The organism is Aphanothece sacrum FPU1 (genome assembly GCF_003864295.1).
In the GTDB taxonomy this organism is placed as follows: domain Bacteria; phylum Cyanobacteriota; class Cyanobacteriia; order Cyanobacteriales; family Microcystaceae; genus Aphanothece_B; species Aphanothece_B sacrum.
Genome location: NZ_BDQK01000001.1, coordinates 632,832 through 690,502 on the forward strand (window position 1 = coordinate 632,832; position 57,671 = coordinate 690,502).

55 protein-coding genes and 1 tRNA gene (2 of these 56 cut by a window edge) are annotated in these 57,671 nt (G+C 36.3%); 34 read left to right on the plus strand and 22 right to left on the minus strand.

Annotated features, from left to right (window positions below):
• A protein-coding gene (locus AsFPU1_RS02875; protein WP_124977363.1) for an HU family DNA-binding protein crosses the window boundary here: on the minus strand, nucleotides 1–225 show its 5' portion. It extends 69 nt beyond the left edge of the window; only the first 225 of its 294 coding nucleotides appear in the window; it begins with the start codon at nucleotides 223–225; its stop codon lies off the left edge, out of view.
• A gap of 457 nt (nucleotides 226–682) precedes the next feature.
• On the opposite strand from AsFPU1_RS02875, the gene AsFPU1_RS02880 reads away from it, so the two are divergent.
• Nucleotides 683–2,683, plus strand: coding sequence for an elongation factor G (locus AsFPU1_RS02880; protein WP_124977365.1), 2,001 nt, complete (start codon nucleotides 683–685; stop codon nucleotides 2,681–2,683).
• 331 nt (nucleotides 2,684–3,014) lie between these two features.
• On the opposite strand, the gene AsFPU1_RS02885 is transcribed toward AsFPU1_RS02880, so the two are convergent.
• The 3 genes from AsFPU1_RS02885 to AsFPU1_RS02895 form a co-directional block, all read right to left on the minus strand.
• Entirely contained in the window at nucleotides 3,015–3,866 is an 852-nt protein-coding gene (locus tag AsFPU1_RS02885; protein WP_124977367.1) for a hypothetical protein, read from the minus strand.
• Between the two features lie 36 nt (nucleotides 3,867–3,902).
• Entirely contained in the window at nucleotides 3,903–4,508 is a 606-nt protein-coding gene (locus AsFPU1_RS02890; protein ID WP_124977369.1) for a DUF1517 domain-containing protein, read from the minus strand.
• A 61-nt stretch (nucleotides 4,509–4,569) separates the two neighbouring features.
• A complete protein-coding gene (locus AsFPU1_RS02895) occupies nucleotides 4,570–5,667 on the minus strand; it encodes an RRXRR domain-containing protein (protein ID WP_124977371.1) in 1,098 nt (365 codons plus the stop codon).
• Between the two features lie 413 nt (nucleotides 5,668–6,080).
• On the opposite strand from AsFPU1_RS02895, the gene AsFPU1_RS02900 reads away from it, so the two are divergent.
• Together AsFPU1_RS02900 and tsaE are read left to right on the plus strand one after the other, a co-directional pair.
• Nucleotides 6,081–7,457, plus strand: coding sequence for a gluconeogenesis factor YvcK family protein (locus AsFPU1_RS02900; RefSeq protein ID WP_124977373.1), 1,377 nt, complete (start codon nucleotides 6,081–6,083; stop codon nucleotides 7,455–7,457).
• A 3-nt stretch (nucleotides 7,458–7,460) separates the two neighbouring features.
• Nucleotides 7,461–7,949: a tRNA (adenosine(37)-N6)-threonylcarbamoyltransferase complex ATPase subunit type 1 TsaE gene (tsaE, locus tag AsFPU1_RS02905; protein WP_124977375.1), complete on the plus strand. Its 489-nt coding sequence runs from the start codon at nucleotides 7,461–7,463 to the stop codon at nucleotides 7,947–7,949.
• 21 nt (nucleotides 7,950–7,970) lie between these two features.
• Here tsaE and petG read toward each other — a convergent pair whose 3' ends face one another.
• Nucleotides 7,971–8,087 carry a cytochrome b6-f complex subunit V gene (gene petG, locus AsFPU1_RS02910; RefSeq protein WP_124977377.1) on the minus strand — a complete coding sequence of 39 codons (117 nt, stop codon included), beginning with the start codon at nucleotides 8,085–8,087 and terminating at the stop codon, nucleotides 7,971–7,973.
• A gap of 316 nt (nucleotides 8,088–8,403) precedes the next feature.
• Here petG and AsFPU1_RS02915 point away from each other — a divergent pair, with 316 nt between their 5' ends.
• The 4 genes from AsFPU1_RS02915 to AsFPU1_RS02935 all read left to right on the plus strand — a co-directional run bounded on the left by AsFPU1_RS02915 (nucleotide 8,404) and on the right by AsFPU1_RS02935 (nucleotide 15,184).
• Entirely contained in the window at nucleotides 8,404–8,925 is a 522-nt protein-coding gene (locus AsFPU1_RS02915) for a hypothetical protein (protein WP_124977379.1), read from the plus strand.
• Nucleotides 8,926–9,012: 87 nt separating this feature from the next.
• Nucleotides 9,013–10,647, plus strand: a complete 1,635-nt coding sequence (locus AsFPU1_RS22930) for a CHAT domain-containing protein (RefSeq protein ID WP_227873618.1) — start codon at nucleotides 9,013–9,015, stop codon at nucleotides 10,645–10,647.
• Nucleotides 10,644–11,579, plus strand: coding sequence for a DUF1822 family protein (locus AsFPU1_RS02930; RefSeq protein ID WP_124977381.1), 936 nt, complete (start codon nucleotides 10,644–10,646; stop codon nucleotides 11,577–11,579). Before AsFPU1_RS22930 ends, AsFPU1_RS02930 begins: the two co-directional genes overlap by 4 nt.
• 53 nt (nucleotides 11,580–11,632) lie before the next feature.
• Nucleotides 11,633–15,184: a CHAT domain-containing protein gene (locus AsFPU1_RS02935; RefSeq protein WP_125061037.1), complete on the plus strand. Its 3,552-nt coding sequence runs from the start codon at nucleotides 11,633–11,635 to the stop codon at nucleotides 15,182–15,184.
• Between the two features lie 147 nt (nucleotides 15,185–15,331).
• On the opposite strand, the gene AsFPU1_RS02940 is transcribed toward AsFPU1_RS02935, so the two are convergent.
• The gene (locus AsFPU1_RS02940; RefSeq protein ID WP_227873619.1) at nucleotides 15,332–16,564 is read right to left on the minus strand and encodes an MFS transporter; all 1,233 of its coding nucleotides are present in this window, start codon (nucleotides 16,562–16,564) and stop codon (nucleotides 15,332–15,334) included.
• 704 nt (nucleotides 16,565–17,268) lie between these two features.
• On the opposite strand from AsFPU1_RS02940, the gene AsFPU1_RS02945 reads away from it, so the two are divergent.
• The 16 genes from AsFPU1_RS02945 to AsFPU1_RS03020 all read left to right on the plus strand — a co-directional run bounded on the left by AsFPU1_RS02945 (nucleotide 17,269) and on the right by AsFPU1_RS03020 (nucleotide 33,166).
• Nucleotides 17,269–18,003, plus strand: a complete 735-nt coding sequence (locus AsFPU1_RS02945) for a PEP-CTERM sorting domain-containing protein (protein WP_124977385.1) — start codon at nucleotides 17,269–17,271, stop codon at nucleotides 18,001–18,003.
• Nucleotides 18,004–18,256: 253 nt separating this feature from the next.
• On the plus strand, nucleotides 18,257–18,631 hold the full coding sequence (locus AsFPU1_RS02950) for a c-type cytochrome (protein ID WP_227873620.1): 375 nt from the start codon (nucleotides 18,257–18,259) through the stop codon (nucleotides 18,629–18,631).
• Nucleotides 18,632–18,655: 24 nt separating this feature from the next.
• Nucleotides 18,656–19,477: an ABC transporter permease gene (locus tag AsFPU1_RS02955; RefSeq protein ID WP_124977387.1), complete on the plus strand. Its 822-nt coding sequence runs from the start codon at nucleotides 18,656–18,658 to the stop codon at nucleotides 19,475–19,477.
• A gap of 280 nt (nucleotides 19,478–19,757) precedes the next feature.
• Nucleotides 19,758–20,474, plus strand: a complete 717-nt coding sequence (locus tag AsFPU1_RS02960) for a Uma2 family endonuclease (protein ID WP_124977389.1) — start codon at nucleotides 19,758–19,760, stop codon at nucleotides 20,472–20,474.
• A 120-nt stretch (nucleotides 20,475–20,594) separates the two neighbouring features.
• On the plus strand, nucleotides 20,595–20,801 hold the full coding sequence (locus AsFPU1_RS02965; RefSeq protein ID WP_227873621.1) for a type II toxin-antitoxin system HicB family antitoxin: 207 nt from the start codon (nucleotides 20,595–20,597) through the stop codon (nucleotides 20,799–20,801).
• A gap of 284 nt (nucleotides 20,802–21,085) precedes the next feature.
• Nucleotides 21,086–22,345 (plus strand): ABC transporter ATP-binding protein, encoded by a 1,260-nt coding sequence (locus AsFPU1_RS02970; RefSeq protein WP_124977393.1) that lies wholly within the window; start codon nucleotides 21,086–21,088, stop codon nucleotides 22,343–22,345.
• Nucleotides 22,346–22,470: 125 nt separating this feature from the next.
• Entirely contained in the window at nucleotides 22,471–23,160 is a 690-nt protein-coding gene (locus AsFPU1_RS02975; protein ID WP_124977395.1) for a class I SAM-dependent methyltransferase, read from the plus strand.
• 46 nt (nucleotides 23,161–23,206) lie between these two features.
• Nucleotides 23,207–24,379 (plus strand): glycosyltransferase, encoded by a 1,173-nt coding sequence (locus tag AsFPU1_RS02980; RefSeq protein WP_124977397.1) that lies wholly within the window; start codon nucleotides 23,207–23,209, stop codon nucleotides 24,377–24,379.
• On the plus strand, nucleotides 24,376–25,659 hold the full coding sequence (locus tag AsFPU1_RS02985) for a glycosyltransferase family 4 protein (RefSeq protein ID WP_124977399.1): 1,284 nt from the start codon (nucleotides 24,376–24,378) through the stop codon (nucleotides 25,657–25,659). The genes AsFPU1_RS02980 and AsFPU1_RS02985 overlap by 4 nt, the downstream gene beginning before the upstream one ends.
• A gap of 6 nt (nucleotides 25,660–25,665) precedes the next feature.
• Entirely contained in the window at nucleotides 25,666–27,018 is a 1,353-nt protein-coding gene (locus AsFPU1_RS02990; RefSeq protein ID WP_124977401.1) for a hypothetical protein, read from the plus strand.
• A 34-nt stretch (nucleotides 27,019–27,052) separates the two neighbouring features.
• Nucleotides 27,053–29,095, plus strand: a complete 2,043-nt coding sequence (locus AsFPU1_RS02995) for an HAD family hydrolase (protein WP_124977403.1) — start codon at nucleotides 27,053–27,055, stop codon at nucleotides 29,093–29,095.
• A 95-nt stretch (nucleotides 29,096–29,190) separates the two neighbouring features.
• Nucleotides 29,191–30,483, plus strand: coding sequence for a protoporphyrinogen/coproporphyrinogen oxidase (locus AsFPU1_RS03000; protein WP_125061038.1), 1,293 nt, complete (start codon nucleotides 29,191–29,193; stop codon nucleotides 30,481–30,483).
• An 85-nt stretch (nucleotides 30,484–30,568) separates the two neighbouring features.
• The gene (locus AsFPU1_RS03005; protein ID WP_124977406.1) at nucleotides 30,569–30,841 is read left to right on the plus strand and encodes a hypothetical protein; all 273 of its coding nucleotides are present in this window, start codon (nucleotides 30,569–30,571) and stop codon (nucleotides 30,839–30,841) included.
• A 15-nt stretch (nucleotides 30,842–30,856) separates the two neighbouring features.
• Complete coding sequence (locus AsFPU1_RS03010) at nucleotides 30,857–31,762, plus strand: glycosyltransferase (protein ID WP_124977408.1); 906 nt, start codon at nucleotides 30,857–30,859, stop codon at nucleotides 31,760–31,762.
• Between the two features lie 138 nt (nucleotides 31,763–31,900).
• Entirely contained in the window at nucleotides 31,901–32,683 is a 783-nt protein-coding gene (locus tag AsFPU1_RS03015; protein ID WP_125061039.1) for a DUF4058 family protein, read from the plus strand.
• A 27-nt stretch (nucleotides 32,684–32,710) separates the two neighbouring features.
• Entirely contained in the window at nucleotides 32,711–33,166 is a 456-nt protein-coding gene (locus tag AsFPU1_RS03020) for a DUF29 domain-containing protein (protein ID WP_124977410.1), read from the plus strand.
• 182 nt (nucleotides 33,167–33,348) lie between these two features.
• Here the strand turns inward: AsFPU1_RS03020 and AsFPU1_RS03025 are convergent, their stop codons facing one another.
• On the minus strand, nucleotides 33,349–34,323 hold the full coding sequence (locus AsFPU1_RS03025) for a glycosyltransferase family 2 protein (RefSeq protein ID WP_227873624.1): 975 nt from the start codon (nucleotides 34,321–34,323) through the stop codon (nucleotides 33,349–33,351).
• 82 nt (nucleotides 34,324–34,405) lie between these two features.
• Here AsFPU1_RS03025 and AsFPU1_RS03030 point away from each other — a divergent pair, with 82 nt between their 5' ends.
• The 4 genes from AsFPU1_RS03030 to AsFPU1_RS03045 are packed head-to-tail and all read left to right on the plus strand — an operon-like array spanning nucleotide 34,406 to nucleotide 36,862.
• The gene (locus AsFPU1_RS03030; protein ID WP_124977412.1) at nucleotides 34,406–35,170 is read left to right on the plus strand and encodes a PD-(D/E)XK nuclease family protein; all 765 of its coding nucleotides are present in this window, start codon (nucleotides 34,406–34,408) and stop codon (nucleotides 35,168–35,170) included.
• Between the two features lie 19 nt (nucleotides 35,171–35,189).
• Entirely contained in the window at nucleotides 35,190–35,561 is a 372-nt protein-coding gene (locus AsFPU1_RS03035) for a nucleotidyltransferase family protein (RefSeq protein WP_124977414.1), read from the plus strand.
• Nucleotides 35,539–36,039, plus strand: a complete 501-nt coding sequence (locus AsFPU1_RS03040; protein WP_124977416.1) for a ribonuclease toxin HepT-like protein — start codon at nucleotides 35,539–35,541, stop codon at nucleotides 36,037–36,039. Before AsFPU1_RS03035 ends, AsFPU1_RS03040 begins: the two co-directional genes overlap by 23 nt.
• A 25-nt stretch (nucleotides 36,040–36,064) precedes the next feature.
• Complete coding sequence (locus tag AsFPU1_RS03045) at nucleotides 36,065–36,862, plus strand: Uma2 family endonuclease (protein ID WP_124977418.1); 798 nt, start codon at nucleotides 36,065–36,067, stop codon at nucleotides 36,860–36,862.
• A gap of 11 nt (nucleotides 36,863–36,873) precedes the next feature.
• Here the strand turns inward: AsFPU1_RS03045 and AsFPU1_RS03050 are convergent, their stop codons facing one another.
• The 5 genes from AsFPU1_RS03050 to rsmI form a co-directional block, all read right to left on the minus strand.
• Entirely contained in the window at nucleotides 36,874–37,464 is a 591-nt protein-coding gene (locus AsFPU1_RS03050; protein ID WP_124977420.1) for a DUF3782 domain-containing protein, read from the minus strand.
• Nucleotides 37,465–37,574: 110 nt separating this feature from the next.
• Nucleotides 37,575–38,228, minus strand: a complete 654-nt coding sequence (locus AsFPU1_RS03055; protein WP_124977422.1) for a hypothetical protein — start codon at nucleotides 38,226–38,228, stop codon at nucleotides 37,575–37,577.
• 2 nt (nucleotides 38,229–38,230) lie between these two features.
• Nucleotides 38,231–39,223, minus strand: coding sequence for an ImmA/IrrE family metallo-endopeptidase (locus AsFPU1_RS03060; RefSeq protein WP_124977424.1), 993 nt, complete (start codon nucleotides 39,221–39,223; stop codon nucleotides 38,231–38,233).
• Nucleotides 39,224–39,417: 194 nt separating this feature from the next.
• Nucleotides 39,418–41,508, minus strand: coding sequence for an elongation factor G (fusA, locus tag AsFPU1_RS03065; protein WP_124977426.1), 2,091 nt, complete (start codon nucleotides 41,506–41,508; stop codon nucleotides 39,418–39,420).
• Nucleotides 41,509–41,658: 150 nt separating this feature from the next.
• A complete protein-coding gene (gene rsmI, locus AsFPU1_RS03070) occupies nucleotides 41,659–42,525 on the minus strand; it encodes a 16S rRNA (cytidine(1402)-2'-O)-methyltransferase (RefSeq protein WP_124977428.1) in 867 nt (288 codons plus the stop codon).
• An 11-nt stretch (nucleotides 42,526–42,536) separates the two neighbouring features.
• On the opposite strand from rsmI, the gene AsFPU1_RS03075 reads away from it, so the two are divergent.
• Both AsFPU1_RS03075 and ruvA read left to right on the plus strand, forming a co-directional pair.
• Nucleotides 42,537–43,421 carry a sugar kinase gene (locus AsFPU1_RS03075; RefSeq protein ID WP_124977430.1) on the plus strand — a complete coding sequence of 295 codons (885 nt, stop codon included), beginning with the start codon at nucleotides 42,537–42,539 and terminating at the stop codon, nucleotides 43,419–43,421.
• Between the two features lie 36 nt (nucleotides 43,422–43,457).
• Nucleotides 43,458–44,093: a Holliday junction branch migration protein RuvA gene (gene ruvA / locus AsFPU1_RS03080; protein ID WP_124977432.1), complete on the plus strand. Its 636-nt coding sequence runs from the start codon at nucleotides 43,458–43,460 to the stop codon at nucleotides 44,091–44,093.
• A 30-nt stretch (nucleotides 44,094–44,123) separates the two neighbouring features.
• On the opposite strand, the gene AsFPU1_RS03085 is transcribed toward ruvA, so the two are convergent.
• The 5 genes from AsFPU1_RS03085 to AsFPU1_RS03105 all read right to left on the minus strand — a co-directional run bounded on the left by AsFPU1_RS03085 (nucleotide 44,124) and on the right by AsFPU1_RS03105 (nucleotide 47,289).
• The gene (locus AsFPU1_RS03085; RefSeq protein ID WP_124977434.1) at nucleotides 44,124–44,450 is read right to left on the minus strand and encodes a type II toxin-antitoxin system HicB family antitoxin; all 327 of its coding nucleotides are present in this window, start codon (nucleotides 44,448–44,450) and stop codon (nucleotides 44,124–44,126) included.
• Between the two features lie 230 nt (nucleotides 44,451–44,680).
• Nucleotides 44,681–45,694, minus strand: coding sequence for an aldo/keto reductase (locus AsFPU1_RS03090; protein ID WP_124977436.1), 1,014 nt, complete (start codon nucleotides 45,692–45,694; stop codon nucleotides 44,681–44,683).
• Between the two features lie 107 nt (nucleotides 45,695–45,801).
• Nucleotides 45,802–46,131, minus strand: a complete 330-nt coding sequence (locus AsFPU1_RS03095) for a hypothetical protein (protein ID WP_124977438.1) — start codon at nucleotides 46,129–46,131, stop codon at nucleotides 45,802–45,804.
• Nucleotides 46,132–46,321: 190 nt separating this feature from the next.
• Nucleotides 46,322–46,858: a YdcF family protein gene (locus tag AsFPU1_RS03100; RefSeq protein ID WP_438357538.1), complete on the minus strand. Its 537-nt coding sequence runs from the start codon at nucleotides 46,856–46,858 to the stop codon at nucleotides 46,322–46,324.
• 359 nt (nucleotides 46,859–47,217) lie between these two features.
• Nucleotides 47,218–47,289 (minus strand) — tRNA-Thr (locus AsFPU1_RS03105).
• 54 nt (nucleotides 47,290–47,343) lie between these two features.
• Here AsFPU1_RS03105 and AsFPU1_RS03110 point away from each other — a divergent pair.
• A complete protein-coding gene (locus tag AsFPU1_RS03110) occupies nucleotides 47,344–47,607 on the plus strand; it encodes a DUF3493 domain-containing protein (protein ID WP_124977442.1) in 264 nt (87 codons plus the stop codon).
• A 29-nt stretch (nucleotides 47,608–47,636) separates the two neighbouring features.
• On the opposite strand, the gene AsFPU1_RS03115 is transcribed toward AsFPU1_RS03110, so the two are convergent.
• A complete protein-coding gene (locus AsFPU1_RS03115; protein ID WP_124977444.1) occupies nucleotides 47,637–48,176 on the minus strand; it encodes an FKBP-type peptidyl-prolyl cis-trans isomerase in 540 nt (179 codons plus the stop codon).
• A gap of 30 nt (nucleotides 48,177–48,206) precedes the next feature.
• A complete protein-coding gene (locus tag AsFPU1_RS03120) occupies nucleotides 48,207–48,530 on the minus strand; it encodes a phasin family protein (protein ID WP_124977446.1) in 324 nt (107 codons plus the stop codon).
• Nucleotides 48,531–48,655: 125 nt separating this feature from the next.
• On the opposite strand from AsFPU1_RS03120, the gene AsFPU1_RS03125 reads away from it, so the two are divergent.
• Both AsFPU1_RS03125 and moeB read left to right on the plus strand, forming a co-directional pair.
• Nucleotides 48,656–49,126 carry a M67 family metallopeptidase gene (locus tag AsFPU1_RS03125; protein WP_124977448.1) on the plus strand — a complete coding sequence of 157 codons (471 nt, stop codon included), beginning with the start codon at nucleotides 48,656–48,658 and terminating at the stop codon, nucleotides 49,124–49,126.
• Nucleotides 49,127–49,304: 178 nt separating this feature from the next.
• Nucleotides 49,305–50,477 carry a molybdopterin-synthase adenylyltransferase MoeB gene (gene moeB, locus AsFPU1_RS03130; protein ID WP_124977450.1) on the plus strand — a complete coding sequence of 391 codons (1,173 nt, stop codon included), beginning with the start codon at nucleotides 49,305–49,307 and terminating at the stop codon, nucleotides 50,475–50,477.
• 338 nt (nucleotides 50,478–50,815) lie between these two features.
• Here the strand turns inward: moeB and AsFPU1_RS03135 are convergent, their stop codons facing one another.
• The 3 genes from AsFPU1_RS03135 to AsFPU1_RS22935 all read right to left on the minus strand — a co-directional run bounded on the left by AsFPU1_RS03135 (nucleotide 50,816) and on the right by AsFPU1_RS22935 (nucleotide 54,560).
• Entirely contained in the window at nucleotides 50,816–52,867 is a 2,052-nt protein-coding gene (locus AsFPU1_RS03135) for an AAA-like domain-containing protein (protein WP_124977452.1), read from the minus strand.
• 5 nt (nucleotides 52,868–52,872) lie between these two features.
• Nucleotides 52,873–53,250, minus strand: a complete 378-nt coding sequence (locus tag AsFPU1_RS03140) for a response regulator (protein ID WP_124977454.1) — start codon at nucleotides 53,248–53,250, stop codon at nucleotides 52,873–52,875.
• 455 nt (nucleotides 53,251–53,705) lie between these two features.
• Nucleotides 53,706–54,560 (minus strand): PEP-CTERM sorting domain-containing protein, encoded by an 855-nt coding sequence (locus AsFPU1_RS22935; RefSeq protein ID WP_227873625.1) that lies wholly within the window; start codon nucleotides 54,558–54,560, stop codon nucleotides 53,706–53,708.
• A gap of 270 nt (nucleotides 54,561–54,830) precedes the next feature.
• On the opposite strand from AsFPU1_RS22935, the gene sat reads away from it, so the two are divergent.
• Complete coding sequence (sat, locus tag AsFPU1_RS03150; protein WP_124977456.1) at nucleotides 54,831–55,997, plus strand: sulfate adenylyltransferase; 1,167 nt, start codon at nucleotides 54,831–54,833, stop codon at nucleotides 55,995–55,997.
• Nucleotides 55,998–56,111: 114 nt separating this feature from the next.
• Nucleotides 56,112–57,671, plus strand: partial view of a caspase family protein gene (locus tag AsFPU1_RS03155; RefSeq protein ID WP_124977458.1) — the 5' portion only. The gene runs 666 nt beyond the window's last position; 1,560 of the gene's 2,226 nt are visible here — the first part of the coding sequence; its start codon is at nucleotides 56,112–56,114; its stop codon lies beyond the right edge, outside the window.

Sequence of the window (57,671 nt, forward strand, 5' to 3'; positions counted from 1 at the left end):
TTTGGTCGCAGGAATACTCATTTTTTCGTTGGTTTTGGGGTTACGACCTTCACGAGCTTTTCTGTCACGCGACTCAAATGATCCAAAACCCACTAATGTTACTTTATCCTCTCCTGATACAGCTTCCATGATGGTTTCAATCGTCGCGGTAATCACGGCATCTGCTTGTTTTTTGGTGACATTAGCTTTCATGGCTACTGCATCGATTAATTCGCCTTTATTCATGGGATACTCTCCTTATTTTTTCGATTATCTGTTTTTTTTGGCAAATCTCTCCTTACACTTAAGCTTAAAGAGAATAGTTTGGGATGACCCATCATCAGAAATTTTATGCCGTTAGATCGCTCTAAACCTGATAGGCTAAATATTTCACTGCATTATTCTAAGCCTAAATTGTCTCATCTGGATCGCCCAAACCCTTAATTTATTTGATAATCCTGTGACTAATCCTGGGAAGACTTCTTTTAATAAATTATGATTAATTCATATTTATTCTTTTTTCTTAACTTAATTTATCCTTTCCTTTAAAAGACATTGCAAGTTCTGTTCTTTATTGCCGAAAATAAGTTAAACTCACTACATTAAAAGATAAAAATAAATTGTACGGGCTTCGTTTTCCCCCTACTTAGCATCTAAATTTGTGTCAAGTCATCGGAGAAAATTGGCTCAAAGGAGGTATTGCATGAACGCAAAAGTCAGAGAAAATACTAGGAATGTGGCAATAGTTGGCCCTTATTCTGGTGGAAAAACTACCTTACTCGAAAGTTTACTTTTTGTTACAAAAGCCATCACCCGTAAAGGAACGATCAAAGATAGGAATACTGTCAGTGACTGTTCCCCTGAAGCTAAAGAACGACAAATGAGCGTTGAAGTTTCTGCCGCTAGTACCACTTACCAAGATATCGAGTTAACTTTTCTTGACTGTCCAGGATCTATTGAATTTGCCCAAGAAACCTATAATGCTTTGGTAGGTGCAGGGGCAGCTATTATTGTTTGTGAACCTGTCATTGATCGCATTTTAACTCTGGCCCCCTTGTTTAAATTCCTTGATGATTGGGAAATTCCTCACCTAGTTTTTATCAACAAAATGGATCGATTTAAAGATAGTTTTATGGATGTGTTACACGCCCTAAAAAATATCTCTAGTCGTCCTTTAATTCCTCAACAATATCCCATTCGTCAAGATCGAGAATTGGTAGGTTATATTGATTTAGTCACTGAACAAGCCTATCATTATCATGTTGGAAATTTGGCTGATCCTGTTCCTATCCCTGATCATCTTAAGGAAGAAGAACATTTAGCCCGTCAAGAAATGTTAGAAGTATTAGCAGATTTTGACGATCATTTATTAGAAGAATTGCTTGAAGATATTGCGCCACCACAAGAAGAAATTCTCAACGATTTAAAGCAAGATTTAAGTGAAGATTTAATTGTTCCAGTCTTTTTTGGCATTGCAGAACAAGATTATGGGGTTCGTCCTCTGTTAGATGTATTGCTTAAAGAAGCACCCGCACCGACCGTAACAGCCCAACGTCGAGGCCTTACACTTGAAGCCAAGGGGGAAACCTTAGTTCAGGTTCTCAAAACCTATTTTACTCAACAAGGGGGACAACTTTCTTTAGTACGGGTTTGGCAAGGAGAACTGACAGACGGTATGGCGTTAAATGGCTCACGGGCGGGCGGAATTTATCGTTTGATGGGACAAACTCAACAGTCTATTGGACGCGCTTCTGTGGGTCAAATTGTTGCCATTGGACGTTTAGAAGGGGTTCATACGGGGGATACTTTATCGAGTCAGGGTCAACCTAGTCAAACATTACCAAGGGCAGATGTGTTAGAACCAGTGTATGCTCTTGCCATCAACCCAGAAAATCGCCAAGATGAAGTTAAGCTCAGTAATGCTTTAGCTAAATTGGTAGAAGAAGACCCGTCTTTGTATTGGGAACAACATGGGGATACTAAAGAAGTGATTCTTTGGGGACAGGGAGAAATTCAGCTAATGGTGGCTTTAGATCGTTTACGACGTAAGTATAATCTGCCCATGACGACTCAATTACCCCAAGTTCCTTATAAAGAAACGATTCGTCAAGAAACTAATGTTCATGGACGTTATAAACACCAAACGGGAGGTCATGGGGCCTTTGGGGATGTTTACCTCAATATTAAACCCTTGGCCAGAGGGGAAGGGTTTCACTTCCATCAAACTATTGTCGGGGGAGTGGTTCCTAAACAATATATTCCTGGGGTAGAAACAGGAGTACGAGAATATTTAGCCCAGGGGCCGTTAGGGTTTCCGGTGGTGGATATAGATGTCACCTTAACCGATGGTTCTTATCATGCGGTAGATAGTTCTGAACAAGCGTTTAAACAAGCGGCCCGCATTGCCATGACGGAAGGAATGGTAAAATGTCATCCGATTTTGTTAGAACCAATTTTATCGGTAACGGTGTTTACTCCTTGCGAATGTACCTCAAAAGTGTTGCAATTAGTCAGTGGACGACGGGGACAAATTTTAGGATATGAAAGTATGATCGACTCGAAAGCATGGGATCAAGTGAAAGCTTATTTACCCCAAGCAGAGATGCACAATTTTATTATTGAATTGCGATCGCTGACTATGGGGGTAGGAACATTTACCTGGAAATATGCTCACTTACAAGAAGTCCCTGAAAAGCGCAAGTAATTACATTGTAGGGGCTTAATGGTATCATAAACATTAATATTGTAGGGGCATGGCAATGATAACCTCTTGATAAAACCACAATTTTAAAAATGCCATGCCCAAATCAAAATAACCTAATGATTGACATAAATATGAGACAGGGCAATATTAATATTCGGTAAATATCATTGAATATGAGACAGGGCAATATTAATATTCGGTAAATATCATTGAAGATGAGACAGGGCAACATTAATATTCGGTAAATATAATTAAATCTGGGGGCATGGCAACATTAATATTATGATAAATTCCACAGATTTCTAATGCCATGCCCCTACGGCTTATATTGTTAACGTCTTCTTCCGAAACTTCTAGAAGGAGAACGACGACGACTACTACTACCAAAACCCGAACTCCGTTGAACCCTTGGGGTAGATTTACCCGAATTTTGGAGATTACTTGCACCAAACCCCGAACCACTGGATTTAGTGGAAGTAGAAGAAGGTTTACGAGTAGTTGTAGAACCAGACGAAGAATTTCTCAGGTTTCCGGTAGTGCGTAAAGTTTGACGATTTTTCACCACAGGAGGAGGAGAATTATATCTAGTTTGATAACTATTGACTGCTTGGGTATGGGTATTACCATAACCACCGTACCCACTCATTATCCCTCCAGATTGATAGAGAGGAGGAACATAATATTGAGGTCTGAATAATAAACTACCCAAAGCTTGACCCGCTACTGCACCCGCAAAAGGGGCCCAAAAATTAGATTCTCGACGGACAATGGTTTGAGGTTGTCCTGTTTGGGGGTTAGGTTGAGTTTCTGCTACAGTATGAAGGTATTCAATTTTAAAATCTTCCGTGAGAGACATAACCGCTTCTTGGCCATTAATTTCCACAGAAGTTTTTTCTCCCTTAGATATTTGTTCATCTGTCAGACGGGCCATTTGTAAATTTTCCGTACGATAGATAGAAGGTTGTCCGGGAGGAGTATTAAGAAGCATTAGGGTATAAGTCCCGTCTCCATCATCATAAGTGGCTTGTTGGACAGGATAACGTCCTTGGGTGACTTGATTAGGAGTAGTTACGGCAGCATTATTAGAGACTTTTTGAGACTGATTAGGAGTCGAGTCACCACAAGCCACCGTTGTCCAGCATAAAGCCAGAGACATTAAAATAGCAATGAATCTGCGAATCATAGAGTTATTTTGTGTTTAAAATGCAAAATTTTACCCTTATAAGGGGACAAGTTCCGAAAAATTGAGTAACAGTTGTTCATCAGTGAGTTCATCCCCAAACTGTGCTGGAGAGAAGTGAACTTGAATGGCTTGTAAACGGCCTTGATAATGGAAATTAATCAAAGCTTGGAGGCCATTTTCTAAAGCTTCTCTATCAGCGAGATAGGTTTCTAATTCAGGGGCTTCCCCAGTTAAAGCTACTGTGATCATAACAACCACATTACGAGTGATGGGGAAAGATAAAGGTGTGTTTTCCCTACTTGTTGCAGACTCTATTTCTGGTTCACTTAGGTAACGTTGGGCCGAATCGGTAAATAATTCTGTCACATAATCTCCCGCTTCCCCTTCATTCCAAAAGACATCCCCTTCATTAGCGGCTGATTGCCAATACATACTCATTTCCAGGATTTTTTGGCAAATATCTACCAATCCTTCTCCTAAAACGTTTAAATCTCCTTGAGAGTCTATCGCTTCTCTACCGGCCCGGTTAAGAACCCCTAAAATGGGGGCGATTTCATCCCCCATCAGATGAAGAAAAATCCGACAGACCACGAAGCGAGTTTTTCCCGTAAATTTGTTAATGCGATCGCGCCAAGAACTCATCGAAAAAATTGGGTCTGAAACCCCGCCCTAAGCGCGATAGCGGAGGGCGGCTTTATATGGGTTAGTGAGAAACAATTAAGCCGTTAGAACGACGAATTAATTGAATCTTACTGACAGCTATCTGCCCCAATCGTTTCCAATTGGTATCGCTAATAGATAGCTGTTTTTCGGTGTCTCCACTGACATAGCCAACTCCTTTGGGAGAAGAAACTAAGTCTCCTTTGCCGAATCCATGTCTTGTAGTGGAGCCACCATATTTACGTCGTTTACCCCCCTTGGAAGGAACCATAAGGTGAAGTTGACGGCGACTAATGGGAGGACGCTTGACGATAGCGAAAGGTGAATCTGTTACTTCAACAGATCCCTTCCAGTCGTGGCCATGCCCATTAGAAGTGTGGAATAGCAAATAATCTAAGAATTGAAAACAGGCCAGAGTGATCCCATCGTTAGCATGACTACTAGGGGACTGCTCTGCTTTGTTTTTAGACTTTTCTAGTCCCAGATGTTTTCTGAGATTAGAAGTCTGCCAACCAAGGCGGGTATGGACTGTTGCCAACTTAGAAAGCTGTTCGATAGCCCATTTCTGCCCAACCATAACAGCCGAGAATCCTTTTCCCGACTTGGCTCCTTTTCTTCCCGAAGTTAGATCAACATCGGCTTTGATGTACTCGAAGTAAATGTCGCAGATGGGATAGATTCGGGTTAATTCAGAAATGACTCGGAGTTCGAGTTGGCGGTTGGCCCTGATAGAAGGAGCCAACTTACCTTGTCTTCTGTTAGAGAATCGTTTCTGGCGATGCGCTCGTAGGTCAAAGGAGAGTTTACGGTTAATTCGTCGCCCCCTTCTTCCCCGTCGCATTAATCGCCGATTGTCCACGCGCTCTCTTACCCGTTTAAAGGGAAGTTCTAGGTGAGCTTTCCAAAGGGTAAAGCGAGACGATTGAACACCGATTCCAGAAAATAACTTACCTGGGTCAATGCCAATGGCAATCGGTTGAGTTTTATTGTTGGAAGGTTCGGTGGTTAATTGAACATAGAAAATATTTAGGTCGTTAAATTTACCAACGGCTTTTCCTTCGTTGAGCCACCGTCTAGCCCGACTGGGTTTAGTCGGCATCAACGGCTTTCCTTCTTTTGAAATAACAGGAACTCTTTGCATGGAGATAATCCTTAAGAGTTAAGTTAATTGTCCCTTCGCCCACCTAACAAACCATGTCTTGTCTTACAACGCCTTACCAATAAGGCTTAGAGGGAATCCGAACTAGGGAAGCATTCGGAAGTCTGTGAGATTGTTAGGCAAAGGGGGGCTATTCACCCATGAGCGTCAACCGAATTGGTTCGGTCAATCCCCGTCCCTTTTAGGGCGAGGTTGGTGAAAAGTAATTGTGATAAGCTCTAATCATTTAGTCTAGGAAAGATTCCTAGCTTTTAGAATTAGGTTATCATATCAAGCCTTGGCATTTATTAGTCTATTTGACATACAATTAACCCAAATCCTCAACCAGTATTTTTTTCATCTGTATACTAATTCTCAGTATTTTTTTTGATCACGATTAACCCGTTATTATTCTCATGTCCATCAGTCCCTTGCAACAAGCAATCCGCAAAATTAAGTCAGAACAGCGAAAATGGGCGACCATGAGCAAATATACCCCTAAACAGGTCAATCGCTGGTTTAAATGGCTATCTCCTGGCTTATTTGTTAAACGCTGGTTACTAATTAGTGCGACTGGACTAATTTTAACAATATTAGGCTTAGCTATTTGGATTAAATTAACCCCTATTAATCGTTTTTTGGAGTTTACTTCTAAGTTACTCGAAACCTTTACCACCTATATTCCTTATTATATTTCTGGCCCCTTGGCCCTATTTTTAGGGTTATTTTTGTTACTATGGGGTCAAAGTCGGACTGTCGGTTCTATTACTGAAGCCTTTAATCCTGAAGGAGATGAACAATTAGTTGATCGACTCTTGGCCCATCGTCGCTTAAACCGAGGGGCTAAAATTGTGGCTTTAGGGGGAGGAACAGGTTTATCTACTTTGTTACGAGGACTCAAACAATACAGCGCGAATATTACGGCCATTGTCACTGTAGCCGATGATGGGGGGTCATCAGGACGACTAAGACGAGAAATTGGGGTATTGCCTCCTGGAGATATTCGTAACTGTGTGGCCGCCTTAGCGGATGAAGAAAAATTGCTCACAGAATTATTTCAATATCGTTTTCAAGCTGGAGATGGCCTGACGGGTCATAGTTTTGGAAATTTGTTTTTGACGGCTATGACTGATATTACCGGAGATCTCGAACAAGCGATCGCCACGAGTTCTAAAGTTTTGGCTGTTCGAGGTAAAGTATTACCTGCAACCCTCAGTGATATGCGTCTTTGGGCAGAATTAAGCGATGGACGCTTGATTGAGGGAGAATCTAATATTACGTCCGCTAAGGGGCAAATTCTTCATATGGGTTGTACTCCGGCAGACCCCCCAGCAGTTCCAGCAGCTATTCGTGCCATTGAAGAAGCGGAATATATTATTATTGGGCCAGGTAGTCTGTATACGAGTGTTATTCCTAATCTTTTAGTACCTGATATTCGGGAAGCTTTAGGAAAAGTTGACGTTCCTCGCATTTATGTTTGTAATATTATGACTCAACCAGGGGAAACAGAAGGTTATACGGTAGCTGATCATATTGAAGCTATTGATCGCATTTGTGGCAAACGTTTATTTGATGCGGTTTTGGTGCAAAGAAATCCCCCGTCTCCCTATGCCTTAAAAAGCTATGCTGAAGAAAACTGTCATCCCGTGTTTCTGAATCGAGAAGATGTGGCAAATTTGGGCTGTCGTGTCGTTTTAGCTAATGTTATGGATGAAAATCCGACTACGGGACGAGTTCGCCATGATCCTCAGCGATTAGCTAAAGTATTATTACGCTGGTATCACAAGTCTTAAGCCATGTCATCAGTCCTTATTACCTTACCCGATGTATCATCAACTCAATATTTAGGTCAAACCTTGGGGCATTATTTGTCTGAAGGTACAGTTATTTTACTTGAGGGGAACTTAGGGGCGGGAAAAACCACCTTAGTGCAAGGAATAGGACAAGGATTAGGCATTAAAGATGCCATTGTTAGCCCAACATTTACAATTGTTAATGAATACCTAGAAGGGCGTTTACCTCTGTATCATCTTGATTTATATCGTCTCGAACCTTCAGAGATTCAAGGGTTATATTTAGACAGATATTGGGACTCAAACGAAGTTACTCCAGGTATTACGGCCATTGAATGGGGACAACGTCTACCTTATAACCCTTCAGATTATCTTGATCTAAGACTTATTTATGATGAGGGACAAGGCCGTCAAGCCATTGTACAAACTCAGGGAAATTTTGAGCTAGATCAGAAAATTTGGTCAATGCTTCAAGGGACAAGCAAACAATAATAACTTGTCCCTATATTAACATTAATCTACGTTGAGTTGGTTGCCACGCTTGTATTGTAGGTAAGCAGCGACAAATAACCCCGCTAAGGTAATGGGGATTAATCCTAAAACAATGCCTAAAAGTAAGGGTTCAATCACAGTATTTCTCCTTGTACAGACTGATATTACCGTTTCTTATCCTACCAGGAAAAGACGGGAGGGTGAGAGCCGACCTTTTGCCAACGGGTGATCAACTCCCGTACTTATGGTGATAATAAAATATTATTTTTCACATGATGAGATATTTGAAAAAATAATATATCAAGTCTAAGCCTTATAGTTCCTGAACTATGAATAAATTATCTACTCACGAAGCGAGAAAGTTTTCGTTAACTTTTGTTTGACCTCTGATAGCTAAATAGGAAGCTTGTTAAATACAGCTTTAAAATAAATCTACTTTATGAGGATGAAGACGATGAAAGGACAAGCCATCGTGGGATCTCTTTTAATGGGATTCATTTTACCTAGTTATGCTTTAGCTAGTGTTTATCTTCCCATCAGTCTTTCTGATGGAAATAGTAATAATTTCAATAAATTAGAAACAATTGAAATCGCAGTCGGTTACTTAGATTCACAACAGGTTGCTAATCGTTTATCTAACTACGACCAGCAAATTCGTGATATCGCTGGTCAATATTCAGGGGGAAAAGCTAAATGGAGAAGCTCTTATTTTAATGTTATCAATTCTCAACAACTGAGGCTAAACGTTGAGGGAAAAATTCAGCGAAAAGTAGTAAAAGATCCTAGTATTCGTATTGGACTTTATTTACAATTGCAATATCAAGGAAATTCTACTTATGTCAGAGTTGTAAGCCATGACTACGAAGTGTGGGGTGGGACGTGTAATGCCCCTTGCCAAGATGAGATAGCAAGAAGAATAGCCAACTTACCCTCTTATTATCAGATTTTTGAACAGAATCTCAATAATATGATCTAATCACAATTAGGCAAGTTGCCTCATTCAAATTCTATTGTTTGAGGCATAATCTAATTAATTAGTAAATACAGTAATTAACCAATAAGTATGATGCTACCTAAAACGATTCTGATACTAGCAGCTAATCCAAAGGGAACTTCACAACTCCGTTTAGATGAAGAAGTGCGTGAAATTGATTTAGCGTTACAGCTTTCTCAAAGACGTGAAATGTTTACACTCAAACAGAAGTGGGCAGTTCGTCAAAGAGATGTCCATCGAGCCATATTGGATTGTAAACCCCAAATTGTTCATTTTAGTGGACATGGAGAAGAAAAACAAGGATTAGTCTTTGAGGATGAAAATGGACAAGTTAAATTTGTTAATGCTGAAGCATTGGCGAGTCTCTTTCAAGTTTTTGCGCCTTACGTAGATTGCGTTATTCTTAATGCTTGTTACTCAGAAAGTCAGGTCAAAGCTATTAGTCAGCACATCGATTATGTAATAGGAATGAAGCAAAGTATTGGAGATAAATCAGCCATTGATTTTGCTGTTGGTTTCTATGATGCTTTAGGTGCAGGGGAGTCTTATGAGTTTGCTTTCAATTTAGGACGTAGTGCCATTCAAATGGGTCAAAGGCAAGGCATTGCAGAGCAATTTGTTCCAACTTTATATATTAGACATAATGAAAAACATAAGAATGAAAAACATAAGAATGAAAAGCATAAGGTGGTTGTTATTGAAGGAGAACTGGATAGCTTAGACGAAGCGAAAATCAAAGCACTCATTCAATCGTTACAAAAAAGAGGGAAAGATCTAACAATAGAAATTGTAGCTGTGGAAAAAAGCAGTATTAAGATTATCATTAAAGGAACAGAAGAGGGATTACAGCGTATTCAAGAATTATTTAACTCAGGGAAATTAGAAGACCTAGAAAATTTAAAAGTAATAAGAGTGCGAGATTTAGATCAACAAGAACAAAGGAAGGTTGAATCGAAAAAAAAACCAATGACAATAACAGATAAACAATTACAACAACTTATTGATAGGATATCTAATAATCCTGACCCGAAAAGTTCAGCGAGGAGAAAAGCCATTAATCGGCTACTCAAAGAACTTCAACAATTACCAGGACTGTTAAGATCCTCTAATCGATACTATCTTGAAGCCTTAGATAAAACTTGGGAATGGGTTGCTCAAAATATCTGTAATTTTCAACAGAGATCCCATTTATCACTTCAAGAAAGTTTAGCTAAATGGATTAATAGTTATTTATTTTGGCGCATCAAAGATTTGTATAGCAATCGCCAATACAGTCAAGAAATTAGTATAGATATGGCTTTTAACCTCAATGATCAAAATCCAACATCCCTACTTGATCAATTATCAAAAACAGGTTTTGCTTCTCCTACTCTTAGTGGACTTGATGCTTATATTGAAGAACAAAGAAAAAAAAAGATCCAAGACATTTTTGAGAGATTTGAGCGTTATGTTGAAGAAGACCCCGAAATGCTTTTACGAAAGTGTCACCCTCGTAACTTCCCTGAGTGTCACTGTCAGTTACTTACCAAAAAGTTGCTTTTACAAGAACCACCAGAACGTCTTTCTCAAATACATCGAGAGTTTCAAAACTTAGGGGTAAAAATTCCAGATCAAACCCTTAGATCTCACTGGAAGAATAAATGTCTTCCACTGCTACAAAACCGTTTAGAGAGTTTAGGATACTCAAAGGATGAAGAATCATGAACAATAAAGAAAGACAATTTTTAGAAGTTCCCCTCGGCATCGAAGCCCATCACATTGCTGGTAAATTAGCAGCCGAACAAACCACAACTGAAAAAAGTAAACAGGTCTATTTAAACACATTAGCTGTTTATGCCGTTCATCGATATTTAAAATGGTTAGGAATTGAAACAAGTCTAACTAAAAGTGACAGTTGGAATCCAATTCTTAGAAATAAATGGAATGTTGCAGATTTGGAAATTCCTGGTTCTGGTAAATTAGAATGTCGTCCCTTTTTACCTGGGGAAACTACGATATTTTTACCAGCAGAAGTAACAGAAGATCGGATCGGTTATCTAGGGGTTCAATTTAGCGATCGCTTAGATAAAGTGCAGATTCTCGGATTTACAAAAACAGCGAATGGAGGTGTTTTGGAAATTAGACAATTACAGTCAACTGATGAGTTGATCAATGAACTTTCTCCCGTAAATTTAGGAAAATGGTTTGAGGGGATTTTTGATGAAGTTTGGCAACCGATAAAATTTCTATTTAAAGTCAAAAACTTAGAGCCTCTTAGGTTAAAAAATAGACCTAAAGAGGACTTAAATCCAGATAAAAATGATGCCAATAAAGGAGAAAATAAGGTTATTGAACGAGGTCAAACCATTGGCTTTTTAGCTAATTCTCAGCAACTCAATTTAGTGGTGGGTATCAGAAAAGAAGAAAACCAAGAATTAGGGTGTCTTTTTCAAGTGTTTCCCATGAATGTAGGAGAGTATTTACCTGTTGGATTAAAACTAAAAGTAATCCTTGAATCTGAGGAAGCAGAAAAGAAAGTAGAATCAACAGAACAGAAAGAACCTCTGAAAATACGATTAACTGAACTGCCAGGAAAACTAATAACTGTTCAAGTTCATCTAGAGAATGAGTTTATCACAAGGACCTTCATTCTTTAGTTTAATTCCTGTGATGGTTTAGGATTAGCACGAATTAAACAAAGGAGAAAACAATGAAAAAACAAGTGATTATTACCCCCCAATTGGGAGATTTTCAACAAGGGTTTAGTCAAGTCGCAATTGAAGTCTCTTGGTTAGAGAGTAATCAGCGAATACTTTGTGATTTTAATCAAGCTCCCGAAATTGAAAATTATTACAATAATTGGCGACAACAATATAAAGCTTTAGAGAAAATAAATCAAGCTTTATATAATTATCAAAGAGGTATTATAAGTGAAGATGATGAAACAGATAATTTTCCCTCTGAAGCTGAGCGTATTGCTCAACTTACGGCTAGATATCCAGAAGACATGGCTGAGTGTAATCTAGCTTTTGATACTTTACAAGAGAGCCTTAATTATTGGCTTAATCCCATCAAAAATCGATTGAAAAGAGAACTTGACCTAAATTCTGAAGATGAAATAAATGTTGTTATTCAAACACAGCATATTATTTGTGAATCAACTAAAAATATATTGTCAAAACTACCTTGGCATTGCTGGGATTTCTTTAGTCAAAAGAACTTTGCTGATGTTGCTGTATCATTTAGTAATTCAGCAGAAGTTAACCCTATTCCTGTTGAAACAATGCCAGAATCATCAAAACCAAAAAGAGTCAAAATTTTATGTGTTTTAGGAGATAGCACAAATATTGATGTTGAAGCTGATAGACGATTACTACGAAAAATTTCCGGTGCATATTGTGTTTTTCTCCGGCAACCTACAAAATCAGAATTCTTGAACTTCATGGAAAAAGAACCCTGGGATATGCTCTTTTTTTCTGGACATAGTGAAACTGATGAAACGAATAACACAGGGTTACTGAAGCTTAATAACAAGGAAACATTGAATATTCAAGAAATAGAAGAGACTATTGAAACAGCCATTGAGCAATATCAAAGATTAAAATTAGCTATTTTTAATTCCTGTGATGGTTTAGGATTAGCACGTCGATTAGCCCATTTACCTATTGCTCAAATAATCGTTTGGCGAGAACCCGTTCCCGATAGAATAGCACAAGAATTTCTCAAATCTTTTCTTGAGTATTTCACTGGTTTTGAGTCGTCAACTCCGGGTTTATCTTTATATCGTTCCGTACAGAAAGCTCGGCTTGAAGTCCAAAAATATATCAACGAAAATGACAATATACCACAAATTAGTTGGTTGCCAGTTATTCATCAAAATCTAGCAAAAGAAAGCATCACTTGGCAACAGTTACGAGTACTCCCAGACACAGAAAAACCAATATCTTCATCCCCAACTTCTCCTCCTTTCTGGGAGAGAGTAATTAACTGTATAGGATTAGAAAAAATTGGCATCAATAGGAAGAAAAACAGTCCTCATGAAAGCTTACTAAATAGGGTAGAAAAATCCTGGATTGAAAATGTTCTTGATAAATCCTTGCATATCGAAGAAACCATTGAATTAGGTCTTATTGAACGCTTTGACGCAGTAAGCTATCCCGCAAATATACAAGAAGAAAATTCCCCTCAAAGTATTAGTAAAAAAGTAGAAATTTTGTCTCTATTTTTCCTAATACAAAGCGGTTTATATCAACTTGCCTTATTACTTCTACCAGACTATTCACTACCTGAAGGAACTAGAGCTATTGACATATTTGGTGAGCTTGAAAACAAAAGAACAATGTTGATTCTTGGTGAACCAGGTTCAGGTAAGACTACAGGACTTTTAGAAATTGCTCAAGAATCAATTATTGATGCAAGGAAAGATCAAAATCTACCTATTCCTGTGGTTCTTAATCTTTCTAGTTGGGTTGATACAAGACAACCCAAACCTTTTACTAATTGGTTGGTTAAACAAGTAATTTCTTTGACTCTTTCTAGTTTGGCTGAGGAGAGGCAACCTAAAACTTTAGTAGATTGGTTGATTCAAGAACTAAATAGAATCTATCTATTTCCTAAAAAACAGTGTGATGCTTGGATAAAAAATGAGCAATTACTACTTCTTTTAGATGGTTTAGATGAAGTTAGAGAAAATCAAAGAGAAGCTTGTGTCAGAGCTATTAATCAGTTTCTTCGAGAATATGGAAAAACGGAAATTGTAGTTTGCTGTCGAATTGATGATTATAACAAACTTTCAGAAAAACTTCACTTTCAAAGTGCTGTTTTATATAAGTCCCCGACAGATAAGCAAATTGATCGCTATCTTGATGATGCTAAAGAAAATTTGTCAGCCGTTAAAGAGTTGAAAAAAGAAGATAAAGCCATCCAAACATTACTCAGAAATCCTTTGACACTCAATCTTATTGTTGTTGCCTATAAGGGTAGGTCAAGAGAAAAATTATTAGATATAAGCTCCTTGGAAGAACGCCATAATCATTTACTTAATACTTATATTGAACGGAGATTTACTGATATTGAACAGAGCCTTAAAAATGAGTCTACAAAAAAAGAAACTAATCGCCTTCAATATTCAAAAGAACAATCACTTCACTGGTTAAAATGGTTAGCTCAAAACATGACACAGAGACAGAAAACACAATTATTAATTGAGCAAATACAGCCCGATTGGTTAGAAACAAACTTGCAAAAATCTATGTATCTTATTGGTTGTAGACTTATTCTTGGGTTAATAGTTGGTCTAATTGGGGTTTTCCATTTTGGGACGCAAGTTACAAATAATTTAGGAATGCAGATATCCTTAGTGATTCCTTCAATAATAGCAGGTTTAGTATCATGTCTAATTTCACTGATTCTATCTTATTTTATATCTAGAATAATGCCCAGGTTTATCTCTCATCATCATATATTAAGGTTTATTCCTGGAGTTATCTCTGGGCTTATATATGTTACAATTGCTGTCCTAATGGTCTACCCACTCGTGAATGTAAAATTAACTACTTTGCTGTCCCCTTTAATGATTGATGGAGTGGTTCTGGGTATACTTTTAAGCTTAATAGAGGGAGAAATAGGAATTATTGATACTATTAGTTTATCATGGAAACAAGCCAGAAAGTATTCCCTAGTTGGATTATTTTGTGGATCAATTTATGTGTTAGCTCGCTGGCTTTTAAGCGATGTGTATGAATCACATTCAGGCTTGCATGGAGGCTTGACCGTTTTACGTGAAGTTAAACACGCTCCCATCATTGTTGAGTTGATCATTTTTACAACACTCTCCGGGCTTATTGGTTTATTAGACAAAGGACTCAATTTAGAACAAACAATTATTCCTAATCAGGGTATTTGGAGATCAGCCAAAAATGCCAGTTTTTTCTTTGGAATCTTTTTTCTCGCAGGGGCTTTTTATGGCTTACCTTACTCAGAGAAAGCTCATGAAATAATCAGTATAGGATTAGCAGTTGGGTTACTTGCAGGGTTAGTAGGGGGAAAAGGCCCCGTTTTTGCAGGAGTAGTTTTGATTCAACACTTCGTTTTGCGTTTAATTCTCTGGTTAGATGGCTATATACCTTGGAATTATGCCCACTTTCTTGATTATGCAACAGAACGAATCTTTTTAAGACAAGTCGGTGGTAGTTACATTTTCCTTCACCGAATGTTGTTGGATCATTTTGCTCAGATAAAGTTAAATGAAATTCAACAGTGACAGGACTTACGCACCATGTCCCAAAAAACCCGTTTTCTCATTGCAGTGTCACAACCGCCAAATGACATAATCTCCTTGGCGAAAACGGGTTTTTGGGTAAGTCCTGTTTTAGAGGAACCAAACCAAGCATGGTTTTGTTGTCAAGGTTTACGAAGGTTGGGTAGAGGGTAAAATGGTTTGCTGTTCATTAATTAATAAAGTCACTAAAGTTCCCATACCTAACAATACAGCACAACTCCAAAAAGCCAAGTGATAATTCCCACTGTTCGATCTTAAATAACCACCCAGGAAAACACCCATTGCCGCCGCAACCTGATGAACTAGCCAAGCAAAACCGAGAATACTGCCCATAGCAGTAGCACCAAAGCGATTACCAATTAAACTGGTAACTAAAGGAATAATCGGAAACGAAGAAACACCATAAACAATGGCAAAAAGATAAAGCTGTTCAACTTGAGTAGAAGTTGCTAACCAAATAAAGGCGATCGCTCTAAGTGAATAAAAACCAATCAGCAAAGTCTTCTTACTCAAAGACTTACTTAACTGACCCGTAAACCACATCGAAACAGCACTAGCTGCGGCAGCTAAACCCAATAATTGACCCCCTAAAGCGGTTCCTCCTCCTAAATCAAAGGCATACTTTGGTAAATGGGTTGTCACCAAATATAGAGTATAACCACAGGTCATAAAACCGACAGTTGTTGTCCAAAAATAACTACTATTTAAGGCTTCTGGAAGTGAAATACTTTTAGGTAAACTTGCTGCAGAATAGGACTCTACCATACCATCAGGATTCTGTCCCACTTCATTAGGGTTACTTTTGACAATCAGTAGAATGGATGGCACCACAATCAATAGCATAAATGAACCGAGAACCAAAAAGGCTGATCTGAATCCAGTATTAGCAATTAACATCCCCGTCAAAGGTAACAAAATCAGTTGTCCGACATTAATTCCCATGGAGCTTCTGGCCAACATCATCGGTCGTTTCTTAACATACCATTGGGAAACAAGAACTGAATTGGCCATAGAACCACAACCAGCAAAACCAATTCCTGTAAAAACGCCGTAGTATAAGAAAAATTGCCAAACTTCAGTAATAGTTGACGATAACAAAAAGGAAACTCCCATTAGCAAAGCACTTCCTGTGAGGACGAATTTAGCCCCAAATCGATCAATTAATCGTCCCATTACAGGTTGCAAAATTCCCCAGGTTAGCATATTAAGAGAAACAGCTAAACTTAAGGTAGTTAAATCCCAATTATAAGATTGACTCAGGGGAGTAAAGAATTGACCCCCTGTAAGATTTAATCCAAATGCACCCATTAGGGTAAGAAAAGTTACGCCTACAACACTCGGGCCAAGAAAAGGACGAGTCACACAAATGCCTCCAATTACAATATTTTAAACAGTAAAAAGCTTGTTATTAACTCTATCACAAGTACGGGAGAGCCGCATTAGTTTGGAGAGTAACAAGAATATCATCGATCTACTGATAAACAGGATTAACCGATGAGAACAGGAGTTAGTGTTGTCAGAACAGTCGACATTTTTCGACTCCGTTTATAGTGAAGATGTAATTATTTATTCAAACGTCTTGCTTCCAATTCCGGAAAATTAAATCCATTAGTAAAATAAAGCCAGATTCTTTTTATTAGCAAATGTCTGTACTTAAAATAGGTTTTTTTTATTATATTAGATTCATTCGGTTTTTTCAGGAATTGAGTAAGAAACTATTGTTGGTAAAAGTATCAGAGCAACAACTCCTTATTTTTCAATACGAGGGATTAACTCTCTTCTGTCAAAGTGGGGTTTCACCCCACTTTCTCCTTGGCTGAAATAGCTTGCCTTCGTTAAAATCTCCTGAAGTGACAGAAGATGGCTAGTTTTCAGTTCAGAAAAATCTACCCGTAATTAGCCAAATCTGTCCTGTTGTTAAATTTTAATTGCTCTGTTACCATTTGATCGAGTTACTAACAATAAAAAAACGAGCCATCTACTGAAAAAGCTTCGGCATGTTTAGTGTTTGTTATTGTTTTGTTAATCGTTTAATCTTTTGTTGATTTTGTACGAGGATTTTTGTCATGAAATTTAACTCTCAAGTTGTTTTAGTGGCGGCTGGCGTTCTATTGAGTTTAGAAGGATTTAATATTCAAGCAGCCCAAGCTATTACCTTTAATCTCAACTGGACAGGCCAATATGGTGGATATTCGGCTAAGGGTAAGTTTAGTTATGATGAAAACTTGATTCCTGAAGATGGAGTCATTCGTAAAAACAATATAACCGCATTTGATATTGGTTTTTATAACCCTGATGGGAGTTTGATAGAGAACTTTGTTGACAACCATTTAACTTATCCTCTGTTTAATTTTAACTTCGATACCAAAACCAAACAGGTTCTTCAAGATGGAATATATTATGGTCCTAGAGGATTGGATATCGGATTTTCAAAAAATGTTAGTGGATTTCCCAAAGGGAGTATTAGAACTGGTATACCTGAAGGGATAGCTATGTGGACATCGGGTCCTATAGAGCCTTTAGGAATTCATATTCACTTGTCTGGTTATGGAGACGAATATTCTCGATTACCGATTACCTTTCATGGTTTAATGGACTTTTTGGATATAGCCTTCTTCACATTAACCCAAAAACAAGGTTTGGACGCTACTGGCCAGAATAGTACCAACGCAGACAACACCAGATTAGGACAAACTTTAGAAGCGACTCAGGTTCCTGAACCTTCCGGTTTAGCTGGGATAGTAACCCTGGGTTTTATAGGCTTATTTCCTTTTGTTGAGAGACGCTTGAGAAAAAACTAGGTATTTTTTAGTAATTTTGTGCGACTTTAACTCTAAAGAGTTAAAGTCTATTGTGATAATAAAGCATAACTTGTCCGGTAGAAGCACATAGTTTAATCATGACCACCTACTTACCTTAATTCGTCAAGTTTCCCAACTTGACTTTGTGAGGGTTGGAGAACTTTGAACCCTCGCTTAAGAAATAAACTAGCGTTATCGCCCCAAAATATTGCAAAATGTAAAGGAGGACAAAAATATTTTGTTGTAATAACCCGTGATTCAGTCATTAGTTCAGCCCAAGAATACCCGACAACGGCTTATCCTAATTACGTTAGCCCTTATATTGATTGTCGTAGGTATGATATTCGGTTGTTATATCAAACAAATTTCTGATCCGTATATTCATGAAGTTTTAGCCCTTAACGGAGATACCGCTAAGGGTCAAGCTATTTTTGCCATTAATTGCGCGGGATGTCATGGGTTAGACGCAGATGGAAATGTCGGACCTAATTTACACCACGTTCACCAACATAAATCAAAGATCAGTCTAATTCATCAGGTTACTAGCGGACAAACTCCCCCTATGCCAAAGTTTCAGCCAAGTTCTCAAGAAATGGCAGATTTACTCAATTATCTAGAGAATCTTTAAAGAAAAGATTAGGTAAGTTTTTCTATGACAAAAAAGCTGATTATTCAAGCAAATCGCGCAGAAAAAGAATATTGGCGGGATTTGTGGCGATACCGAGAGTTATTTTATTTTTTAGCTTGGCGAGATATTCTTGTACGCTACAAACAAACTGTCATTGGTATTGCTTGGGCCTTGTTACGTCCGTTATTAACAATGATAGTCTTTAGTATCGTTTTTGGCACATTAGCAAACTTACCTTCTGAGGGAGTACCTTACCCTATTTTAGTCTTTTCTGCTATGTTACCTTGGCAGTTTTTTGCTAATGCTTTAAGCGAATGTAGTAACAGTGTAATTAATAATTCTCAGTTAATCAGTAAAGTTTATTTTCCCCGTTTAATTGTGCCAACTAGTTCAGTTATTGTCAGTTTTGTAGATTTTCTGATTTCTGGCATAATTTTAATAGGCTTAATGGCATGGTATAATTTTGTCCCTAGTTGGCGCATTTTAACATTACCTATCTTTATTTTAATCGCTTTTGCCGCAGCAATGGGAGGCGGATTATGGTTTTCCGCTTTAAATGTTCAGTATCGGGATTTTCGTTATGTTGTTCCTTTTGTTGTGCAATTTGGCTTGTATATTTCCCCTGTAGGATTTAGTAGCAATATTGTCCCAGAAAAATGGCGTTTATTGTATTCTCTCAATCCAATGGTAGGGGTAATTGATGGGTTTCGTTGGGCAATTTTAGGGGGAAAAACACAAATTAACTGGGGGGGATTTACCCTATCAATGGTGTTAGTAATATTATTATTAATTACTGGGGTTGCTTATTTTCGCAAAACTGAAAGAAAATTTGCAGATATTATTTAGGATCAGGAAACAATTAAGTTGACTAGAATAAATGACATTACTTTTATTTTACCTATTTGTTTAGATTATGCTAAATTAATAATGAATAAAAGGCTAAAGCCTTATTCTATAAAAACGAGCGTCCGACGAGCGCGGACGATCATTCTAGGTTGCGTAGGCAACCTTTGTTTGTATAGCTTAACTCTGAGCGAGTTAAAGTCTATTATTTATGATCCAGTACTTAACAGTTAATTTAAAATAAGTGTATAATATTATTATATAGAATTTTTAATTAGATAAAATGGCCTCAACCGTCAGTCTAAAATTAACTACTCAAATTATTTGGGAAAAACTTCCTAAAGACTATATCTTACCTGATAATCCTGTGGAGAATATCTTACAACCTTTATTAGCATCTGCTCTTACCGAAGCTCTTGATCTTGCTAATTTACTAATTAGTAAAATGTTAGTCGCAACGAATATGGGAATTTGCGCTAAGATTGACCAGAGAACAGTTGTTAAAGCTCCTGATTGGTTCTATGTTCTTAATGTTTATCCATTGTCTCAAGGCGAAATTAGACGCAGCTATACCCCTAATTTAGAAGGAGATATTCCTCTAATTGTGATGGAATTTCTTTCTGAAACCGATGGAGGAGAATACTCTGTTCGACCTACTTATCCTTATGGTAAATTATGGTTTTATGAAAAGATTATTAAAGTTCCATTTTATGTCATTTTTGAGCCGAGTATACCCTTGCTTGAAGTTCGTCAACTAAAGTCAGATGTATATGAATTATTAACCCCTAATATAGAGGGACAATACTTAATTGAACCTTTAGGATTAAGATTAGGAATATGGACAGGAACTCGCCAAAATATAACGACTTATTGGTTACGCTGGTGGGATATTTCTGGTAATTTATTATTATGGGGGTCTGAAAAAATTGAACAAGAAAAATGTAAGGTGCAACGGTTAGCTAAACGGTTAAAAGAATTAGGGATTGAGTTGGAAGAATAATGAACTAAAAATCCAAATAATATTATAAGCCTAAGCTTATATGTTAATTTCTGTTAAATTCATTGTATTACTATCCTAAAAATACTAACTTAATGAAGTATGACTTTAAATAAAATGAAAATGACAATTGTATTTGAAGTATCTCAAGAAGACGATGGGGGCTTTGTAGCCGAATGTCTAACAGAAGATATTTTTACTCAAGGGGATACTTGGGAACTATTAAAAGCCAATATTCATGAAGCGGTTAAAGGGTTTTATTTTGATCAACAGAATTTGCCGAGTGTTAAACTCCACTTTGTCAAAAATGAAATATTAGCGATTCAATGAAAATCCCCAGAAATCTCAAAGGTTCATACTTAGGGGAAGTTCTCTGTAAATCATGGGATTATCAAATTATTCATCAGGAAGGAAGCCATATTATTCTGGAGATCGCCGCTAAAATTAGAAACTTTAAAAATTAGGAAAAAGTCAAATCATCCCGCAGTGATGCAACGCCCTTGAACCATCTTTGTTCGTTGGTGAACGTAAAGATTTAATGAAGAACTGATAGATTGAGGTCGAAATCTGGGTAAATTTAAGAAAGCCAACAGAATTGACGGATCAGTGTACAAATGTCTGATACGATTATCAAGGTCGAAAATTTAGGGAAAAAGTATATTCTTGGTCATCAAAAGGAAGGAAGCTCAAATTATGTTGCTTTGCGTGATGTGATTGCCGAGGGTACTAAGTCTCTTATTGAATCATTCTACAATCCAAAATCTAAAGTCCAAAAGAATACAGAGGAATTTTGGGCGTTACAAGATGTATCATTTGAAGTCAAGCGAGGAGAAGTAATTGGCATTATTGGGCGCAATGGAGCCGGAAAATCGACATTATTAAAGATTTTAAGCAGAATTACAGAACCCACCACAGGAAAGATTGAGATTGGGGGTCGGATAGCGAGTCTGTTGGAGGTAGGGACAGGTTTTCATCCAGAATTGACCGGAAGGGAGAATATTTACCTGAATGGGGCAATTTTGGGTATGAGTCGGGAGGAAATTAAGCGCAAGTTTGATGAGATTGTTGCCTTTGCAGAGGTAGAGAAGTTCCTAGATACCCCCGTTAAGCGTTATTCTTCGGGGATGTATGTACGGTTAGCGTTTGCGGTGGCAGCGCATTTAGAACCGGAAATTTTGATTGTAGACGAAGTTTTAGCGGTGGGAGATGCAGCATTTCAGAAGAAGTGTTTAGGAAAAATGGGAGATGTAGCTAAGAAGGAGGGGAGGACAGTTTTATTTGTGAGTCATAATCTAGCGGCAGTTCGCAATTTGTGTTCTGTAGGAATTCTTCTTAGTTCAGGTAAACTTTTTTTGCATAGTGATATTAATTCAGTTGCAGATAAATATCTTTTAGATATGTTTGAAGGTACAAGTTTTTCTAGAAAAAATTCAGGTACTCGTTTTATGAGAGTTAGCTTAAAAGATGAACATAACAAGGATTTAAAAATATTAGGTATAGAACAAAAAGCTTATTTGAATTTTAAGGTTTTTATAGCAAATTACAAAGAAGATTTAAATGTAGGATTTACTCTTTATAAAAATGATATTCCTGTTTTATCAGCTTCTGCGCTAGATAGCTTACAAAAATTACCTAAAGAAAGTAGTGAGTTAAAAATTCAATTGCCTGTGCATTTATTAACAACAGGAGACTATAGAGTGGAGGGAGCAATTTGGGATCAAAATCAAATATATCATCAAGATGATTATCTAACTTCTTTTAGAGTAGAAAGAAATAGCTTTTTAGAAACAAGAGGGGCAAATTACAGAGGAATAATAGCATTGACAGCAGATTGGATTGTTGATTCTGACAAAAAAAATGTAATCAATCAATGACTTATAATCTCGGTTTAAATAGAAATTTGACACGATAAACTAAGGAAAAAAGAAATTATCAATAACTTTAACTTTTTTCTGGAAAGCCGCATTAACAATAATTTCATGATATTTAGGAGAGAATAATGAATTTCTTTTTAAAAAACCTATCCCCTTTTTATAGCTATTTTTTACCTCCAGAAGACGCAGTTTATAATCAAACGATAGACTCTGATCTTGAAGAAAATAAATATTTATTAAGAGGTAAGGTATTAAATGCAGGAGCAGGTTGGCGTGATATTTCCCATTTAGTAGAAGGTGAACTTATTAATCAAGATATTTCTTACCCAGGGGATACAAGAACTAATATACAGATATATTCTGCTTTGCATATCATACCGGTTAATGATCAATTTTTTGATACAATCGTATGTATTGGGGTACTTGAACACACGGAAAATCCAGAAGAAATCATGAAAGAATTTTATAGAGTTCTCAAATCTAATGGTCATTTAATTTTAGATATTCCTTTCTTACAACCAGAACATTTATGTCCCACTGATTTTCAACGTTATACTAAAGATGGTATAATAAGACTGGTTCAACATCATGGTTTTTCAGTTTTATCCGTTCAAGGTCGTTTTACAGTTTATCATACACTTTATTGGATAGTTTGGATTTGGCTACATCAAAAAAACAATTTTTTCTATTTAATTCTTAGGTTACTCTTACTTCGCCCCTTAATATTTGCTTCAAAATACTCGAATACTTACACAGATAAACTAGCATCATGTTTTCAAATATTGGCAGTGAAAAATCAAGAAATGATTAACTGAGTTGTATCATCTAGCTGAATAATTGTAAATAAAAATTAAACAAATTATGCTGAATAAGGTCTTGATTTTTACTTCTCCTATATACTCACTGAAAATAACTGATGGTGGGCCGAGTGGTTTTATTGCTCAGAATATTTTGGGACATGATTCTCAAGTTTATCAACTCAGTGTCAATCTATCTATTTATCATAAAAAATATACAATACCCTATAGAATTGCCAGAAAAATTAGACAAACTTTTAAGATACCATTAAGAGAAGATAGAGAACGAGAAGATCAACTAAGTGCTAGTAATTTACATAAGGTGAATGAGTTTAAATGGTGGGGAGAAAGTAGTCAGCAACATTTTTTAGACATCAAAGCACAAGATTATAAGTTTATTTATTTTCATGATGTCTGGACAATGAAAGCGTGTTTACCTCTGCTTAGTTCTTCGCAAATCGTAATACTACAATCTCATTGTCCTGAACTACCTTCGGAGGAAATCGCTTCTCAGTCGTATTTTAGTAAATCCGATATAGAATGGTCGGTAGAGGCCGAAAAAGATGCTTTTGCTAGGGCAGATATTTTAATTTTTCCCAACTGTTATGTCATGGAAATATATAAGCCCCTAATCACAAGTAGGTCTAAAATTCACTATCTTTTGTCAGGGGCAAAACAGAGAGATTCTTTACATAAATATCCTCTTGATGATAAAATTCATCTACTATATATAGGAAGGAGAAATTATATTAAAGGATTTGATATTGTTTTAGAAGGGTTTAAACAAGCTTATGCTATTAGAAAAGACATTGACCTTATCTTAGTTGGACGGGGAGACAAAATAGAAGAAGAAGGAATATATGACATCGGCTTTACTGATTCCGTCCATCATTGGATTTATAATTGTGACTATGTAATTAACTGTAATCGTCAGAGCTATTTTGATTTGAGTTTTTTAGAAACTTTATCTATTGGAATACCAATTATAGCTTCTTGCACTTCGGGGCATCAACAATTTACAGAAAATCAATCACAAGGAATCATTAATATTGGGGAACCTAAATCAGATAATCTTAGCCAAATTCTTATTTCTTCAAAAATAAGAAAAAAAGTTTTTAATCAAGAACCCTTAGAAGCTAATCAACAACTTTATTTAACCCAATATTCTGATGTAATTTATAGAAAAAATTTAGAAAATTTATTATTTGGCATAATTCAGGAGAAAATGGCAGCATGAAAATCACACAAATTTCTACTTCAGATATCGCTCATGGTGCAGGAATAGCAGCTTACCGCTTACACAAAAGCTTACAAGAAACAGATCACAAATCAGAAATTATTGTTTCTTTAAAAAAAACTAATGATGATACTGTTCATCAAATTAAGAAACCACCATCAAATCTCTTGACAAAATTCAAAGATAAACTTGAAGCAAAGTTAGAATTTTTTAGTAACCATTGGGGAGTACAAGGTATTTATTCTACAAGTTGTGATGTATTAATAAAACATCCATTAATGGCTAATTCTGATATCATTAATCTTCATAATATTCACTGGCATGAAAGAAACCTTTCTTTAAATATTTTACCAATTTTAAGTAAAACAAAACCTTTGGTTTGGACACTCCATGATATGTGGGCAATTACAGGACACTGTATTTATTCTTTTGAATGTGAAAGATGGCAAATAGGATGTGGTCAATGCCCTGATTTAGATTCTTATATCTCTCTAAAATATGATACAACAGCTATCAGTTATAAAATCAAAAAATCTACTTATAAAAAATCTAATTTAACCATAGTGACCCCTTCTGAATGGTTAAAAAAATTAGTTATGCAAAGCCCTTTACTTAGCAATTTTGAAATTTTTCATATTCCGAATGGGATACCACAGGATATTTTTCATCCATTACCTAAAACCGAGGTAAAACTAGCTTTAGAAATTGATATTGAATACCCAATAGTTTTATTTATTGCTTCTTACCTCGATGATGTTCGTAAAGGATATGCTTATTTTGAAGAAGCTCTATTACGACTGCATGATGAGTTTCCTAATTTGCAAATATTAGTATTAGGAAATGGTAAACTTCCTGAAAAATTACGAGCAAAATTTAAAGTAATAGAAATGGGATACATTAATAATGAAAAGCTAATAAATATCATGTACTCTGCAGCAGATTTGATGATTTTTCCTTCTTTTGCTGACAACTTACCTAATACAGTATTAGAATGTTTAGCTTGTGGTACAGCCGTTGTCGCATTTAAAGCTGGAGGCGTACCAGAAATGATACAACACATGAAAACAGGTTATCTTGCTGAATCTCAAAATGCAATAGATTTAGCTAATGGAATTAAAACCCTTCTCAGTCAACCTTCTATGCTACAATCAATGCAGTCCGAATGTGTTAACTCTATTACCCAAAATTTTTCTGCTCAATTGCAAGCTAAACGTTATCTATCCTTATATGAAAGCTTAATTGAAAGACAATCATCAATTACAAATAAGGGGCTTTTGTAAAAAATCATGAATAGTTTAGATAGTGTTTATCAGTATTTATTAGAAAATATTTGTTTTTCCAAAGATATAAATTATTTAGAAAAGCAAAAAAAACTTTTTGAATTAGGAGTAAAAAGCTCTTTGTTATTTTATGAGTTTATTAAATTTATTATAAAAGATGTGAGAAATCATGAGCTAGAAAAAATCTATTATTTTACAAGAGAAGGAGAATTCTTTCAAAAAATTCATGATATTATTGTTGAGCATTCACCAGATAATTCAATTAAAAGTGAGCTTGTGGAGGCTAGTCGATTAACAACATTTTCTCCATCATTACAAGCAATTTCAATTGAAGAATTGAAGCGACTTTGGAGAATGTATTCTACTCAATCTATGGGAGCAATGCTTAAAAGTTTAAATGTTAATAATTTTGAATTTTTTACCACAATTTTTAAATCTTATGATATAGATATCGATATTCCTATAGAAAAGCCTTGGCTAGATTTGAGAGTTAAGAAAGTTTTTGCTGATCCATTGTTTCAAAAAAATATTAAAACTTGTGTTGATATAAAAAAACATTTACTTCAAGAATATCTATTAAATAAAGGACTGAATGAACAAGCTAAGAAAATAGCCATGGTAGATATAGGTTGGCGAGGAACAACTCAAGATAATTTAGCATTACTATTCAAAGACACAACAATTCATGCTTATTACTTAGGAATGCAACCTTTTTTAAATCCTCAACCTAATAACATTATTAAACAATCGTTTTTAGGAGATCAAGTTTTTTTAAATAGAAGGCAAGAGTTAGTTTATCTTAAATATGTTTCTCCTATTGAAATGATGTGTAACTCCCCATCAGGAACAACTATTGATTATCAAAATATAGAGGGAGAAATTCGTGCTATTAGAAAAACAATAGAACTAGAAAATGATATTTTCTACGAATATACTCAATTTTTTCAGCAAGGAGTATTAGAAGGCATAAAATCTTTAGTTAAACTTGAACAAGAAAATCCTAATTTATTTAAAAATACTTCAAAATTTTGTATAAAAATTGCAAATGATTTATGGATGAATCCTAAAAAATTTTTGACAGAGGCTTATTTTCAACTGCATCATGATGAAACTTTTGGAGTTGGAGAAATTATTAATAAAGGAGAACCGCATTTTATCCCGATGAGCTTAATTTTACAAGCATTATTTAATAAAAAAAAATGGGATCAATTGGGATTGTTATTAGCTGATACTGGATGGATTCAGGGATTATTTACTTACTATAATTTAGGATTTTTAAACCCTGTATATAATTTGAGAATAAAAATGAAAAGTAAACCCCTTTTAAGGGAAGAAACAAATGATGGTTTTACACTATAATTGACGTTGTAATTATTATATAATTCTGATAAAGATGAATTCTATGATTTATTCCTTTGATGTTTTTGATACTTGTCTAGTTCGTACTGTAGCGAGACCAACAGATCTATTTTATTGCTTATTTAGGCAATCTTCGAAGGAGATTAGTTTAGAACAGGTTAATGAATTAGTTCGTCTTAGAATTGAAGCAGAAACACAAGCAAGAAATAATCATTATGTAAAGACAGGGCGAGAAGATATTACCATTAAGGATATTTATGAATGTTTTGACTCTAAAAATTTACCTTTTAATAAAGGACAATTAATTCAGTTTGAAATGGACTTAGAGTATCAATATTTACGTCCTATTCAAATCATTAAGTCTCAAATTACACAATTAAGAAATCAAGAAATAAAGATCATTTTTATCTCAGATATGTATCTTCCTCAGCCTTTTATCAAAAAATGCTTAATTGATTACCAAATAGGTCAAGAAACTGATCAGGTTTATGTTTCAGCAAATATTGGTCTTACTAAAGCCACAGGTAATCTCTTTAAGTATATTCTCAAACAAGAAAATATCCAACCTCATCAACTGTATCATACGGGAGATAACCTATATGGTGATGTATTGATTCCTCAAAAATTAGGCATTAAAACTACTCATTTTAAAAATAGTCAACTCAATCGCTACGAACAAAAATCTATTACTCAATCTCTTGCACCTGTAGAAGTGCGATCACAAATTTCTGGAATTAGTCGTGTTGTTCGCTTAAGGAGTGAAGATAAGGTTTCTCTTTCTTCAGAAATGACCTCTATAGCAGCTAATATAATTGCCCCTCTGCTGATTAGTTACGTTACTTGGATTATTCAAGATGCTAATCAAAAAGGATTAAAAAGACTGTATTTTGTTTCGAGGGATGGACAAATTCTACATAAAATTGCTCGAAAATTAGGTAAAACTATTCCTATCCCAGAATGTCGTTATCTTTACGGTTCTCGCCAAGCATGGTTTTTGCCCTCTATTTCTCAAGTTAATCAAGATAAATTAGAATGGTTAATTCGTGAGGGACAATCAACTGCCCCAATTGATTTATTGAAAAAAATACAAATTGAACCTAAAGAAATTCAATCTACTCTCGATAAATTTAATTTTACATCTGAAAGGCTAACTCATCAACTTACCCCCCAAGGAATCGAACAATTTTGGCAAGTTATTGAAGATTCTACCGTAGCTCAATTAATTTTAGAAAAAGCCCAAAAAGCACGTCAATTAGCTTTAAAATACTTTACTCAAGAAGGAATGACTTCAGATGATTTATGGGCAATTGTTGATCTCGGATGGATGTTAAGATGCCAAAAAGCACTCAAAGAAATTCTTTCTCATATTAATGATCCAAACAACGTCAAAGGATACTATTTAGGAATTCGTAGAAATTGTTTAAACTCAGGAGAAGTAGGAGACTATTCTGGGTTTATTCTTCAAGATCCACTGGCTTATTCTTATCAACCAGAAAGTGAATATATATTTAGAGGAATTCATCTGATTGATCAAATTTTTACAATGGCAGATCACTCCCTCGTAGTTGGATATCAAGAAAAGAATACTCAAATGCTTCCTATTTTTAAAGAGGTAGCTATTTCTGCTGAAAAATATAATCTTGTTGAGGCTAATCATAACATTATTCTTAGCTATGTGGAAGAAATAGCAAAAACTGATATACTAAATTTCCATAATGATGAATTAAAACGATCTGCTATTAGCAATACTGTCGATTTTTTTGCTAATCCACAAATTCATGATGTAAGACCTATTGCCAAATTATATACAAGTAATGATCAAAATGAATCCAATTCTCGCCCTGTTGCCCGAAAACTCAAAACTCAGGATCTTTTGTATTTTGCTTTTCGTTTGATTCTTAAAGCTAAACCTAGAGAATATTCCCAAGGATTTGATTGGTTAGAAGGCTCAGTTGCACTTTCTAACCCTTTATTTAAACTGATATTTCGAGGCTTTTTGCAGTTACGAATGGTAATATCTGATCACAAACCTATTTGGATATACTGGGTATGGTTTCAAATAAAACAGAAAAAATAAATCAGTTCCCCTGTTATTTTTAGCAATATTTATGGGAATATTTAGATATATGTAGGGCAATTGAATTAAACTTGTGAATTAGAGGAATTAAAAACATGAGTAACTACATTTTGGGTGGGGGAATTACAGGATTAGCAGCAGGAATTGCCGCAAAATTGCCTGTTTTTGAGCCAGTAGCAACACCAGGAGGTATTTGTTCCTCCTATTATGTTCGTCCAAATACTCAAGAACGTCTGTCCAAAACCCCCTCAGATGAAGAAGCCTATCGCTTTGAAATTGGCGGCGGTCACTGGATTTTTGGCGGAGATCCCACTATTTTACAGTTTATTAGTCGTTTAACTCCCGTTAAAACCTATTTTAGACGCTCATCCGTTTATTTTCGACAAGAAGATCGTTACGTTCCCTATCCCCTCCAGAACTTCTTACGCTATCTTGATCCGGCGATCGCGGCCCAAGCTTTAGCAGAAATGGCTAGTCCTCAACAAACTGTAACCACGATGAAAGACTGGTTAGAACAGAGTTTTGGACAAACCTTGTGTGAAAAATTTTTCTATCCTTTCCACGAACTTTATACGGCCGGACTCTATACAAAAATTGCCCCTCAAGATGCCTATAAATCCCCTGTTAACCTAGCTTTAGCCATTCGGGGCGCACTGGATAATAGTCCGGCTGTCGGTTACAATACCACCTTTATTTACCCCATAGAAGGACTTAATACCCTGGCGCAACGGATGGGACAACAATGTGATATTCGTTATGGTCAGCGCGTTGTTCAGATAGACGTAGACAGAAAAATTCTGACTTTTGCCGATAATAGTTGTCTTCCCTATGACACCCTCATTTCTACCCTACCCCTCAATCGCATGATAGAAATGACAGGATTATCTATAGATGAGGTTTGCGACCCTTATACCTCGGTTTTAGTGCTTAATTTGGGGGCAGTTAGAGGCGATCGCTGTCCTGACGACCACTGGCTTTATAATCCTGATGCTAAATCTGGTTTTCATCGAGTTGGCTTTTATAGTAACGTAGATCGGTCATTTTTGCCCCAATCCGCCAGAGAAACAGGCGATCGCGTTTCTATCTATGTTGAACGGGCTTATGTTGGGGGTGTCAAACCCACTGAAAATCAAATCAATGCTTATGTTCAAGCTGTCGTTCAAGAATTACAAGAATGGGGCTATATTAAAACAGTAGAAGTGGTCGATCCGACTTGGATTGATGTTGCTTATACTTGGGCATTACCTGGTTCATCTTGGCGAAATAAAGCCATGAAAACTTTAGAAAACCATAATATTTATCCGATTGGTCGTTATGCGCGTTGGATATTTCAAGGCATTTCTGATTCAATTAAAGATGGTTTTTTTGTGGGTTCAAGTTTTAAATAATCAAAAATATTTTTTTCAGTGTTTTAATGTCCTAATAATAAGCTAAAATCGAAGTATAAAGCCTTCTATCTATGAAATTAAACCCATGACTGAACAAGTTTTAAACCTTCAACAAGATATCTGGATCGATCAACACTGGTTACAACAAGCTGGACTAGGGCAACACTTACAAATCATTGTACAACAAGGTGAAATTAGTATTATCTCTGCTTTAGATCAGCAGAAACAATCAGACTCATCAGAAACCGTTTGGACGAGCGAAGCTATAGAAGTTTTTCGTTCCTTAGGTCAAGAGGCAACTTCTGGTCAACTAGGCAACACTTCTATTAATCATGATCAATATCTTCTTAAAACATAAAATAGATTATTAATAATGACTGAAACTATTGCGGCTATTATTGTTACCTTTAATCGCAAATATTTATTAATACAGTGTTTAGAGGCTGTCTTATATCAAAGTAGAATTCCTGACCAAATTATCGTGATTGATAATGCCTCAACTGATGGCACACCAGAATCTTTAAAAGAAAGCGGATACCTAGAAAATCCAATGATTAACTATGTCCGTTTAACTGAAAATACAGGAGGTGCAGGGGGATTTTATCAAGGAATGAAACTAGGATATGAAGCAGGATATGATTGGTTATGGTTAATGGATGATGATGGATATCCTCAGCAAGATTGTTTAGAAATATTGTTACAAGGTAGAGATAATTTTGAGATTATTGGGCCTAGTGTTGTTATTCCTGATAATTTGTCTCGCTTGACTTGGGGGGTGAGAAGTTTTAACGAAGCTGGTCAATTTAAACCCAGAGGTTTGATTTATGAATATGCTCAATTAGTTGAAAATTCCCAGGATGGATGGTACGAAGGATTTGCTAATTTTTTTAATGCCGTTCTTCTCAAAAGACAAGTTATTGACAAAGTGGGTTACATTTTACCAGAATTATTTTGTTGGGGAGACGAATTAGAGTATTTTTTAAGATGTAAGTCTCTTAAAATACAAATAAGTACAAGTATTAATGCTTTATATTTTCATCCTTATAATGCCCCTTCTATTAGTAAATTCAGATATTATTATGTCTTAAGAAATGTTTTTTATAACTATAGTAAATATGGAAAAAATATGTATTCAGATACTTTGAGAAAATTCTATCCTATTTATATTATACTCAAATATATTAGACAAATTCCTTCTCTTTCTCCTCAATATTTATGGATTCTTTATCAAGGAATAATTAATGCCGTCCAAGATAAACTGATAGCATTTCCTAAATAATAAATATCTTTGATTCTACCGAAATTGTTATGTTAAATCAACGTCTACACCACAGACCTTATGTCTGATACTATAGGAACAAAGCCTCCCTTCGGGAGGCTAAATTAAAGCCGTATCTTCTAACTTCGAGCTTTAGCTATGTCTTACCCATTTCCTGGAATGAATCCCTACTTAGAAAACCCCGAACTGTGGTCAGAAGTTCACAGCCGTTTAATCGTTAATTTGGCTGATAGTTTGGGGCCTCAACTACGTCCAAACTATCGAGTTGCTGTGGAGAAACGCACTTATATGGATGCTTCAATTTCTACCTTAATCGGTGTTTCCGATGTGGCTATTCTATCGAGTCCAACTCAGGGGAATCAATCTTCTACTAACAGTGTTGTCCTTAGTAATCCTTACAAAATTACAGTCAGATTACCAATGCCAGAAGAAGTGACCGAACGATACTTAGAAATTCGGGAAATATCAACTGGAAAAGTTATCACCGTTATTGAAATTTTATCACCTAAAAATAAACGAACGGGGATAGGACGAGATACTTATATGAAAAAACGTTTAGACATTTTGGCTAGTTTTACCCATTTAGTTGAAATTGATCTCCTCAGAAGTGGTAAACCCATCGATATTCTTGATAAACTTCCCGCCAGAGATTATCGGATTTTAATTAGTCGCAGCGAACAACGCCCCTTAGCAGAATTATTGGGGTTTACACTTCGAGATTCAATTCCTATTTTTTCTCTACCATTAACATTACATGAACAAGAACCTTTAATTAATTTACAACAGTTATTAAATTATATTTATGAAAAAGGAAGTTTTGATTTAGCAATTAACTACAATCAACAACCTATTCCTCCACTCAATGAAGCTGATACTATTTGGTTAAACGATTTGTTACAACAACAAAACTTAAGGTTATAATTTATTTAATGATTTAGATTTTAATTTATGATATCTCAATTAAACCTTGAAAGCTTGTATGAACAAGATTATTGTGAGTGGTTAGACATTACCCTTAACCAACTTCAGAACAAGGATATAGAGCATCTCGACTGGGTACATCTAATTGAGGAGATAGAAGCTTTGGGACTAGAACAAAAACATAAGGTTGAAAGTTATCTTAGACAATTGCTTAAACATCTCCTCCTTTATCATTACTGGAAAGCTGAAAAACCTTATTGTCAGAATGGATGGTCAGAGGAAATTGATAATTTTCGATCAGAACTAGAAATTTTATTACGCTCAAAAAACCTTTATAATTATTGTGTTTCTATTCAGCATATAACTTATCAAAAAGCAAGACGAGCAGCTATAAAAAAAACAGAATTAAATCCTAATATTTTTCCTCAAGAATGTCCCTATTCTCTTGAAGAAATTCTAGATTTTGATTTTTTACCTAATTAAGTACCAAAGCAAAATTAATTGCACAGTCGGGGTGGGTTTTGATATAGCCGTAATAGTTGAGTAACAACGGTAGTAAGGGCGGGTTTATCTAGTTTTTTGGTGAGAATCATTGATTTATGTAAAAAACCAGCCCCTACAAATTTTGTGTAATTAATTTTGTCTACCTACTTAATTATTAATTACTATTTAATTAAACCAACTGTTACCATAGCAAAATTTAAGAAGTTCATAAAATACCTAACCATCAACCATTTTTTAGGGGGTTTTAAATCCTTAATTATCGGTAAATCAAATAATTGAATTATTTGATGAAATTCCTTTAACTGACCTCGCCGCAACTTGCGAAACGAACCCGCTAAAATAAATTGATGAAAAAACTTAGCTTGACAATTATTTAACTCAGATGAACTCAGCAAATTAAGAGTAGCAACTCTATCAAAAAATTCTAGTAAAGTTCTAATGGTATTTTCGTTAAATAGTCCCATTGTCAATGCTTGAGAATGAACTGTATAAGCACAAGTTGTTATCGGAATACAACATACCCCATACTGACTAAATAAACGAATCCACATATCAATATCTGTCGGTTCTCCCCATTCAGGATTAAAATAACCAACTTCTTCAAATACTTTTTTGTTAATAACTATTGCCGGAAATCTGACAAAAGATGAATTAGATAAAAGATGAATTAACGCATTTTTAGGATATAAATATCGCTCTTTTGAAAATGTTTGTATCTTTAAAATATGCTCCTGTTCATTTACTACCTGAACCCCAAATAAAAGAACAGGATATAACTCTTTAAAATCTTTAATCTTTTTAAGAATATTTTCAATCGAATTAGTTAATAAAAAATCATCATCGTGGAGAACTAATACATATTTTCCCGATGCCATTTTAATTCCATTATTCCAATTTTGAGCCATACCAAGTCGGGGAAAATTAGCTTGATATTGCCACTTACCAGACCATTTTTTGAGAATTGTCTGAGCAATTTCACCACAGGAAGGATCAGAGGAATCATCAGAAACAATAATTTCAACCTCTTGATAAAACTCAGCATTAACTTTCATAATAGATATTAATGCTCTTTTAAGCCACTCTGGACGATTATAAGCTGGAATACAAATACTAAGCACTGGAATAGTTAAAATCATAATAATTAATATTAAGTTTATTCTTAGTTTGTACGATTCTAATTATTATATAATGATAACAGCAGAGAAACTTAATAATAAGATGACAAACGAAAATATTAGAGATATCATTCAACAAGAACTCCCCAACATTTTACAAGATCGAGAAATGAGAGATTTTGTCTTGCGGACAGTTCATGATTATTATGCTGGTAAACAAGAAACAGAAAGCCGTTTTGACCAAATAATGGCTGAATTACGACGAGATAGAGAAGAACAAGCCAGAAAATGGGACGAACAAAACCGTAAATGGGATGAAACCAACCAAAGCTTTAAAGAAATTTTCGCTAGATTAGATCGACAGCAAGAAGAATCTGATCGCAAATGGGAGGAACAAAACCGCAAATGGAACGAACAAAACCGTAAATGGGAGGAAACTCAAGCAGAAATCAGAGCCATGAATCGTAAACATGATAGTACGATTGGTGCATTAGGGGCAAGATGGGGACTTCATTCAGAAAGTAGTTTTCGTAATGCTCTTAAAGGAATTTTACATGATTCTTTTGGGGTTGAAGTTGTTAATGTTACTGAATATGATGATCAAGGGGAAGTATTTGGTCGTCCCGATCAAATCGAATTAGATTTATTAATTAAAAATGGTTTGCTAATTCTTTGTGAGATTAAATCTTCTGTTAGTAAACCGGATGTCTATAGTTTTGAAAAAAAAGTGCAATTTTATCAAACCCGTCATCAACGCATAGCTAACCGCAAAATCTTAATTTCTCCTATGGTTAATACCCGGGCCGGAGAAATTGCTAAAGAATTAGGCATAGAAGTTTATAGTTATGCTGAAGATGTTCCAGTTTAAGAGAAAATAATTGAAAATCATGTCAGACATTATTCCTTATCTTGACTATTGGCAGAAACGACAACAAGAACAACAATTGCGTCATCAAAAAATAGCACAAAAAGCTAGAGAAAATTTAGTTCCTATTATTGACTATTTAATCCAAAATTTTAAGATTAAGAGAATTATTTTATTTGGTTCATTAGTTAAAGGTAACTTTTGCGAATCTTCTGATATTGATCTCGCAGTTGAAGGAATTCCATCTGCTCAATATTTTCAGGTTTTAGCAAAAGTGAATTTTATGAGCGATCGCGCCATTGATCTGAAACCGTTAGAATCATTAGATACTCATTTTCTCAACCGAGTTTTGCAAACTGGAGAATGTCTTTATGCGTCAGATATCGGCCAGTGAATTACGGGAAATCGCTATAGATATTGAAAACGAACTTATAAGACTTAGGCAACTAGAAAGTCAAATGATATTAGTCCAATCACAAATGGCTAAAAATCCCGAATTAGCGGCAATTTTTTCCGAAAGTTTAGCCCTAAAACTTCATAATTTTTATACAGGATGTGAACGAATCTTTCAAATTATTGCTTCTGAATTGAATGGGGGCTTACCGTCAGGTTATGATTGGCATAGACGATTACTGACTCGTATGACTACCTCACAAGATTATCGTCCTGCTATTTTAACAGCGCAAACAGCCCAACAATTAGCTGAATATCTAAGTTTTAGGCACGTTGTACGCAATATTTATGGGTTTGAGTTAGAAACACAAAGAGTAGAAAATTTAGTCAATAATTATTATGAAACCTGGCAACACTTTGAACAGGATATGCAAAACTTTCTTACTTGGTTAAGAACAATGGCTGATAATCTTAAATAATAGTTGTATTATTAACATTAATATTATGTATCAAACTGATCCGCCCCGACCCCCTAAAGAAATCCTCCCTACCATGTATCATCTCAAAAGTGAAGATCCAGAGGAACCCGGTTTGCCTGACGAATTTCACGATCTCCAACCCGAATTATTAAAACAAACCTTTCAACCGAGTAATTATTCTTCTGAAGAATTATTTACTGGGACTGATCTTAATCTTTATTATGATCCTCGTTATCCCCAATGGTATAAAAGACCAGATTGGTTTGCCGTTTTAGGGGTTTCTCATCTCTATGAACAGCGAGATTTGCGCCTTAGTTATGTCATTTGGCAAGAAGGGGTTAATCCTTTTATTATTGTTGAATTATTATCTCCTGGGACGGAAGAAGAAGACTTAGGACAAACCCTGCGAGATGTGAATAAACCTCCGACTAAATGGCAAGTTTACGAGCAAATATTGCGAATTCCTTACTATATTGTTTTTAACCGTTATACCGATGAATTACAGATTTTTGGCTTAGTAACTAACCGTTATCAACCCCTAATTTTAAATCAAGGACAATTATGGATAGAAGAAATTCAACTCGGAATAGGTTTATGGAGGGGAAATTATCAGGGAATTGAGCGAAATTGGTTACGGTGGTACGATAGTCAAGGAAACTGGATACTTACCCCAGAAGAAAGGGAATATAAACGGGCTGAAACTGAACGTCAACGGGCTGAAGATATAGGCTTACAATTAGAACAGGAACGACAAAAAGCGGCTAAATTGGCGGAGTATTTGCGATCGCTTGGATTAGATCCTGATAATTTACCAAGGAATTAACATAAATCCTTCTACCAAGTCATCGGTTGAAAATTAGAATCGTTGATAATTGTTACTGTATCACCATTCGGTTTAATCACAAATAATCCTTTTTTATAAGCATAGCGGTCTATTCCTTCGTTGATTTCAATACCTGCCACTGCACCGTAAGCTTGATAGTTTTTGTAATGGGGAAAAGCAATTTTAAAACGGGTGAGTTTTTCTAAAAATTCATCTACATCATCTTTAGATAATCTAGATTTACATTCAACTAAAACGAGTTCGGTATCATCAACAGCAAGGATATCAATTTCCATGGCGATCCCTTCACGTTTGACCCTAGCGCGGGGATAAATTTCTTTGATATCAATGCCTTTCTCCTGAAAAAGTCGCAAAACGGCGGGTTCTACTAATTCTTCGACAAAACGTCCCCAACGAGTGGTAAGACTATCTACCGCACGGCTGGTTCGTTCTACTGTACGCTTAAGTTCTGCCATGCTGCGATCGCGTTCTAATTTCGCTTCCTCCGCACGGCGATCGCTTTCCCTTAAACGGCGATCAAATTCTTCAGCAGAAGCGCGGAAAAGTTGATAAATATCTTCAATAGTTACAGGTTCGCTCATCAGCCTATTTTTTTATCTTCTTTAATCTATTATAATACAATTGTTAAATAGTCTATCAAATTAAAGCTTAAATAAACGAAATAAGTTTTAAAATCATACTTAGTTTAGTATCATTTCGGATAAGGATAAAGTAAGTTTCCTGTTTCTTTTCTTAATGTTATAATTGACTTTTTCAAATCTTCTATAACCCTATCTTCTGATGCTTCTACACTATAACCAAATATATGTTTTATGTTAGTATCACAATCTCGAACAGGGTAAATTTTATCTTTAATGTAATTAAAACCATAGATTTCAATATCTTTTAATACCAACTGTTCTAAACACCAGACTTTTCCCTCCAGAGTTTTAACGATATCTGCTATTTCAGGATTAATTAAAGTTTTTAAACAACGTTTATCTCCTGTTAATAAGTAACCTAAATCTTTCTGTTGATTAAAGTCGCTAATATAACTAATTAAAAGTGCTTCTCCTACGTCTATTCCTTTCGTTTTTTGTAATTTAATAAATATCTCTTGATTAACATCTTTTTCTGATATTTCACCACAAGATTCAGTCACATTTAAGGCTGCTTCTAAGTTGTATGTAACAGGGTTATTGCTTCTCTTTCGTTGATGATCTCGTCTAAATTTATATTTAAAGGTTTCAAGAATTTTAACCTTAGAACTATCAATCTCAAAAGTTTTTAGCGTTTTATCAAATAGGCTATAGGTTGCCAATTTCAAGATAATATCATTATCCAGACAATAAACAGAAATAGTCAAGGTTAAACTCCTAACACCTTTTCTAAATATTCATAGCTTTCATCATTAAACTTGTCCCAATCTAATCTATCAGCTAAATACTCATTAATTATCTTTTGTCCATTAGTTTCATGGTCTAGTGTATTTAAAGCTTTATTAGCAAACCCCCAGTTGTCATTATGCCAAGCGTTATTAAGGATAATAGAAGTTACTTCAACAGTGGGATTTTCTTGAGCTTTTTTCTTCGCGTGTGTAATTAACTGTTTATTATTATAAAATTTTTTATTCTTCAAACAGTTATCACAATCTCCTAACAGTAAATAAGTCGCAAATTGATTAGCTTGACATTCTTCATCATCATCATGACAATTGACCTCAATTTCTTCATCAACTAAAACCCCTTCTTCTAAGTGTCCTAATGCTAAATGTCCTAACTCATGGGCTAAGTCAAAAGTGACTCTAGCAGAGTGTTTATGCTGGGAACTCAAGATAATTACAGGACGATCCCCTTGCCATTGAATTAATCCAGCAAATTTCTTAGCTTTTTTGGGAAAGTTATGGAAACACCCCACAATAATTCCCTTATTCCAACAATATTCTAACAGGGATTTTAAATTTACGGTTGTATGAGTTGTTATGATTTCTTTTCTAATTTCTTTGACATCGGTAGGTATGGGTGTAAAATTAATTTCTGTACCGTAGGAAATCAACTCAGTTACCCGACTCGTCAAGGCTTGGGCAATATGAGGGTGTTCTTTATTATTACTGTTATGCTGTTTAAACTTGGTATGAGGGGGAGGATTAAATCTAACTTCTTCTTCAGGGACTAATAAGGATTTTAAGTCCAAGTTGAGGTTATTGGCAATATAACCGGCTCCTTCTAAGACAGCAACGGATTTATCGTTGAGTTCTTCATCCCACCAACTCGGTAAGCCATTTTCGCGGATGTAGTCTTGTTTTAGTCCAATTTTAGAGAGTTTCCCATAGAGGGCTGACATGGTAATCGTGTTTGTCATTTTCTTACCCTCCTTGTTCATGCTAATAGTTAAAACTTTATCTTAGTTTCAATCTCTCATAGGGATTTTGACTCTATTATAAATCTTTCTTTATACTTCTTAACATAATCTAAGGGTCTTCTTACGGAGGAAGATCAAAAAACGTAGGGGTCAACGGCCGTTGACCCCTACAAAAGATTTAAGCGAAAATTAGACTAGGAAGCTGCAGCTTGTCGTTCTTTAGCCTCTTTAATCACTTCTTCTGCCACATTCGCCGGACATGGGGCATAGTGAGAGAAAGACATGGAAAACTGACCCCGACCAGAAGTCATGGTGCGTAAGTCCCCAATATAACCAAACATCTCACTTAAAGGTACATCAGCCTTGATTCTTGCACCCATTGCACCCGTATCCTGAGATTTAATCATGCCACGACGACGGTTCAAATCTCCGATCACATCCCCCATATAATCATCAGGGGTGAATACATCCACCTGCATGATGGGTTCAAGTAACTGAGGGCCAGCTTTCGGTAAAGTTTGACGATAACCAGAACGGGCCGCAATTTCAAAGGCGATCGCGGATGAGTCAACCGGGTGGAAACCACCATCAGTTAAAGTAATTTTGAGATCCACACAAGGGAACCCGGCTAAAACACCCTTAACAATACTAGCCTCAAACCCTTTATTGACTGCAGGCCAAAATTCTCTGGGAACGTTCCCTCCAGTCACCTTAGACTCAAACTGATAGCCACTTCCGGGTTCTCCTGGCTCAATTATATAATCAATCTTAGCGAATTGACCTGAACCCCCAGATTGTTTCTTGTGGACATAAGTATCGTCAATGCGCTTAGTAATAGATTCTCGGTAGGCCACTTGGGGTTTACCCACTTCTACCTCAACCCCATGGGTTCGTTTGAGAATATCCACTTTGATGTCTAAGTGTAACTCACCCATACCTTTGATGATGGTTTCTCCGCTTTCTTGGTCTGTTTCCACATAGAAAGAAGGATCTTCCTGAACCATCTTACTCAAAGCCATACCCATTTTTTCATCACCGCCTTTTTTCTTCGGTTTGACGGAAATGGAAATAACCGGATCAGGAAATACCATCGGTTCCAATGTGGCGGGATTTTTGGGATCACACAAAGTATGACCCGTTTGCACATTTTTCATGCCTACAATCGCCACGATATCACCCGCTTGGGCCGAATCGATCTCCTCACGAGAATTAGCGTGCATCTCCACTAAACGGCTAATACGTTCACTTTTTCCCGTGGCAGTATTTAAGATGGTGTCCCCTTTAGAAAGGGTTCCTGAATAGAGACGGGTAAAGGTCAAGGCCCCGAAGCGATCATCCATGATCTTAAAAGCTAAGGCCCGTAAAGGTTTCTCCGGGTCAACAATGGCAAATGTACCCGTCTCATGACCCTCTAAATCCACTTCTGGCTGAGGTTTAACTTCCATAGGGTTCGGTAAATAGTCTATCACCCCATCGAGTACCAATTGTACCCCTTTATTTTTGAAAGAGGAACCGCAATAGGTAGGGAAAAAGTCGAGTTTAATCGTGCCTCGACGGACACACTTTTTAATTTCCTCAATAGACAATTCTTCTCCTTCGAGATATTTTTCCATGAGTTCGTCGTCTTGTTCAACAGCTAACTCAATTAATTTTTCTCGATAGGTTTCTACCTGTTCAACCATGTCGGCAGGAACTTCTTGAATTGTATAATTCATCGGATCGCCTGAATCATCCCAAATCCAAGCTTTACGGGTTAACAGATCAACCACACCTCGGAATTGATCTTCAAGGCCAATGGGCAACACCATGACTATAGGTTTAGCGGCTAGGATAGTTTCTACCTGTTTGATTACTTGATAATAATCAGCCCCTGTGCGATCAAGTTTATTAATATAAATCACACGAGCAACTTCCGAGTCGTTAGCATAACGCCAGTTAGTTTCAGACTGAGGTTCTACCCCACCAGAGCCACAAAAAACGCCAATACCGCCGTCAAGTACCTTCAGGGAACGATACACCTCAATTGTGAAATCAACGTGGCCTGGGGTATCAATAATGTTGAATTGATAATCTTTCCAGAAGCAAGTAGTCGCGGCTGACTGAATGGTAATACCACGTTCCTGCTCTTGTTCCATAAAGTCTGTGGTGGCCGCACCTTCATGGACTTCACCAATTTTGTGAATTTTACCAGTGAGTTTGAGAATTCTTTCAGTGGTAGTTGTTTTGCCCGCATCTACGTGAGCGAAGATTCCGATGTTTCGATAACGAGTAAGGTCTTTCATAATTTGCTCTATATTTTAGCGTCTACAAACCATTGGCAGGAATCAGGGTTGCTTTCATAGCTGGATCTCAATCTCGCGAAGGATGATTATTTAAGTTCCATTTGGCTCATGATCATTTATCTGACCTGTAAGATATCTTAATATAATTGTGTTCTAGTCGTAGCTATCTGTCATGCTTAAAGATAATTCATAGATTTCTCGACGGGGACGGGCGGTTAATTGCGCTAATTGCCGACTGGCTTGCGATCGCGTCATTCCTTGCTTTAATAATTGTAGTAATTCTTCTTTGAGTTGGCTTTCGGTTAGCTGTAGAGATAGGCTTTCTTGACATCCTCTGACCACTAAGGTAATTTCTCCTTTAATATTTTGGGTATCTTGATAGTAATCAATGCCTTCTTCTAGGGTTCCTCGCCATAATTGTTCATAAAGTTTTGTCAATTCTCTGGCCACTGTAATCGAACGATCTTTGCCAAAAACTTCGGCTAAATCGGTTAAAGTTGATAATAGACGGTGAGGGGCTTCATAAAAGATTAGGGTACGACTTTCTTTTTGTAAACTACTCAGGCGATCGCGTCTTAGTTTATCTTTTGTGGGCAAAAATCCCTCAAACACAAAGCGATCGCTAGGTAAACCGGAAGCAGATAGGGCCGTAATGGCTGCCGTTGCCCCAGGAATGGGAATAACTGGGATATTGACCTCAATACAGGCTCTAGTTAAATCATAACCCGGATCACAAATTCCTGGCATCCCCGCATCTGTCACTAAAGCAATAGTTTGCCCTCGTTGCAACTTTTCGAGCAATTCAGTTTGACGGGTTAAACGATTGTGATGATGATAACTAATCTGTGGAGTGGTAATTTGGAAATGGTGAAGAAGTTTGCCTGTATGACGAGTATCTTCTGCAGCAATTAGATCAACTGATTGTAAAATTCGGATGGCTCGTAAGGTCATATCTTCTAAATTACCGATAGGAGTTCCGACTAAATAAAGCGTTCCTTTTTCTAAGATTTCATTACTCATTTTAACGGCTCATGAATGGATTATTTGTCGGTTTAACGACGCTGGATATAATTTATCTGATTGATCACTTTCCTCATCAAAATGAAAAAATTGTCGCCCTTGATCAGACAATTTCTGCGGGCGGCCCCGCCACAAATGCGGCTATTACTTTTCAATATTTTAAACATCAAGCAACTTTATTAAGTGTGATTGGTAATCATCCCATTAGTCAACTGATTTGTGCTGAACTTGATAATTATTCTATTAGTGTTTTTGATCTTGAACCTTATCATATTGAATCGCCTCCTACTTCTTCTATTTTAGTAACTAAAGGAACGGGGGAACGGTCAGTAATTTCTCTTAATGCAAGTAAATCTCAAGCTAAACTTGATAAACTTTCTTTAGAAATTCTTCAAGATATTGATATTATTTTACTCGATGGACATCAAATGGTTGTGGGTCAAATTATTGCTCAAAAAGCTAAAGAACGTAACATTCCTGTCGTTATTGATGGAGGAAGTTGGAAATCTGGCTTTGAGAAAGTCTTACCCTATGTAGATTATGCTATTTGTTCGAGTAATTTTTATCCTCCTAATTGTTCGACTTCTGAAGAAGTTTTACTTTATTTGCAAGGCATGGGTATTCCTTATATTGCTATTACTAACGGAGAAAATTCCATTCATTATTGGGAAAAAGATAGGTTTGGAATTATTTATATTTTACCAATTAAAGCTATCGATACATTAGGAGCCGGAGATATTTTTCATGGGGCTTTTTGTCATTTTATTTTAAATAATAATTTCAGAGAATCTTTAGAAAAATCTGCTCAAATTGCTTCTATATCTTGTCAATTTTTTGGGACTCGTAACTGGATGTCTAAAGCGGCTAATAAAATTAAGATTGTTATCAATAGTTAAGCACAAAATTTATAGTAGAAGTTATAATCTAAACCTGTGATTAATTATCTAAAAGGAAATTCCGTTGAACTTATCAAAAATACCAACAACCGTATGATCCTAATTTTGGAGGTTAATCAAGTTGGTTATGAAATACAAATTCCCTCAAGATTTGCTCGACAATTATCACAAGATGAGTCAGAAAACCTGCAAATTTTTACTCATCTACAAATTCGAGAAGAGCAACCCATTCTTTATGGGTTTGCTACATCTTCCGAGCGAGAATTATTTCGTCAATTAATTAGTGTTAGTGGTATTGGCGCACAATTAGCGATCGCCTTAATTGATACATTAGGCTTAGAAGAATTAATCCAAGCTATTGTTACTGGAAACATTCGCAAACTCTCTAAAACCCCAGGAGTTGGGCAAAAAACAGCCGAAAGAATTGCCCTAGAATTAAAAACAAAACTATCTCAATGGCGACAATTAGTGGGAATAACTCTGCCTTCTTCTTCTGCAATTCCTTCCTTAGAAATTATCGAAGATATCGAGATGACTTTATTAGCATTAGGCTATACAAATGAGGAAATTAATCAAGCAATTTATACCCTCAGTCAAGACAATCAAATGCTAAAAAATACTCATACCGAAGAATGGATTAGAGAAGCGATCGCTTGGTTAAGTCGAAATTAATGAACTGCATAATCGTACATCGAGAATTAATTAGGTAGCCAATTTTTGACTGACATATCGATTTAAACTAACTTTGTTTTCAGCCGCTTCTATTGCTAATTTTCGATGAAGTTCTGGTAGAATACGCACCTGAAATTTGCCACTATAGCTTTTTTGTGCCAAAGGTTCTGGGACTTCTTCTCCATTTGCTTCCATATCAGCAACAATAGTCTGTACTAATTTAGTAATGCCCTCTAATGCAGTCCAACGATTTTCGTTAAGATAAGACAGACTGGGATATTCTGCACAAAGTCCCACAAACTCTTGATCTTCTTCTGACCAGGTAATTTTATAGGTGTAATGTTCGTAACTATTCATGACTCATCCTTTACTAAATCCGTAAAGCTGACGTTTTTTGGGTTCTTTTTGAACTGAGCAACAAGTTTACTAATTTGTGTCATAGACTCATTTTACCTCCATAATAGGATCAATAATGATACTATGTCAAGCAAGTCCCAGATAAGCTAATAAACATTTAGCTACTCAATTAACCTTTAATAATCTTTAAATCCTTCATAGACAAAGGTTTTAAATTTATTCAGCAAACCCTAATTAGTTTGAAAAATATTTTGTACCATTTTTTTCTCTAAATGATTAGCTACCTTATCTAATTCTGTTACCTCACCATCATTAAGTTTCCATCCCATTGCGCCTAAATTATCTTCCATTTGTTTAACACTTTTTGCCCCAGGAATAGGAATAGTTCCCTTACAAATACACCAATTAAGAGCCACTTGTGATTGAGTTTTACTATGATGATTAGCAATTTCTTGTAAACAGTCTAAAAGTGGACGAATTTTAGGAAGTAATTGTCTAAACAAGAGGCCACGAAACCCTTTTGGTAATAAACCATTTTCTGAATATTTACCAGTTAATAATCCCAAAGCTAAAGGACTATAAGCAATTAATTTAATGCCCAATTCATCACAAACATCTTTAAGCCCTAATTCCGTCACAGCATAAGTCGATAACAAAGAATATTGAACCTGTAAACTAACAAGAGGAATTCCCCGTGAGGAGAATCTTTGATATACTTGTTTAAGTCGTTTTGGCCCATAATTAGACAAGCCAATTCCTTTGACCAATCCTTGCTCATATAAGTCCCCTAACCCATCTAATAAACCCCCTTCCTGCCAAGGCGCGTAATTCGCCGTTGACCAGTGCATTTGGACTAAATCAATGGGTCTGCCCAAACGCTCGGCCGATGCTTTTCCCGCAGCTATCATAGAATGGCGTGTCCATCGCCAGGGATAGGCGGCCAACTTAGTCCCTAGACAAATCTTTTCTTGACCTATCCCTTGATATTCCCGCGAAAATCTTCCTAATAAAAGTTCACTGCGTCCATTGAGTTTTCCGGTTCCGTAGGAGTCCCCCGTATCAAATAAAGTCACTCCTTGACTAACTGCTAGGTTAAATACCTTTTGTAGCTCCAAATCCATACTTTCATCATATCCCCACAAGAATCTGTTACCCCAGGCCCAAGTACCGCATCCCATAGAAGGCAAAAATAGGGAAGAATTAAGAGGATTTTGGGATAATGTTTGAGGTTGTTCAGTAGTCATTTTTTGATAATTTATGATGTGCAGATATGTACATAAATATTAAATAATCAAGCTCACTGTCAATTCCCTAGCTTGTATTTAACCATAATTGAGTCAATAAAAATCAATTAATGGTTAGTCGGAGTAGCATTTACTAAAAAATACTGTCCATTTTTTTCAAGCACTACAACCTGATCTCCACGATTTCCTGCTCCACCTGGATAATAGAATCTTACCTTTGTTTTATTGGCTAATTCTACAAATAGAACAGTTCCATTTGGCCCCGAAACAATGCCAACAACCTTACCCACTTGATAGACAGAATTAGAATTAACTCCCACAGTTGAATTAATCTCTGTTTTTCTAGTTTCAGATGGATAAGTCGATTGAGCAATTGTCCCTGGAGTCACAACAGCAAGAGCAACGCTAATCATTAGCGTGCCAAAAATTTTGTTCATGTGAATTCCCTCTAAATGGGAAGAAAATGTCTTTCAGCCTTGAATAATTTTCTCCCTTTCTTCAACTCTAGAAAAAGTTGCCTCAACACACCATAAAAATAAAATTACGAGGGAGGAGTTTTAACTTGGTTAATATTTCTTAAGACAAAGTCGTTTATTTATGTCCAACTACTGATCGGGAAACCTAAAATTATTTATGAAGCAAGGTTTCACCCGTTTTTCCCGTGACTAACCACAGTAGCGATCGCCCGGTATCTCTGAGGAGTTTTTCCAAGGGTTCAGGGGAAGTATGAGAATGAACACCAACAGGTTTGAGGATAATTCCATTAGTTCCAAAGATAATTTCTCCAATGATACGGGCCCGGGTCATATGGGTATCAGAAGTAACCAGATAAATACTATCAACACCCTGAGATTTTAATTCATTGACTAGGGTCGTAAAATTGGTTACGGTGTCTTTAGCTTGGTAATTGAGATGTAAGCGATCGCTTTTGACACCCGCTTTAGCAAAAATTTTGGTCACGTATCCTTCAGGACTACCGGAAGATACCCAAATGGGTAAATTCGGATATTGTTTAGCTAATTTAGCCGCAAACCGTTCCCGATCTGCATGACCTCCCAAAACAAAAATCGCTTCGGGTTGGATAAAATAGCTTTGTAATTGTTTATAACCTAGCCACAGTCCTAGAGATGATAATAGAACTAGCAGTAAATGCTTTGGCCCCATTCTTTGAGAACGAACCACCTTCACATTTTGTCTTTGAGAACGAATCTTGAGCAACATCGACAGAACACTCACACCAATACGTTAGATCAAACTATCACCATGGTTGAACCCCTAAGGTGATAAGACGCTTTTTTAGTTATTATGCTCCCTTGCTTAAAAAACTTAATAAGAAATTCACAAACGTCCCCATTATACCGTTAGTTGCCTTAGTTAGCGATCGCGCTTTTAACGTTTATTTGTATTACTTAATTATTCTTATTGACATAATTACGTTTTTGTGTTAGTGGTTGTAGTTGAGTAAATTTTGAGTAAATAGATGCAATGGGTCATAAAGGTCAGAGGGGTAAGTTAAAATATAAAGCCCGTGAGCGGATTTGAACCGCTGACCCATGCATTACGAGTGCATTGCTCTACCCCTGAGCCACACGGGCAAGTTAGGGAAAATCACAAACATTAACATTCCCAAATGATCAGTATATCGTAAAATGACTAATCCACACCAAAATTCTCGCCCTAAACTTGATACTCAAAAGTATGCCAAACTCAAGGCCGAAGCGAAAGCCCCTTACAAAGGGTTAAGACAGTTTTTTTATCTGGCTTTTGGGGCCTCTGGGTTTATTGGAGCTATAGTATTTTTAGCCCAATTAGCCGCCGGACGAGATGTGGTCAAAGCTTTACCTAATTTTGCCCTACAACTGGGGGTCATTGTCCTGATGGTGTCTTTATTTCGCCTAGAAAAATCTAATTAAAGCCCGCGATCGCGGGCATTCAAAAGGTGTTATTTAACCCCTAATAATTCCACATCAAAAATCAGGGTTGCATTAGGAGGAATAACTCCACCGGCCCCCCGCGCACCATAACCTAAGTCTGAAGGAATAATTAATTGACGACGGCCTCCTACTTTCATAGTCATTACTCCTTCATCCCAACCTTGAATCACTTGACCTACACCAATTTTAAAGGAGAAGGGACTATTGCGATCGCGGGAACTATCAAATTTTGTCCCATTTTCTAAGGTTCCTGTATAGTGAACCGTCACCGTATCCCCTTTTTTGGGAGAGGCCCCTGTTCCCAATTCGAGATCAACGTATTCGAGTCCAGAAGGGGTCTTAACGGTTTTCTTTGAGTCCATTTGGCTATTTTCCTTATTTGATGCTATTAGAGGGTTACTGGGGTCTTGGGAGAGGTTCTGAGGTTGTTCTTGTTGAAGAGAAGAAGCGATCGCTTGAGATTTTTCTCCACCATTAAACACAGAGCCAAGCAACAATAATAAACTAAAAGTGGCAATAATACCAAAGCTAATGAAAATTTCCCGCATAATTGTGTCCTTAATTGTAAGTTTTCTTGACTATCGCCACAATTTATTTTCTAAGTCTCGAACTTGACGTTCTAGACGATCAATACGTCCGCGTAATTCATCGACTTCAGACTGACGTGGCACTCCTAAATCTTGTAGCATATGGCGTAATTGACGTTCCATATTACTCTCAAAGTTGCCCTGTTCAGTCTTGATCTGACTCATCATATCGTCTACAAATGCCTGGGCCTGATCTGAGTTAATTTTCCCATCTTTGACCCATTGTTCGCTAACTTCTCGCAGTTTTTCGGCTGCTAGGGAGGTTGTCCCTATCCCCACTAACAATAACTGTTTAATCCAGTCATTACCATCCATTGATTTCTATTCCCTCTCAAATAACTCTTAGTTTAACCACCAAAGACCTATTAAGGATACTAAGATGTTTGACGACTTGACTGATCTTACCGCAATATTATTAAGTCTTTTCATTTTTATTCTTTGTGATTGAAGTTGCTTCCCATCATCTTAAACAAATTTCTCTCCATGCTCAGATGGTTTATCCTGAAGAATGTTGTGGATTATTACTTGGTCTAATTAACGAAAACTCAACTCGTTTAGTTGAGGTTCGTGAAACTGAGAATAGTTGGGATTCACCAGATGAGAAACTTTTCCTTGATCTTGTTGATTCTACAGGTAAAAATATTAGTAAACATAATCGTTTTACTATTGCTCCAGAAATTATTTTAAAGGTACAAAAAGAGTGCCGCGATCGCAATTTAGACATTATTGGTGTGTATCATTCTCATCCTGATTATCCGGCCATTCCTTCAGAATTTGATCTGGCTATTGCTTGGTCACAATACTCTTATATTATTATCTCTCTAAAACAAGGAAAAATTACCGACATTCGTAGTTGGAAACTTGATGATAATAATCAATTTCAAGGAGAAATAATCACAAATGTTGCCTAATCTCATTAAGATAAGCAGGAGTGTGACAACCCTTATTCTCTGGTTGAAAAAATTATCCACGACGAAATTTGAACTCCGTTCCTTTTAATACCGAACTCAGGTTGTTTAGCTAAATCTGCTACAATAGTTGAGCTATTCCCCTCAAATAACGTGCGTTTACTTAGGTCAAACAACGCCTATGCTGAATCCTAATTTACAAGAAATCGAACTAAGTCGAGACGAATTTCAAAGATACTCTCGTCATATTATTTTGCCAGAAGTGGGGCTAGATGGTCAAAAACGCATTAAAGCGGCTAGTGTCCTTTGCATTGGTACCGGAGGCTTAGGTTCTCCCTTACTGCTATACTTAGCGGCAGCCGGAGTTGGTAGAATTGGCATTGTTGATTTTGATATAGTCGATAGTTCTAATTTACATCGTCAAATCATTCACGGGACATCCTGGGTAGGAAAACCGAAAATTCAGTCAGCTAAAGACCGAATTCTAGAGATTAACCCCTATTGTCAGGTAGATTTATATGAAACCCGTATCAGTTCCGAAAATGCCTTAGAAATCATCAAACCCTACGATGTGGTCATTGATGGAACTGACAATTTCCCCACCCGATATCTGACGAATGATGCTTGTGTTTTGCTTGACAAACCAAATATTTATGGGTCAATTTTCCGCTTTGAAGGACAAGCAACTGTCTTTAACTATCAAGGAGGCCCCAACTATCGGGACTTATACCCGGAACCCCCACCACCAGGAATGGTTCCTTCCTGTGCTGAAGGGGGGGTATTAGGGGTTTTACCAGGCATTATTGGTACGATTCAAGCTACTGAAGCCCTAAAAATCATTTTAGGGGCTGAAGATACCCTCAGTGGGCGTTTACTGCTGTATAACGCCTGGAATATGACCTTTCGGGAATTAAAATTGCGCCCCAACCCTGAACGGCCAGTGATTACTCATCTTATTGATTATGAACAATTCTGTGGCATTCCTCAAGCCAAAGCGGCAGAAGCGCAAGAACAATCAGCTATTCCTGAAATTTCGGTTAAAGACTTAAAAGGGTTAATGGAACATGGGGCTGATGCGTTTGTTTTAATTGATGTGCGTAATGTGAATGAATACGAAATTGCGCGCATTCCGGGATCAATTTTAGTACCCTTACCTGATATTGAACAAGGAATAGGTATTGAAAAAGTCAGAGAATTGTCTCATAATCATCGGGTTATTGCCCATTGTAAAATGGGGGGACGTTCGGCAAAAGCGTTAAATATCCTCAAAGAAGCCGGAATTACTGGTACTAATGTTAAAGGAGGAATTACAGCCTGGAGTCGAGAAGTTGATCCCAATGTTCCTGAATATTAGCTAACTGCGCACGAAGGCCTGTTTTACCAAAAATACTCTGTAGGGACGGGTTTATCTGGTAGGGGTCAACGGACGTTGACCCCTACTTGTTAGAATCAGGAAATTTTGTTCTACCGGACAAATTATTCTAAATTATTATAAATGATAGACCTTAACTCGCTCAGAGTTAAGCTATACAAATAAAGGTTGCCTACGCAACCTAGAATGGCTGTCCGCGCAGGCGGACTTAGTTTTTATAGGATCAGACATAAGGTCTGTTATCAATTATCAATTTACCATAGTCACTCCCGTAGAACCAATATTTTATAATTCATAATTTATAATTCATAATTCATAATTCATAATTCATAATTTATAATTCTTTCAATCCAAGTATTATTAAAAATGACTTCATAAATTCGGTTATGAACTCTTAAAAATTGTTCCTCTTTAATTACTAATCCTGATAATATTAATTCTCTTTCTTCATCATCATCAATGGATATAATATCCTCTTGATTCAGAATTTTTTGATAACGTTTAAGTAAAGTATTTCGATTTAAAGAACTTTGTAAAATGCGATCTCGAATAGTCCTTAAATGTTCCGGTTCATCTTGAGATTCCCAATAATTAATAATTTTCTTGGTTACGAATTCATCAACCCATAGTTTTTCCTGATTAGGGTTAATATCTTCTTGAGAAGTTCGGATCAATTTAGAGAGTTTTTGAGTTAAAAAAGGTTGACCATTTGTCCAAGCTAAAACTTGGCTTAAAATGACTTCAGGTTGGCTAACTTTTGCTTGAAGTCCTTCTAATAATGGTTTAGCTTCATTTAATTGAAACCCCCTTAATTGAATCCCTTGTCCAATATTAAAAGGGGTTCGTTTTTTATCATAAATTAATTGAGAAGGAGTAGCAACTCCCAATAAAGCAAAAGTTAGCCGTTTATAAGCCACATTGTCTGCTCTTTTATTATAACACCCTCTTAAAAAAATAAAGAAATCATCTAGGGAAAAATCTAAGCTAAGTACACTATCAATTTCATCAATAAAAACAATAATTTTATCATTAATATTGGTTAACAAAACTTGGTCTATAAATTCTCTTAAACGTTGAATTGGGGCTAAAAAATCATACTTTTTCCACCAATTTATAAAAGTTGGCTGATCCATTAAATTAAGACGACTAACTAAAGTATAAGTAAATCCAGCATACCATTGATCTATGGTCAATTTACGATTACCAATTTCTGATAAATCAATGGCAATACAAGCAAATCCTTCTGTTTCTAATTGCTTCATAATTTGGACACGTAAACTTGATTTACCCATTTGTCGAGCATTGAGAATATAACAAAATTCTCCCATTTTTAAAGCTTTATAAAAACAGCGATCGGCTGAACGAACAACATAAGTTGGTGCATCCATAGGTAAACTTCCTCCTACTTGATAGTCATAGGTAGAAAACTGTTGATCACTTCTTAATAAAGCATTTTCCCTGGCTAATTTCTCTCGACTTGCTTTGAGAAATTCTATTTGTTGCCGTTGACTAATATCTTGAAAAGCTGTGATTGCATAGGTAATTTCTCCCTTTTCATTATAAATAGGTCTAGCGGAAGTTTCTAAGGGAACTTTAGCATTTCCGTGACGAATTTCCATATTATTAAGATTACTAGATTCTCCTTGTAATGCTCGGAAAATAGGAAGTTGAGCAAGGGGGTAAGGTTCTCCTGTTTCTAGACAATAAGCTTGATAAATTTGATTTAATTCCTCAATATTCATATGAGAAAGAACTTCATAACCGAAAATTTCTTGTGCTTTTTCATTAGCATAATAAGGATATCCTTGAGCATCTACAATAAAAATTCCTACAGGAACTGCCGCTAAAAATTGGGTTACTTGTTGTTGATTTGCTCGTAATTCTTCTTCGACTTTTTGACGTTTAGCCACTTCTTCAGTTAGCTCATTTAAGAGTTTTACTTGAGCTTGTTTAGCTAAATTTTCTTTCTCCAAAGTTGCTTTCATTTGCTGGACATATTGCAGGGTTTTATTAGTAGTAATTTCTAAATCTTCTAAATCAATTGGTTTAGTTAAAAAATCAAACGCCCCTCGATTCATAGCTGTCCGAATTTTATCCAAATCTCCATAGGCTGAAATCATAATGGCTTGAATAATAGGATTAAGTTGTTTAAGCTTAGTTAAAAGTGTTAAGCCATCCATTTCTGGCATATAAATATCTGTAATAACAATGTCAGTATCAGGATGAGCTTTTAATTGTTCTAAAGCTTCAATTCCATTGTGAGCAAAAATTAACTCAAGTTGCTTTAGCCGCAGTTTTTTTCTAAATTTTTGTCTGAATAATATTTCGAGATCGGATTCATCATCTACGACTAAAATTTTAGCCATTTCCATTGGTTTTAATTAACCTTTAATACTTCTAACATTTTTTGTTTAAGAGTCTCAAATTCAATGGGTTTAGATAAATAATCATCTGCCCCATATTGAATAGCGGTATTATAATTTTTATCATCACAATAAGCTGTTACCATAAAAACAGTAAGATGAGCATATTTTTCTTTGATAATCTTCAATAATTCTAATCCATTCATTCCTGGCATATTAATATCAGCTAAAATAAGAATTAAATCATTAGGAGTATTTTGTAAACAATTTAAAGCTTCCTCTGCAGAAAAAACGAAGGTAAAAGTTATTTGTTTTTGTCTAATTTCTTTCCTAAACTTTTGCTTAAATAGAACTTGTATATCCTGCTCATCGTCAACCACCATAATATTCATGTTTTTTCCCTCGTAGAGAGTGCGGCCACAACTAAAATGGGTACATCGAACAGAAAAGGAGTACGACCAGACGTTTAGCCGGGGAGGAAACGATGGTCGGCACTCGATCTCCATTCTAGCATTTTTAGGTGATATGTCTCAATAACCCAGTTTTGACCTACGTTCAAGCTTAATCTTAATGATTTCGAGTAAGTGTAGTCCTAAGAATCATTAATCTTAAAAGTAAGCGATCCAGACTGACGATTGGAGATGTAGGTTGAGGGGGAAAGAAACGTTTCAATTTTCCTCGAACTTTGCCTAATATTTGACTCAATATTTTTGATTTTTGTAATGTTGTATATTTATTTATCATAGTTAACAAAATGGGTCATTTACGAAAAGTCTATGTCAAAAAAAACAAGGTTCAACATAGGTTGAACCTTGTTTTTGCCTTATAGCTGAGTGATTAATGTGGTTTATTTTACTTTCTTTTTAATACGACGGAAAAATGTGCCAAATCCCATAGCAGTAGCAGCACCAAGCATCGTCAGGGGTTCGGGGGTAGTGACAGCAGGGTTAATAATTGGCGTTTTTTCGGTAATAATGCGAAGTGTCTCAAAACCTTGTGTTGACCAATCTAGTTCTAATATATTTCTATTTTCTCCTTTAATTTTCACATAATCTGCTGTTTTTGAATCAGCCCATTGCAGTCCTTCTAATGTTTGAGTTGTGGGAGTATTCTGAAAGGAAGAAGTATAATTAGGAACCAATAAAGAGTTAGTAATATTAATCAGTGAAGGATCTCCCATTAATCCAATTATAGGATCATCAAAGATGATAGTAGATTTAACATTAATTCTCGATGTATTTGATGCTGTATCAAACAAATATATGATATGGCTATCGACAATCCTATCTTTTTTAATTACATCCAAATTAGTTATATTATCCCAATCATACAATAAATCCGTGAATTTATTCGGTATAATTGATTTATTGGCAAAATAGTTGTTTTCTTGAGCTTTGAGTCCTTTAGGATTAATAAAGCTATTTTTAGCAGTAGTATTAATATCTCGACTCAATAAAACATTTTGTGCCTCATCAAAGGCCGCAAAGTTAGTATCAGATCTCTTTAATAGACGAGTTCCAGTAAAAGATGTACCAGTTCCCCAAAAAGGATTGACCTTGACTACTCCTCCTATTCCCAGGTTTTGATTTAGTTGTATTGTCTCATCCCAGAGAATCGCTGCATGGGATGGTTGAACCATAAATGTCACACCACTTACTAAAGCAACTTGTAAGCCTAACAGTATTTTTATTGGTTTTTTCATAACTATAATTATCTAGTTTGGCTATTTCATCCTAACATACTATGTTAGAAATAATGTTAGCGTTTATCGTTTACATGCAAAAGATAATGTAAAACTTTTCGAGAGTCCCAAAATTTTCTTAATTTATCTATTTTAGGGAACTTCGGAACGTAGGAGTAAATTCATAAGTACTTTGCTTTTTGGGAGAAACCCTATATATCTGTCTCAAGAATTAAGAAAATTGGTATCAGACCTTGGTAGGATAAATTTTGTTAGCTACTTCAATTAAAGATGGATACCCATAAAGACGCAATCCCACCTCATGGTGGACAACTTATTAACCGCATAGCGACTCCCGCAGAAAGACAAGAATTTTTAGAGCAAGCTGACCATTTATCTAGAGTACGTTTAGATGAACGGGCCATCTCTGATTTAGTTATGATAGCCATAGGGGGATTTAGTCCCCTCAAAGGTTTTTTAGATCAAGCTAACTATGAAACCGTCGTTGAGCAAATGCGTCTCAAAGATGGCTTACCCTGGTCAATTCCTGTTACCTTATCGGTTAGTGAAGAAGTAGCCGATACTTTAAAAGAAGGAAATTGGATTAGATTAGATGATGCTGAGGGTAACTTTATTGGAGTTTTAGAATTAATCCAAAAATATCATTACAATAAAGCTCATGAAGCTCTCAATGTTTATCGCACCAATGACATGGAACATCCAGGGGTCAAAGTGGTCTATGAACAAGGAGCCGTTAACCTAGCTGGCCCAGTTTGGTTATTACAAAGAGATGCTCATCCTTTGTTTCCTAACTATCAAATTGATCCTGTTCAATCTCGTCAATTATTTCAAGAAAGAGGATGGCAAACCATTGTTGGATTCCAAACTCGTAACCCCATTCATCGGGCCCATGAATATATTCAAAAATGTGCCTTAGAAGTGGTAGACGGACTGTTTTTACATCCTTTAGTTGGAGCAACAAAAAGTGATGATGTTCCAGCAGATGTCCGTATGCGCTGCTACGAAATTATGATGGAAAAATACTTTCCTCAAGACCGAGTAATTTTAGCCATTAATCCTTCGGCTATGCGTTATGCTGGGCCAAGAGAAGCTATTTTTCATGCTATTGTCCGCAAAAATTATGGATGTACCCATTTTATTGTCGGTCGAGATCATGCGGGAGTTGGGGATTATTATGGAACCTATGATGCTCAATACATTTTTGATGAATTCAAACCCGAAGAATTGGGCATTGTTCCTATGAAATTTGAACACGCCTTTTATTGTACCCGTACCTTACAAATGGCGACAACTAAAACAAGTCCCAGTTTGAAAGAAGAACGAATTCATCTATCAGGAACAAAAGTGCGAGAAATGCTTCGACGGGGAGAATTACCCCCTCCAGAATTCTCTCGTCCTGAAGTGGCCGCCGAATTAATTAAAGCCATGCAAAACTAGACATTAAAATGTTAAAATGGGGTTGATATTAAGAAAATAACTAATCTTAAAGCTACCCCTCTTTAATCTTGAACTCAAAAATCTGATTTTCCCACGCTTAGCTAACTAAAAATCATGGAATGGGACCGGCGAACTTTTTTACAAACCTTACTTACTTGGGGAATGATTCAAGGGAGTTTAGGTGGGGTTAATACCAACCCAAAAATTAACCAATACTATCAAATTTTAGCCGCACCAACCCCTCGCAAACTAGCTTTGTTGGTGGGAATTAATGAGTATGGGGAAGGGTTGAACTTAAAAGGATGTCTCACAGATGTAGAACGACAACGAGAATTACTTATCTATCGTTTTGGGTTTCAACCTCAAGATATTATTACATTAACCGGAAAACAAGCAACCCGTGAAGGCATAGAAACCGCTTTTGTAGAACATTTAATTAAACAAGCAGAACCTGGAGATGTAGTCGTCTTTCACTTCAGTGGTTATGGCAACCTCATTAAAATTGACCCAGAATTCGCTCCTTCGGTATCTGAAGGGATGATACGAGGGTTTGTTCCCAGCGATAGTCTAATAAAAAATAAACCCCTATCAACGACTAATGATTTGTTAGAAGATACTTTAATGTTATTAGGGCAATCTCTAGCTACTGAAAAACTAACAATGGTACTTGATACCAGTCATTATTCTATCGGTCAAACCCTACAAGGAGACTTACGAATACGCTCTTTTGCTTCAATTTCTGAACAACCTAACCCAGAAGAATTAGAGTTTCAAACTCAATTAAAAAATCAACTCAAACAAATAACTTTTAACAGTAAACAATCATTTATTCCTGGTATTATTCTCTCTGCTGCCGGAAATCAACAAGTAGCAAGTGAAATGAGAGGCAATGGGTTTAGTGCGGGTTTATTTACTTACGCATTGACTCAATATCTTTGGCAAATAACCTCTCCTAGTCGAGTAGAAGTTACTCTCAACAAAACTGCAGAACAGTTAGTTCCCTGGGTGGGAACTCAACAACAACCCCAACAAAATAAGGGTAATAAACAACCTCTTTTTACTTATTATTTATTACCAAGTACCCCTCAAGGAGCAGAAGGAGTTATCATTTCAGTTGAGGATCAAAACAATCTTACTCTTAAATTAACCGGAATACCTGCTAATATATTGTCACAATACGGACTAAACTCCTGTTTTCAAACCGTAACGACATCCTCAACCCCCAACCCCCTGATTTTACAATTACGTTCTCGTGACGGCTTAAAAGCAAAAGTTCGCCGCCTTCGGGCCACAGATACTCAACCCTTAATCGTGGGACAATTAGTACAAGAAGTCATTCGTTGTTTACCCAAAACCGTCGGACTGATCATTGCCCTTGACTCACGGTTAGAAAGAATTGAAAGAGTGGACGCTACCAGTGCTTTTGCCTCAATTTCGGCGGTTTCGTCGGTTCTGAGTACAGGAGAACAAGCGGCAGATTGTGTTTTGGGATTTAATCCCTTACGCTTACCCGCACCCTCCAAAGAACCGAATGATACCCAAAATCTGGGGGGATACGGCATATTTTCACCTGGGGGTAGTCCTTGGCCCAATACTATCGGTAAATCAGGAGAAGCCATTAAATCCGCCGTTGAACGCTTACATCCTACCTTAGACAAACTCTTGGCCCTTAAG

Bases quoted from the DNA above. Each gene is read 5' to 3' on its own strand.
- AsFPU1_RS02880 (WP_124977365.1), top strand. From the start codon at position 683: ATGAACGCAAAAGTCAGAGAAAATACTAGGAATGTGGCAATAGTTGGC.
- AsFPU1_RS02885 (WP_124977367.1), bottom strand. From the start codon at position 3,866: ATGATTCGCAGATTCATTGCTATTTTAATGTCTCTGGCTTTATGCTGG.
- AsFPU1_RS02890 (WP_124977369.1), bottom strand. From the start codon at position 4,508: ATGAGTTCTTGGCGCGATCGCATTAACAAATTTACGGGAAAAACTCGC.
- AsFPU1_RS02895 (WP_124977371.1), bottom strand. From the start codon at position 5,667: ATGCAAAGAGTTCCTGTTATTTCAAAAGAAGGAAAGCCGTTGATGCCG.
- AsFPU1_RS02900 (WP_124977373.1), top strand. From the start codon at position 6,081: ATGTCCATCAGTCCCTTGCAACAAGCAATCCGCAAAATTAAGTCAGAA.
- tsaE (WP_124977375.1), top strand. From the start codon at position 7,461: ATGTCATCAGTCCTTATTACCTTACCCGATGTATCATCAACTCAATAT.
- AsFPU1_RS02915 (WP_124977379.1), top strand. From the start codon at position 8,404: ATGAAAGGACAAGCCATCGTGGGATCTCTTTTAATGGGATTCATTTTA.
- AsFPU1_RS22930 (WP_227873618.1), top strand. From the start codon at position 9,013: ATGATGCTACCTAAAACGATTCTGATACTAGCAGCTAATCCAAAGGGA.
- AsFPU1_RS02930 (WP_124977381.1), top strand. From the start codon at position 10,644: ATGAACAATAAAGAAAGACAATTTTTAGAAGTTCCCCTCGGCATCGAA.
- AsFPU1_RS02935 (WP_125061037.1), top strand. From the start codon at position 11,633: ATGAAAAAACAAGTGATTATTACCCCCCAATTGGGAGATTTTCAACAA.
- AsFPU1_RS02945 (WP_124977385.1), top strand. From the start codon at position 17,269: ATGAAATTTAACTCTCAAGTTGTTTTAGTGGCGGCTGGCGTTCTATTG.
- AsFPU1_RS02955 (WP_124977387.1), top strand. From the start codon at position 18,656: ATGACAAAAAAGCTGATTATTCAAGCAAATCGCGCAGAAAAAGAATAT.
- AsFPU1_RS02960 (WP_124977389.1), top strand. From the start codon at position 19,758: ATGGCCTCAACCGTCAGTCTAAAATTAACTACTCAAATTATTTGGGAA.
- AsFPU1_RS02965 (WP_227873621.1), top strand. From the start codon at position 20,595: ATGACAATTGTATTTGAAGTATCTCAAGAAGACGATGGGGGCTTTGTA.
- AsFPU1_RS02970 (WP_124977393.1), top strand. From the start codon at position 21,086: ATGTCTGATACGATTATCAAGGTCGAAAATTTAGGGAAAAAGTATATT.
- AsFPU1_RS02975 (WP_124977395.1), top strand. From the start codon at position 22,471: ATGAATTTCTTTTTAAAAAACCTATCCCCTTTTTATAGCTATTTTTTA.
- AsFPU1_RS02980 (WP_124977397.1), top strand. From the start codon at position 23,207: ATGCTGAATAAGGTCTTGATTTTTACTTCTCCTATATACTCACTGAAA.
- AsFPU1_RS02985 (WP_124977399.1), top strand. From the start codon at position 24,376: ATGAAAATCACACAAATTTCTACTTCAGATATCGCTCATGGTGCAGGA.
- AsFPU1_RS02990 (WP_124977401.1), top strand. From the start codon at position 25,666: ATGAATAGTTTAGATAGTGTTTATCAGTATTTATTAGAAAATATTTGT.
- AsFPU1_RS02995 (WP_124977403.1), top strand. From the start codon at position 27,053: ATGAATTCTATGATTTATTCCTTTGATGTTTTTGATACTTGTCTAGTT.
- AsFPU1_RS03000 (WP_125061038.1), top strand. From the start codon at position 29,191: ATGAGTAACTACATTTTGGGTGGGGGAATTACAGGATTAGCAGCAGGA.
- AsFPU1_RS03005 (WP_124977406.1), top strand. From the start codon at position 30,569: ATGACTGAACAAGTTTTAAACCTTCAACAAGATATCTGGATCGATCAA.
- AsFPU1_RS03010 (WP_124977408.1), top strand. From the start codon at position 30,857: ATGACTGAAACTATTGCGGCTATTATTGTTACCTTTAATCGCAAATAT.
- AsFPU1_RS03015 (WP_125061039.1), top strand. From the start codon at position 31,901: ATGTCTTACCCATTTCCTGGAATGAATCCCTACTTAGAAAACCCCGAA.
- AsFPU1_RS03020 (WP_124977410.1), top strand. From the start codon at position 32,711: ATGATATCTCAATTAAACCTTGAAAGCTTGTATGAACAAGATTATTGT.
- AsFPU1_RS03025 (WP_227873624.1), bottom strand. From the start codon at position 34,323: ATGATTTTAACTATTCCAGTGCTTAGTATTTGTATTCCAGCTTATAAT.
- AsFPU1_RS03030 (WP_124977412.1), top strand. From the start codon at position 34,406: ATGACAAACGAAAATATTAGAGATATCATTCAACAAGAACTCCCCAAC.
- AsFPU1_RS03035 (WP_124977414.1), top strand. From the start codon at position 35,190: ATGTCAGACATTATTCCTTATCTTGACTATTGGCAGAAACGACAACAA.
- AsFPU1_RS03040 (WP_124977416.1), top strand. From the start codon at position 35,539: ATGCGTCAGATATCGGCCAGTGAATTACGGGAAATCGCTATAGATATT.
- AsFPU1_RS03045 (WP_124977418.1), top strand. From the start codon at position 36,065: ATGTATCAAACTGATCCGCCCCGACCCCCTAAAGAAATCCTCCCTACC.
- AsFPU1_RS03050 (WP_124977420.1), bottom strand. From the start codon at position 37,464: ATGAGCGAACCTGTAACTATTGAAGATATTTATCAACTTTTCCGCGCT.
- AsFPU1_RS03060 (WP_124977424.1), bottom strand. From the start codon at position 39,223: ATGACAAACACGATTACCATGTCAGCCCTCTATGGGAAACTCTCTAAA.
- rsmI (WP_124977428.1), bottom strand. From the start codon at position 42,525: ATGAGTAATGAAATCTTAGAAAAAGGAACGCTTTATTTAGTCGGAACT.
- AsFPU1_RS03075 (WP_124977430.1), top strand. From the start codon at position 42,537: ATGAATGGATTATTTGTCGGTTTAACGACGCTGGATATAATTTATCTG.
- AsFPU1_RS03085 (WP_124977434.1), bottom strand. From the start codon at position 44,450: ATGAATAGTTACGAACATTACACCTATAAAATTACCTGGTCAGAAGAA.
- AsFPU1_RS03090 (WP_124977436.1), bottom strand. From the start codon at position 45,694: ATGACTACTGAACAACCTCAAACATTATCCCAAAATCCTCTTAATTCT.
- AsFPU1_RS03095 (WP_124977438.1), bottom strand. From the start codon at position 46,131: ATGAACAAAATTTTTGGCACGCTAATGATTAGCGTTGCTCTTGCTGTT.
- AsFPU1_RS03100 (WP_438357538.1), bottom strand. From the start codon at position 46,858: ATGGGGCCAAAGCATTTACTGCTAGTTCTATTATCATCTCTAGGACTG.
- AsFPU1_RS03110 (WP_124977442.1), top strand. From the start codon at position 47,344: ATGACTAATCCACACCAAAATTCTCGCCCTAAACTTGATACTCAAAAG.
- AsFPU1_RS03115 (WP_124977444.1), bottom strand. From the start codon at position 48,176: ATGCGGGAAATTTTCATTAGCTTTGGTATTATTGCCACTTTTAGTTTA.
- AsFPU1_RS03120 (WP_124977446.1), bottom strand. From the start codon at position 48,530: ATGGATGGTAATGACTGGATTAAACAGTTATTGTTAGTGGGGATAGGG.
- moeB (WP_124977450.1), top strand. From the start codon at position 49,305: ATGCTGAATCCTAATTTACAAGAAATCGAACTAAGTCGAGACGAATTT.
- AsFPU1_RS03135 (WP_124977452.1), bottom strand. From the start codon at position 52,867: ATGGAAATGGCTAAAATTTTAGTCGTAGATGATGAATCCGATCTCGAA.
- AsFPU1_RS03140 (WP_124977454.1), bottom strand. From the start codon at position 53,250: ATGAATATTATGGTGGTTGACGATGAGCAGGATATACAAGTTCTATTT.
- AsFPU1_RS22935 (WP_227873625.1), bottom strand. From the start codon at position 54,560: ATGAAAAAACCAATAAAAATACTGTTAGGCTTACAAGTTGCTTTAGTA.
- sat (WP_124977456.1), top strand. From the start codon at position 54,831: ATGGATACCCATAAAGACGCAATCCCACCTCATGGTGGACAACTTATT.